Source organism: Vibrio caribbeanicus ATCC BAA-2122 (assembly GCF_000165125.1).
GTDB classification, from domain to species: Bacteria; Pseudomonadota; Gammaproteobacteria; order Enterobacterales; family Vibrionaceae; genus Vibrio; species Vibrio caribbeanicus.
Genome location: NZ_AEIU01000063.1, coordinates 1 through 57,671, shown reverse-complemented (window position 1 = coordinate 57,671; position 57,671 = coordinate 1). Strand labels below are relative to the sequence as shown.

The 57,671-nt window shown below is 41.6% G+C and carries 54 protein-coding genes, 1 tRNA gene and 1 pseudogene (1 of these 56 running past the window's edge); 27 read left to right on the top strand and 29 right to left on the bottom strand.

What is annotated here, in order from left to right; translation table 11 throughout:
- A protein-coding gene (locus RH40_RS07365) for a zinc ribbon-containing protein (protein ID WP_009600803.1) crosses the window boundary here: on the top strand, positions 1-81 show its end. It extends 390 nt beyond the left edge of the window; 81 of the gene's 471 nt are visible here — the last part of the coding sequence; its start codon lies off the left edge, out of view; its stop codon occupies positions 79-81.
- A gap of 31 nt (positions 82-112) precedes the next feature.
- Here RH40_RS07365 and lnt read toward each other — a convergent pair whose 3' ends face one another.
- From lnt to miaB, 5 genes are all read right to left on the bottom strand, one after another.
- Positions 113-1,642, bottom strand: coding sequence for an apolipoprotein N-acyltransferase (lnt, locus tag RH40_RS07360; protein WP_039954407.1), 1,530 nt, complete (start codon positions 1,640-1,642; stop codon positions 113-115).
- A gap of 33 nt (positions 1,643-1,675) precedes the next feature.
- Entirely contained in the window at positions 1,676-2,575 is a 900-nt protein-coding gene (gene corC, locus RH40_RS07355; RefSeq protein ID WP_009600801.1) for a CNNM family magnesium/cobalt transport protein CorC, read from the bottom strand.
- A 60-nt stretch (positions 2,576-2,635) separates the two neighbouring features.
- A complete protein-coding gene (ybeY, locus tag RH40_RS07350) occupies positions 2,636-3,100 on the bottom strand; it encodes an rRNA maturation RNase YbeY (protein WP_009600800.1) in 465 nt (154 codons plus the stop codon).
- Positions 3,097-4,200: a PhoH family protein gene (locus RH40_RS07345; RefSeq protein ID WP_009600799.1), complete on the bottom strand. Its 1,104-nt coding sequence runs from the start codon at positions 4,198-4,200 to the stop codon at positions 3,097-3,099. The genes ybeY and RH40_RS07345 overlap by 4 nt, the downstream gene beginning before the upstream one ends.
- A gap of 100 nt (positions 4,201-4,300) precedes the next feature.
- A complete protein-coding gene (gene miaB, locus RH40_RS07340; RefSeq protein ID WP_039954404.1) occupies positions 4,301-5,725 on the bottom strand; it encodes a tRNA (N6-isopentenyl adenosine(37)-C2)-methylthiotransferase MiaB in 1,425 nt (474 codons plus the stop codon).
- A gap of 258 nt (positions 5,726-5,983) precedes the next feature.
- Between miaB and RH40_RS07335 the strand changes: the two genes are divergently transcribed.
- A complete protein-coding gene (locus RH40_RS07335; protein ID WP_009600797.1) occupies positions 5,984-7,159 on the top strand; it encodes a 2-octaprenyl-3-methyl-6-methoxy-1,4-benzoquinol hydroxylase in 1,176 nt (391 codons plus the stop codon).
- A 47-nt stretch (positions 7,160-7,206) separates the two neighbouring features.
- On the opposite strand, the gene crr is transcribed toward RH40_RS07335, so the two are convergent.
- From crr to cysZ, 5 genes are all read right to left on the bottom strand, one after another.
- Complete coding sequence (gene crr, locus RH40_RS07330; protein WP_009600796.1) at positions 7,207-7,716, bottom strand: PTS glucose transporter subunit IIA; 510 nt, start codon at positions 7,714-7,716, stop codon at positions 7,207-7,209.
- Positions 7,717-7,821: 105 nt separating this feature from the next.
- On the bottom strand, positions 7,822-9,546 hold the full coding sequence (ptsI, locus tag RH40_RS07325) for a phosphoenolpyruvate-protein phosphotransferase PtsI (RefSeq protein ID WP_009600795.1): 1,725 nt from the start codon (positions 9,544-9,546) through the stop codon (positions 7,822-7,824).
- A gap of 136 nt (positions 9,547-9,682) precedes the next feature.
- Positions 9,683-9,940, bottom strand: a complete 258-nt coding sequence (locus tag RH40_RS07320) for an HPr family phosphocarrier protein (protein WP_009600794.1) — start codon at positions 9,938-9,940, stop codon at positions 9,683-9,685.
- Between the two features lie 288 nt (positions 9,941-10,228).
- Positions 10,229-11,197: a cysteine synthase A gene (gene cysK / locus RH40_RS07310; protein ID WP_009600793.1), complete on the bottom strand. Its 969-nt coding sequence runs from the start codon at positions 11,195-11,197 to the stop codon at positions 10,229-10,231.
- A 188-nt stretch (positions 11,198-11,385) separates the two neighbouring features.
- Positions 11,386-12,126 carry a sulfate transporter CysZ gene (cysZ, locus tag RH40_RS07305; RefSeq protein ID WP_009600792.1) on the bottom strand — a complete coding sequence of 247 codons (741 nt, stop codon included), beginning with the start codon at positions 12,124-12,126 and terminating at the stop codon, positions 11,386-11,388.
- A gap of 203 nt (positions 12,127-12,329) precedes the next feature.
- Here cysZ and zipA point away from each other — a divergent pair, with 203 nt between their 5' ends.
- Together zipA and ligA are read left to right on the top strand one after the other, a co-directional pair.
- A complete protein-coding gene (zipA, locus tag RH40_RS07300; protein WP_009600791.1) occupies positions 12,330-13,187 on the top strand; it encodes a cell division protein ZipA in 858 nt (285 codons plus the stop codon).
- 154 nt (positions 13,188-13,341) lie between these two features.
- Positions 13,342-15,354 (top strand): NAD-dependent DNA ligase LigA, encoded by a 2,013-nt coding sequence (gene ligA, locus RH40_RS07295; protein ID WP_009600790.1) that lies wholly within the window; start codon positions 13,342-13,344, stop codon positions 15,352-15,354.
- 46 nt (positions 15,355-15,400) lie between these two features.
- Here ligA and RH40_RS07290 read toward each other — a convergent pair whose 3' ends face one another.
- From RH40_RS07290 to RH40_RS07255, 8 genes are all read right to left on the bottom strand, one after another.
- A complete protein-coding gene (locus tag RH40_RS07290; protein ID WP_009600789.1) occupies positions 15,401-15,871 on the bottom strand; it encodes an NfeD family protein in 471 nt (156 codons plus the stop codon).
- An 8-nt stretch (positions 15,872-15,879) separates the two neighbouring features.
- Complete coding sequence (locus RH40_RS07285) at positions 15,880-16,803, bottom strand: SPFH domain-containing protein (protein ID WP_009600788.1); 924 nt, start codon at positions 16,801-16,803, stop codon at positions 15,880-15,882.
- Between the two features lie 89 nt (positions 16,804-16,892).
- Positions 16,893-17,747, bottom strand: a complete 855-nt coding sequence (locus RH40_RS07280) for a co-chaperone YbbN (protein ID WP_009600787.1) — start codon at positions 17,745-17,747, stop codon at positions 16,893-16,895.
- A gap of 313 nt (positions 17,748-18,060) precedes the next feature.
- A complete protein-coding gene (locus RH40_RS07275; RefSeq protein WP_009600786.1) occupies positions 18,061-18,888 on the bottom strand; it encodes an SDR family oxidoreductase in 828 nt (275 codons plus the stop codon).
- A gap of 46 nt (positions 18,889-18,934) precedes the next feature.
- Positions 18,935-19,843 carry a TIGR01777 family oxidoreductase gene (locus RH40_RS07270; protein ID WP_009600785.1) on the bottom strand — a complete coding sequence of 303 codons (909 nt, stop codon included), beginning with the start codon at positions 19,841-19,843 and terminating at the stop codon, positions 18,935-18,937.
- 177 nt (positions 19,844-20,020) lie between these two features.
- Entirely contained in the window at positions 20,021-20,776 is a 756-nt protein-coding gene (locus RH40_RS07265; RefSeq protein WP_009600784.1) for a sulfite exporter TauE/SafE family protein, read from the bottom strand.
- 39 nt (positions 20,777-20,815) lie between these two features.
- A complete protein-coding gene (locus RH40_RS07260) occupies positions 20,816-21,331 on the bottom strand; it encodes a regulatory protein ToxS (protein ID WP_009600783.1) in 516 nt (171 codons plus the stop codon).
- Between the two features lie 12 nt (positions 21,332-21,343).
- On the bottom strand, positions 21,344-22,204 hold the full coding sequence (locus RH40_RS07255; RefSeq protein ID WP_009600782.1) for a winged helix-turn-helix domain-containing protein: 861 nt from the start codon (positions 22,202-22,204) through the stop codon (positions 21,344-21,346).
- A gap of 262 nt (positions 22,205-22,466) precedes the next feature.
- On the opposite strand from RH40_RS07255, the gene htpG reads away from it, so the two are divergent.
- The 3 genes from htpG (at position 22,467) to hemH (ending at position 26,375) form a co-directional block, all read left to right on the top strand.
- Positions 22,467-24,371, top strand: a complete 1,905-nt coding sequence (gene htpG, locus RH40_RS07250; protein WP_009600781.1) for a molecular chaperone HtpG — start codon at positions 22,467-22,469, stop codon at positions 24,369-24,371.
- 278 nt (positions 24,372-24,649) lie between these two features.
- Positions 24,650-25,294, top strand: coding sequence for an adenylate kinase (adk, locus tag RH40_RS07245; protein ID WP_009600780.1), 645 nt, complete (start codon positions 24,650-24,652; stop codon positions 25,292-25,294).
- Between the two features lie 124 nt (positions 25,295-25,418).
- Positions 25,419-26,375 carry a ferrochelatase gene (gene hemH / locus RH40_RS07240; protein ID WP_009600778.1) on the top strand — a complete coding sequence of 319 codons (957 nt, stop codon included), beginning with the start codon at positions 25,419-25,421 and terminating at the stop codon, positions 26,373-26,375.
- Between the two features lie 37 nt (positions 26,376-26,412).
- Here hemH and RH40_RS07235 read toward each other — a convergent pair whose 3' ends face one another.
- From RH40_RS07235 to RH40_RS07215, 5 genes are all read right to left on the bottom strand, one after another.
- Positions 26,413-27,912, bottom strand: coding sequence for a winged helix-turn-helix domain-containing protein (locus RH40_RS07235; RefSeq protein WP_009600777.1), 1,500 nt, complete (start codon positions 27,910-27,912; stop codon positions 26,413-26,415).
- Positions 27,913-28,078: 166 nt separating this feature from the next.
- Positions 28,079-28,702, bottom strand: coding sequence for an outer membrane beta-barrel protein (locus RH40_RS07230; protein WP_009600776.1), 624 nt, complete (start codon positions 28,700-28,702; stop codon positions 28,079-28,081).
- Between the two features lie 308 nt (positions 28,703-29,010).
- The gene (locus RH40_RS07225) at positions 29,011-29,625 is read right to left on the bottom strand and encodes an outer membrane beta-barrel protein (protein WP_009600775.1); all 615 of its coding nucleotides are present in this window, start codon (positions 29,623-29,625) and stop codon (positions 29,011-29,013) included.
- A 379-nt stretch (positions 29,626-30,004) separates the two neighbouring features.
- Positions 30,005-30,619, bottom strand: coding sequence for an outer membrane protein (locus RH40_RS07220; RefSeq protein WP_009600774.1), 615 nt, complete (start codon positions 30,617-30,619; stop codon positions 30,005-30,007).
- Positions 30,620-30,931: 312 nt separating this feature from the next.
- Positions 30,932-33,643 carry a heavy metal translocating P-type ATPase gene (locus tag RH40_RS07215; protein ID WP_009600773.1) on the bottom strand — a complete coding sequence of 904 codons (2,712 nt, stop codon included), beginning with the start codon at positions 33,641-33,643 and terminating at the stop codon, positions 30,932-30,934.
- Between the two features lie 264 nt (positions 33,644-33,907).
- On the opposite strand from RH40_RS07215, the gene gltX reads away from it, so the two are divergent.
- Complete coding sequence (gltX, locus tag RH40_RS07210) at positions 33,908-35,335, top strand: glutamate--tRNA ligase (RefSeq protein WP_009600772.1); 1,428 nt, start codon at positions 33,908-33,910, stop codon at positions 35,333-35,335.
- A 57-nt stretch (positions 35,336-35,392) separates the two neighbouring features.
- Here the strand turns inward: gltX and RH40_RS07205 are convergent, their stop codons facing one another.
- Positions 35,393-35,899 carry a hypothetical protein gene (locus RH40_RS07205; RefSeq protein WP_009600771.1) on the bottom strand — a complete coding sequence of 169 codons (507 nt, stop codon included), beginning with the start codon at positions 35,897-35,899 and terminating at the stop codon, positions 35,393-35,395.
- A gap of 442 nt (positions 35,900-36,341) precedes the next feature.
- Between RH40_RS07205 and RH40_RS07200 the strand changes: the two genes are divergently transcribed.
- Entirely contained in the window at positions 36,342-37,613 is a 1,272-nt protein-coding gene (locus tag RH40_RS07200; RefSeq protein ID WP_009600770.1) for a dicarboxylate/amino acid:cation symporter, read from the top strand.
- A 51-nt stretch (positions 37,614-37,664) separates the two neighbouring features.
- On the opposite strand, the gene RH40_RS07195 is transcribed toward RH40_RS07200, so the two are convergent.
- Together RH40_RS07195 and RH40_RS07190 are read right to left on the bottom strand one after the other, a co-directional pair.
- A tRNA-Arg gene (locus RH40_RS07195) sits at positions 37,665-37,741 on the bottom strand.
- Positions 37,742-37,793: 52 nt separating this feature from the next.
- Positions 37,794-38,927, bottom strand: a complete 1,134-nt coding sequence (locus tag RH40_RS07190) for a flagellar assembly protein FlgT (protein WP_009600769.1) — start codon at positions 38,925-38,927, stop codon at positions 37,794-37,796.
- A 164-nt stretch (positions 38,928-39,091) separates the two neighbouring features.
- Between RH40_RS07190 and RH40_RS07185 the strand changes: the two genes are divergently transcribed.
- A complete protein-coding gene (locus tag RH40_RS07185) occupies positions 39,092-39,727 on the top strand; it encodes a FlgO family outer membrane protein (RefSeq protein ID WP_009600768.1) in 636 nt (211 codons plus the stop codon).
- A gap of 8 nt (positions 39,728-39,735) precedes the next feature.
- Positions 39,736-40,167 carry a flagellar assembly lipoprotein FlgP gene (gene flgP / locus RH40_RS07180; protein WP_009600767.1) on the top strand — a complete coding sequence of 144 codons (432 nt, stop codon included), beginning with the start codon at positions 39,736-39,738 and terminating at the stop codon, positions 40,165-40,167.
- Between the two features lie 33 nt (positions 40,168-40,200).
- Here the strand turns inward: flgP and RH40_RS07175 are convergent, their stop codons facing one another.
- From RH40_RS07175 to flgA, 3 genes and pseudogenes are all read right to left on the bottom strand, one after another.
- Positions 40,201-40,626 carry a flagella synthesis protein FlgN gene (locus RH40_RS07175; protein ID WP_009600766.1) on the bottom strand — a complete coding sequence of 142 codons (426 nt, stop codon included), beginning with the start codon at positions 40,624-40,626 and terminating at the stop codon, positions 40,201-40,203.
- 14 nt (positions 40,627-40,640) lie between these two features.
- Positions 40,641-40,955, bottom strand: a complete 315-nt coding sequence (flgM, locus tag RH40_RS07170; protein WP_009600765.1) for a flagellar biosynthesis anti-sigma factor FlgM — start codon at positions 40,953-40,955, stop codon at positions 40,641-40,643.
- Between the two features lie 81 nt (positions 40,956-41,036).
- Positions 41,037-41,782, bottom strand: a pseudogene (gene flgA, locus RH40_RS07165) (flagellar basal body P-ring formation chaperone FlgA).
- A gap of 78 nt (positions 41,783-41,860) precedes the next feature.
- On the opposite strand from flgA, the gene RH40_RS07160 reads away from it, so the two are divergent.
- The 16 genes from RH40_RS07160 to RH40_RS07090 all read left to right on the top strand — a co-directional run bounded on the left by RH40_RS07160 (position 41,861) and on the right by RH40_RS07090 (position 57,579).
- Positions 41,861-42,787: a chemotaxis protein CheV gene (locus tag RH40_RS07160; protein WP_009600764.1), complete on the top strand. Its 927-nt coding sequence runs from the start codon at positions 41,861-41,863 to the stop codon at positions 42,785-42,787.
- Positions 42,788-42,797: 10 nt separating this feature from the next.
- Positions 42,798-43,625 (top strand): protein-glutamate O-methyltransferase, encoded by an 828-nt coding sequence (locus RH40_RS07155; protein WP_009600763.1) that lies wholly within the window; start codon positions 42,798-42,800, stop codon positions 43,623-43,625.
- 159 nt (positions 43,626-43,784) lie between these two features.
- Entirely contained in the window at positions 43,785-44,183 is a 399-nt protein-coding gene (gene flgB, locus RH40_RS07150) for a flagellar basal body rod protein FlgB (protein ID WP_009600762.1), read from the top strand.
- Positions 44,184-44,600, top strand: coding sequence for a flagellar basal body rod protein FlgC (gene flgC, locus RH40_RS07145; RefSeq protein ID WP_009600761.1), 417 nt, complete (start codon positions 44,184-44,186; stop codon positions 44,598-44,600).
- A gap of 16 nt (positions 44,601-44,616) precedes the next feature.
- Positions 44,617-45,327 carry a flagellar hook assembly protein FlgD gene (gene flgD / locus RH40_RS07140; protein WP_009600760.1) on the top strand — a complete coding sequence of 237 codons (711 nt, stop codon included), beginning with the start codon at positions 44,617-44,619 and terminating at the stop codon, positions 45,325-45,327.
- A gap of 28 nt (positions 45,328-45,355) precedes the next feature.
- Complete coding sequence (gene flgE, locus RH40_RS07135) at positions 45,356-46,663, top strand: flagellar hook protein FlgE (RefSeq protein WP_009600759.1); 1,308 nt, start codon at positions 45,356-45,358, stop codon at positions 46,661-46,663.
- Between the two features lie 191 nt (positions 46,664-46,854).
- Positions 46,855-47,601 carry a flagellar basal body rod protein FlgF gene (locus RH40_RS07130; protein ID WP_009600758.1) on the top strand — a complete coding sequence of 249 codons (747 nt, stop codon included), beginning with the start codon at positions 46,855-46,857 and terminating at the stop codon, positions 47,599-47,601.
- 19 nt (positions 47,602-47,620) lie between these two features.
- A complete protein-coding gene (gene flgG, locus RH40_RS07125) occupies positions 47,621-48,409 on the top strand; it encodes a flagellar basal-body rod protein FlgG (RefSeq protein WP_009600757.1) in 789 nt (262 codons plus the stop codon).
- Positions 48,410-48,430: 21 nt separating this feature from the next.
- The gene (gene flgH, locus RH40_RS07120) at positions 48,431-49,210 is read left to right on the top strand and encodes a flagellar basal body L-ring protein FlgH (protein ID WP_009600756.1); all 780 of its coding nucleotides are present in this window, start codon (positions 48,431-48,433) and stop codon (positions 49,208-49,210) included.
- Positions 49,211-49,256: 46 nt separating this feature from the next.
- Entirely contained in the window at positions 49,257-50,348 is a 1,092-nt protein-coding gene (locus RH40_RS07115; protein WP_009600755.1) for a flagellar basal body P-ring protein FlgI, read from the top strand.
- Between the two features lie 11 nt (positions 50,349-50,359).
- Positions 50,360-51,283 carry a flagellar assembly peptidoglycan hydrolase FlgJ gene (gene flgJ / locus RH40_RS07110; protein ID WP_009600754.1) on the top strand — a complete coding sequence of 308 codons (924 nt, stop codon included), beginning with the start codon at positions 50,360-50,362 and terminating at the stop codon, positions 51,281-51,283.
- Between the two features lie 105 nt (positions 51,284-51,388).
- Positions 51,389-53,263, top strand: a complete 1,875-nt coding sequence (gene flgK, locus RH40_RS07105) for a flagellar hook-associated protein FlgK (RefSeq protein ID WP_009600753.1) — start codon at positions 51,389-51,391, stop codon at positions 53,261-53,263.
- A gap of 10 nt (positions 53,264-53,273) precedes the next feature.
- Positions 53,274-54,467: a flagellar hook-associated protein FlgL gene (gene flgL, locus RH40_RS07100; RefSeq protein WP_009600752.1), complete on the top strand. Its 1,194-nt coding sequence runs from the start codon at positions 53,274-53,276 to the stop codon at positions 54,465-54,467.
- A gap of 352 nt (positions 54,468-54,819) precedes the next feature.
- Entirely contained in the window at positions 54,820-55,965 is a 1,146-nt protein-coding gene (locus RH40_RS07095) for a flagellin (RefSeq protein WP_009600751.1), read from the top strand.
- 39 nt (positions 55,966-56,004) lie between these two features.
- Positions 56,005-56,181: a hypothetical protein gene (locus tag RH40_RS20800; RefSeq protein WP_009600750.1), complete on the top strand. Its 177-nt coding sequence runs from the start codon at positions 56,005-56,007 to the stop codon at positions 56,179-56,181.
- Positions 56,182-56,436: 255 nt separating this feature from the next.
- Positions 56,437-57,579, top strand: a complete 1,143-nt coding sequence (locus RH40_RS07090) for a flagellin (RefSeq protein ID WP_009600749.1) — start codon at positions 56,437-56,439, stop codon at positions 57,577-57,579.
- Positions 57,580-57,671 lie beyond the last annotated feature (92 nt).

Below are 57,671 nucleotides of genomic sequence, written 5' to 3'. Positions count from 1 at the left end.
ACCTATAGCCACCCAACGATTATTACACCATGCATTAAGTGTGGTGCTAAGGGTTTTAGTAGGCAGGCGCTAAAACCCTAGCAACTCGTGCTTACAATGATGTCATTATACCTCAAGCTCTTTGGCGCTTTGAAGTATAATGCCACTTGATTATGAAACCAAAACAGATCAATACCCAAATATAGAGCGGCCAAGTCCCAACAAAAAAGAAGGGTGTGTGGCCTAAGCTTGGTTGTATTTCAGCACGCAGAACTCCAGTTTCAAATTGTGGTAATTTTTTGATAACTTTACCTCGGTAGTCGGTAACCGCAGTGATGCCATTATTCGTCGCTCGTATCACAGGTTTACCCAGCTCGAGTGCTCTCATTCGAGCAATCTCCATATGTTGTAACGGACCAATAGAGTGGCCAAACCAGGCATCATTGGACAAGGTGAGTATGAAGTCAGTGTTGTCGGTAATGTTTTTTCTCACCTGCTCATTAAAGATAATTTCATAGCATAGAGCAGGGGCAAGCTGATGACCATTTGCATCTAAGTTATTTTGGACTAATGAACCTGCAGTGAAGGATGACATCGGTAAATTGAATAGGGGAGCGAGTGGGCGAAGCAAATCTTCAAAAGGCACAAACTCTCCAAAAGGGAGTAGATGATGTTTGTGATAGCGAAGGTCCATATCGTATTTGTATGGGCCATTGGCGGTAACGCCTAAGGTCAATATGCTATTGTAGAAAACTTTATTTTTATCTCTATTGACGATGCCTGTGATAACAGTAGAGTTGTTTAGTCTCGCAGCCGAATCAAGGTTTTGTAAGAATGAAGGGAGCTCATATTCAAAAGCAGGAATGGCTGCCTCAGGCCAGACTATAATATCTGCATCCCAATTTTCCCGAGTGAGATCCATATATTTGATGATAGTTGGCCAACGTTGTTTCGGTAACCACTTCAAAGCTTGTGGGATATTCCCCTGTACGAGCGCTATTTTTGTCGTATTCGAAAAGTCAGGTTTAACCCAGTGTGCAGCGTTCAGCCCAAAGCCAGTCATAAAGATCACGCCAGGAATGATTAACAGGCGCCACTCACGATTTATTAAAGTATGGGAGGTCGTACCTGCGATGGTCATGACTGAGAGAGTGACTAAGTCCACGCCGCCTATTGGCGCAAAATTACCTAAAGGGCTGTCAATTTGACTATAGCCAAGTAGTAGCCAAGGAAATCCAGTCATTATGTAACCACGTAACCAATCACAAATCAGCCATAGAGCTGGTGCTGCTAATATATAGCGGTATCGATTATTCTGTGGGACAAGTTTGTTTAGGAGCCAAGCAAATAGGCCAGAGTACAGTGCTAAATAGCCGATGAGTAGAGCCATCAAAGTGAGGCTTGCTAGTTTTGGCATTCCACCAAAGTTGTCAATACTGACCTGTACCCAACTGATACCTGTTATAAACTGACCTAAGCCCCAAGCATAACCTATAGCCATCGATTGTTTGGCCGATTTGTTGTGTATCAATAGGAGTAGCAGCGTTGGACTTATAATGGCCATAGGCCAAAATTGAAAGGGAGCAAAAGCCAGAGTTGTCATTGCTCCTATCAAGGCTGCGACAAATGGCAGCCTCACAAGGTAGAAAGTTTTGAGTAGCATTGTTTGAATATCAGCTAGATTAGACAGGTTACACTATTCCTCAGTTGAGTGCGCGATTAACTCTTCGTCAGGGACGGTAACTTGTACTTGAATTACTCTGCGGTTATCCGCAGAGGTGACTTTAAAGTTATACCCATCTATTTCTACTGTTTCCCCGCGTGAAGGCAGGTGACCAAAAGATGTCATAACGAGACCACCAACAGTATCAACTTCTTCATCGCTAAAAGAAGTACCGAAGGATTGGTTAAATTCGTCAATAGTGGTTAACGCTTTGATAGAAAATGTGTGTTTACTTAACTTACGGATATCTAGCTCTTCCTCGTCGTCAAATTCATCTTCAATTTCACCGACAATTTCTTCTAAGATATCTTCGATAGTGACTAAGCCAGATACTCCACCAAACTCATCGACTACAATTGACATATGGTAACGTTCTTCGCGAAACTCTTTGAGTAATCTATCTACTCTTTTGCTTTCCGGAACAACTACCGCTGGACGTATGACCTGCTCTATATCAAAAGGTTCACTATCTGAGCCCAAATATCTGAGTAAATCTTTAGCAAGTAGAATACCCTCGACGTGATCTTTATCTTCACTGATTACAGGATATCGAGAGTGTTGTGCTGTCGTGATGAGCTCGATGAGAGTATCTAAGTCATTGTCACGATCAAGAGTGACCATCTGAGAGCGGGGAAGCATGATATCCCTGACACGCATTTCTGAAATTTCTATAACGCCTTCGAGCATGTCTCTCGTGTCATGGTCGATAAGATCATTTTCTTCAGAATCACGAAATACTTCTACGAGCTCGTGGCGGTCTTTGGGTTCACCTTGAAAAATTTGTCCGATTCGTCCTAAAAAGGACTTTCTACTCGGACCTTCTGATTTTTCTTTCTTGCCTTCCGAGGCGGAGGGCGAGTTATCTTCGTTCATTGTTTCTCTTAAATGAAGTTATTAATCACATATGGAGAGTTTCTAAATACCCCATACCTTTTACTCTTTTTCTGTAATATATGGGTCACTATAGCCCATACTTTTCATTATTTCCGTTTCGAGAGATTCCATTTCTTCTGCTTCTTGGTCCTCAATATGATCATAACCTAGCAGATGTAAGCAACCATGTACAACCATATGCGCCCAGTGTGATATTAGAGGCTTATTTTGTTCAATAGCTTCTCTCTCTACGACTTGTTTACAGATGACTAGGTCGCCAAGCAAATCAATATCGATACCGGGAGGTGCTTCGAAAGGAAAAGATAGGACGTTAGTTGGCTTATCTTTTCCTCGGTAATCATGATTGAGCTCCTGACTCTCTGGTTCGTCAACTACTCTGACGGTTACCTCTGCTTGAGGCTTGAATTTAGCTAAGGTTGAGTCTAGCCACAGTAATATATCCTCGTAGGTTGGCAGATCTTTATCATTTTCTACCGCGATCTGAAGATCAAGTACAATCGTCATGACTCACCGCTCTTATCTAACTCTTTATCGCTACTATGAGCTACGCTATTGTCCAGCTGTTTGGCTTCTCTTTCTTCTCGACGTCGTTGCTCTGCGGCCTTACGATCTTTGTTATCTTGAGCTTCCCATTTTTCATAGGCATTGACGATGCGGGCAACCACGGGATGGCGAACTACGTCATCAGATTGAAAGAAGTTAAAGCTAATTTCGTCTACTTCACTGAGTACCTCGATTGCATGGCGTAAACCAGACTTTGCACCACGAGGTAAATCGATTTGGGTGATATCTCCCGTGATAACAGCGCGAGAGTTGAAGCCAATACGAGTGAGGAACATTTTCATTTGTTCAACCGTTGTATTCTGGCTTTCATCTAGAATAATAAATGCGTCGTTTAGAGTCCGACCGCGCATATAAGCCAGTGGTGCCACTTCGATAACATTTCGCTCAATCAGCTTCTCGACTTTTTCAAAGCCAAGCATTTCAAATAAAGCGTCATAAAGTGGTCGAAGGTAGGGATCGACTTTTTGACTGAGATCTCCAGGTAAGAACCCCAGTTTTTCTCCAGCTTCCACCGCAGGTCTTGTCAGTAAGATTCTTCTTATCTCTTGACGTTCAAGTGCATCAACGGCCGCTGCAACAGCTAAATATGTTTTACCCGTTCCTGCAGGGCCTATGCCAAATGAAATATCATGGGTAACCATGTTAACCAAATACTGTGCTTGATTTGGGGTGCGGGGTTTAATGACCCCTTTTTTGGTTTTTATAAAGACTTCTTTACCATATTCTATAGTAGATGGCTCAGTTTGTTCCAAGATACCCGTTTCTTTAATCGCGAGATGAATCTGTTCTGGTTCGATGTCAGCAATGGTACCTCGAACGGGAGAGGTGTTGACATAGAGTGTTTTGATGATTTCCAGAGCAGCAGCACTGGTATGTGGCTTGCCGACGATGGTAAAAAAATTGCCGCGGTAACTGATCTCAACGCCAAGTCTACGTTCTAGATGTTTAATATTGTCATCAAAAGGGCCACAAAGACTGGCTAAACGACGGTTATCAGAAGGTTCGAGATTAATTTCTAATGTTATGATTTTATTGCTCAAAGTTGCCTCACAGTGACGGCCGCTCGATTTTGACCGAGCGACCTATGATCAAATTCTATCTATGTATCTAACATGGATACACAATATAGAATTTTCAAGCCTAAGGTGTAAAAGTAGCCACACCTAGTTCATCTTCGCGTTTGGTTCTCGCCATCATTTGTGTTGGAGATATGATGGTTCTCAAATCCATATCTTTCTCGGTACGTACCAGATCTCCGCGCAGTGAGTTAGCGAAGACATCAGTAATTTTAACATCAACAAATTGACCGATAAGATCAGGACTACCCTCAAAGTTAACTACGCGATTATTCTCTGTACGAGCCCTAAGCTCCATTAGGTTCTTTTTCGATGGCCCTTCAACTAAGACACGTTGCTCAGTATCTAGCATCTGACGAGAATAGCGCATGGCTTGTGAATTAATGGTTTGTTGCAACTCATAGAGACGGTCTTTTTTCTCTTGCTCAGAAACATCACATGGGTAGTCAGCTGCGGGTGTTCCTGGTCTTGGCGAAAAGATAAAGCTAAAGCTCATATCAAAGTCGACGGCTTTGATAAGTTTCATCGTATCTTGGAAGTCTTTGTCTGTTTCTCCCGGGAAACCAACGATAAAATCAGAGCTAATTTGTATATCAGGTCTTGCCTTACGAAGTTTACGGATAATCGACTTGTATTCGATACCAGTATGTGGGCGCTTCATCATTGTCAGTATTCTATCGCTTCCACTTTGAACTGGCAGATGTAAAAAGCTAACCAGTTCAGGTGTATTTTCATATACAGCAATAATATCATCGGTAAATTCAAGTGGATGACTGGTCGTGAAGCGAATTCGATCAATACCGTCGATTGATGCGACTAGGCGCAATAGTTCGGCAAAACTACAAATGTCACCATCATGCATTGGGCCGCGGTAAGCATTTACATTTTGACCCAGAAGATTGACTTCTCGTACACCTTGTTCGGCAAGTTGGGCAATTTCGAACAACACATCATCCATTGGGCGGCTCACTTCCTCTCCTCGAGTGTAGGGAACAACACAATAGGTACAGTATTTTGAACATCCTTCCATTATGGACACAAATGCCGTAGCGCCCTCAGCTTTAGGTTCAGGGAGGCGATCAAATTTCTCTATCTCCGGAAATGAGATATCCATGATGGGAGCATCATCGTCCTGTGATTGCTTTATCATCTCAGGTAAGCGATGGAGTGTTTGTGGACCAAAAATGACATCTACAAAGGGTGCGCGTTCGCGGATGTGATCACCCTCTTGAGTTGCAACACAGCCGCCAACCCCAATGACAACACCTTTCTTTTTATCTTTCAGTGTTTTCCAACGACCAAGTTGGTGGAACACTTTTTCTTGTGCTTTCTCGCGGATGGAACACGTATTGAGGAGTAAGACGTCTGCCTCTTCTGGTTCTTCCGTCAACTCGTAGCCATTCGCCGCGTTAAGCAGATCGGCCATCTTGGATGAATCATACTCATTCATCTGACAACCCCAGGTTTTAATTAGCAGTTTCTTACTCATTTTGTTCGCTCGATCGTTAGTTTAAAATAAGGGAGCAAATCGCCCAGTGTGATTCTATTTGTCTCGCTGACATCCTGTTTTCATCGTTATGGATATCAGGCAAGCCGCGTATTGTACTGCTTTAAAAACTTACTGACTAGTGTTGGATAGAAATGGTCAGTAATTATCTGATAGGTTTATGATGTCCATAGTTACATTTTAGCGTTGAAACCGTACAATAAAACCTAGACACGCACTTAACATGTTGAAGTATTAAATATGAGTAAATATGACATTGCAGTAGTAGGTGGCGGAATGATCGGTGCGGCCATCGCTTTGGGTCTGGCTCAGCAAGGGAAAAGTATCGCGTTGATAGAAGGAAGTGCGCCTGCTTGCTACTCCCCTGATCAGCCTTTGGATATTCGAGTCTCTGCGATATCCCAGCACTCTGTCAATCTGCTCGAAAAACTGGGAGTCTGGGAGGACATCGCTGGTATGCGAGTATGTCCTTACAAGCGACTAGAGACATGGGAGCATCCTGAGTGTCGAGTCAGGTTTGATGCTGAAGTTATCGGTCTGGAGCAGTTAGGCTTTATTGTCGAGAATCGCTTAGTGCAGTTGGGCTTGTGGCAGGCACTTAAAAACCATAACAATGTCACCTTATTCTGTCCTGATAAACTTGAACGCATCCATTATTGTCAATCCAATCACTTGCACTTCTCCTCCGGTGTGTCGATTGAGGTTGATTTAGTTATCGGTGCTGATGGCGCAAACTCTAAGGTTCGAACATTGGCAGGCATTGGGACGACATCTTGGGATTATCGTCAACACTGTATGTTGATTAATGTTGAGACAGACTTTGCGCAACAGGACATTACGTGGCAGCAATTTACTCCTAGTGGCCCACGTTCATATATCCCTTTGCCACCAGACAGCGATGAGAAAAAGCACACAGCGAGAGCTTCACTCGTTTGGTATGACAACCCAAAGCGCATTAGGCAGTTGGGCACTTTAACTGAAGAGCAATTACGAGATGAAATTCTACGTAATTTTCCAAAGGAATTGGGGGATATTAAAGTTATCCGGTCTGGAGCATTTCCATTAGTTCGTAGTCATGCTCAGAGCTACTATAAAAAGAATTGTGTTTTGGTGGGAGATGCAGCCCATACTATTAATCCATTGGCTGGACAGGGCGTTAATTTAGGTTTTAAGGATGTTGAAGTGTTGTTGGAGGAACTGGGTGATTGTCAGATTTTATCTGAGGCTCTGCCACGATATGAGCGCCGTCGTCGATTCGATAATCTTACGATGCAAACGGGTATGGATATTTTTTATAAAGGATTTAGCAACAACCACTCGTTGGTGAAGTTTGCAAGAAATGCTTTGCTAAGGTGTGCAGAGCACTCTGGAGTAGCCAAAAAACATGTGCTTGAATATGCAATTGGCTTGAAATGAGGCGATAAAAAACGCAGCTTTGTACTGCGTTTTTTTAGCTGTAGGTGTTACTTCGTAACACGAAGTATTGTGCTATCGCTCACGTTCACTGTGCCTGAAAGCTTATTCAATTCTTTGATTTCATCCATGTTAGAAATTACTACAGGCGTCAAAGTAGATTTGGCCTTTTCTTCTAATAGTGCCAAATCAAACTCTATAATAGTGTCACCGACTTTTACCGCTTGACCTTCTTCAGCAACACGTTTGAAGCCTTCACCCTTCAATTCAACGGTATCGATACCGAAGTGTACAAATAGCTCAACACCATCGTCAGATTCGATAGAGAACGCATGATTGGTCTCGAAGATTTTACCGATGGTGCCGTTTACAGGAGCGACCATTTTATCGCCGGAAGGTTTGATAGCAATGCCATCACCAACAATTTTTTCGGCGAAAACAACATCTGGAACGTCTTCGATATTTACGATTTCACCGGACAAAGGCGCAATGATTTCGATTGCACCTGCGTCTGCGCTGTCGTCTGATACCAGCTTCTTAAGTTTGTCAAACAGACCCATTGTGTCGTGCTCCTAACGTTTTCATTTAATTCTGTCGAATTATAGTATACTAATCTAGCAAGATAGACGACAAATTTTGCAGGCTAACTTGCTATATTTGACGAGTTATTGCGCTTTTTCAGCGATAAAACCCTCAACTAGAGTTTCGATTTCTTTTGCCGTTGGCAAAGTCAGGGCTTTTTCAGCCATTGCTTTGACTTCAGTATAGCTTGAGTTGCGAATGACTTTCTTTACTTTGGGTATAGAAATACCACTCATAGAAAATTCATCCAGTCCCATACCCATTAGCAATAATGTTGCTTTTTCATCACCTGCAAGTTCACCGCACATACCTGTCCATTTTCCTGCCTGATGAGAGGCATCAATGACTTGTTTGATAACCGTGAGAACAGCAGGTGATAGTGGGTTATATAGGTGTGAAATCATCTCATTACCGCGATCAACAGCAAGTGTGTATTGTGTAAGATCATTTGTTCCGATCGAGAAAAATGCAACTTCTTTTGCGAGATGATGAGCGATTGCCGCGGCTGCTGGTGTTTCTACCATAACGCCGATTTCAATTTCTTCATCAAATACATAGCCTTCATCACTAAGCTCTTGCTTGTATTGTTCGATGGCTACTTTCAATTCTCTAATTTCTTCGACTGAAATTATCATGGGGAACATGATACGCAGTTTTCCATGCGCCGAAGCACGAAGTATCGCACGTAATTGATCGCGAAGGATTTCACGGCGATCTAAGCTAATTCGAATTGCTCTCCAGCCTAGGAAGGGGTTCATCTCTTCTGGCAAGTCCATGTAGGGTAGGTCTTTATCACCGCCAATATCCATGGTGCGAATAATGACCGATTGGCCGTTCATGGCTTCTGCAACTTCACGATAGGCTTTATATTGCTCTTCTTCTGTGGGAAGCGAGTCACGGTCCATAAATAAAAACTCAGTGCGGTATAAACCCACACCTTCACCACCGTTGCGCAGCACACCTTCGCAGTCTTTAACTGTTCCAATATTGCCGCATATTTCAACGCGGTGCCCATCTGTAGTTTCTGCACTTAGGTCTTTCAGCTTTGCTAATTCGATTTTTTCGTCTTCAAACGAAGCCTTAACACTTTGCGCTTGCTCGAGTTCCGCCTGAGAAGGATTAACAATTACCTTATTGTTCATTGCATCAAGGATTAACGTATCACCGTTTTGTACTTTTTTGGTAATATCATTTGTACCAACGATGGCAGGTAATTCGAGTGAACGAGCCATGATAGAAGTGTGTGATGTTCTACCACCGATATCACATGCAAACCCAAGAACATAATCTAAGTTAATTTGAGCAGTTTCAGAAGGTGTAAGATCATATGCGACAAGGATAACTTCCTCATCGATATCACTCAAGGAAACAATATTAATGCCCAACGCATTTTTGACGAATCGATTACCGATGTCTCGGATATCGGTTGCGCGTTCTTTCAAGTACTCGTCATCGAGAGATTCTAGAGCACTCGCTTGTTCTTCAATGACGGAGTAGATGGCATGATCAGCAGACATCTTATCTTTTTTGATAAGTGTTAAGATTTCATCCTCCAGCTCTTCATCTTCAAGAAGCATAATGTGGCCTTCGAAGATAGCCTCTTTCTCTTCACCAAAAGTTTCGAGTGCTTTTTGTTTGATAGTCTCGAGTTGCGCTGATGACTTACTGCGAGCATCAAAAAAACGTGCTACTTCAGTCTCAATTTGGTCATCAGAGATGGTATTTTTGTTTAAGACAATTTCATCTTCTTGGAGCAGTAATGCTTTACCGATAGCAATACCAGGAGATGCTAGGATGCCTGAAATCATAGCCTTACCTTAAGTTGGTCATCTTTAGAACGGGAAAATAATGGATTACGCTAAGACTAGATGTAGCTAACATCTAGTCCGATTTCCAATAAAGTCACTTCGATTTGTGAAATGGCTTCGTTGGCCATTAGGGTTTTTAGTGTAGTTCATCCATAAGAGCAACGAGGTGATCAACTGCATCTTGAGCCTGTGGCCCTTCAGCTGAGATGGAAACGACAGTACCTTTCACTAAGCCGAGTGTTTGTAATTTGAATAAGCTTTTTGCACTTGCACTTTTTCCATTCGAAGTGACAGTGATGTCAGCATCGAAAGACTTAGCTTCTTTTACGAACTGTGCAGCAGGACGAGTGTGTAGGCCATTTTCTGCCGTAATTTCTACTTGCTTCTCGTACATGTTGTTTACCCCAATATGATTTATATTTCGATAGTCTTTTATCCAGCGTGAGCTTAACGACAAAAACATTGTGCTGCTAGGCTCAAAAGTTGTTACTTCGATTCGTACCGCACTGGATATAAATTTTTCAACAGCGCTTGTGAATCGCGTCGCTGACATAAACTCTTATCTAACTTTTATTTTGAAGCTAGAAATAAAACATACCGATATTACCAAAGGTGGGGCTAGGATCAACAAAAAAGCCCCTAACTGGGGCTTTTTTAAACAAAAAGGATATTTTCTTTTGCTTTATTGAGTGTTTTCTTTTTCTGTGAACAGCCCAGCAAAGAGCGCTGTGCTTAGATAACGTTCACCTGAACTTGGTAATACTGTTACGATCGTTTTTCCTGAAAACTCAGGTTGTTCTGCGAGCCTATTTGCTGCAACAACAGCTGCTCCAGAAGATATACCAGCCAGAATACCTTCTTCCTCCATTAGCCGGCGTGCCATGATGATAGCTTCCTCTGACGTCACAGCTTCTACTTGATCAATGAGTTTCAGGTCAAGGTTTCCTGGAATAAAGCCCGCACCGATACCCTGTATTTTATGTGGTGCAGGTTGTATTTCTTCGCCAGCGAGTGCTTGAGCGATAACCGGAGATTCAGCCGGCTCCACAGCAACTGAAACGATATTTTTACCTTTGGTAGATTTAATATATCGACTCGTACCTGTTAAAGTACCGCCAGTACCGACACCAGCGACAAAAACGTCGATTTCCCCATCGGTATCATCCCAGATCTCAGGCCCTGTCGTTTGCTCATGAATCTGAGGGTTTGCGGGATTGTTAAATTGTTGTAATAACAGATATTTTTCTGGATTGTTGGCGACAATCTCTTCTGCTTTACTGATGGCGCCTTTCATTCCTTTTGCGGCTTCCGTAAGCTCCAGATTTGCGCCCATCGCCTTGAGTAATTTACGGCGTTCTAAGCTCATTGATTCTGGCATTGTTAAGGTTAGTTTATAGCCTCTAGCTGCAGCGACAAAAGCCAATGCAACGCCAGTGTTACCACTTGTCGGTTCGACGAGCTCTACACCGGGCTTCAACTGTCCAGACTTCTCTGCCTCCCAGATCATGTTTGCACCAATACGACATTTGACGCTAAAGCTTGGGTTGCGTGCTTCGACCTTTGCTAAAACTTTTCCATTACTCACTTTATTGAGCCTCACTAATGGAGTGCTACCAATAGTTTGCGAGTTATCTTCGTAAATTTTTCCCATAAATATTCCCTCATTTCTGCCACATCAGATGTCAGAAGATTAAACCTCAAATCAATGAAGTTCTAGTAAATTATTTAAGGTAGAGAGTAGGTCAGCTTGGAAATGGATAGAAGGATTAAATTGTTATATCTTATGATTGATGTCCCGAGAAACGTGGTGTGAGTTTCTCGGGAGCTATTTGGTAGTTATCACTGCTGCTTAAATTCAGCGACCCACATAGAAGTTGCTCCACATACCGCGACAGGAACAATAAACAGGTTGAGGATAGGAATGGTGGTAAACAATGACACCAGTGCACCGAAACCGTAGGCCTTTCCTTGTTTTTGTTTTAGATTGCCGCGCATGTCATTGAAGCTAATTTTGTGGTTATCAAAAGGGTAGTCACAGTATTGAATAGCCAATATCCAAGCGGTAAATATGAACCAGAGCAACGGACCGATAGTTTGGCCGAGTGCTGGTACTAAGAGTAATAAAAATAAGCCTATAGTTTTAGGCAAAATATAGAGAAGTTTACGCCATTCTCGTGCCAATATTCTGGGAGTATCTTTGATGATATCAAATAGCCCGTCATCATTGGCTTTTTTACCCGTTAAATGCAGTTCAACTTTTTCTGCAAGTAATCCATTAAATGGCGCTGCGATAAAATTGGCAAGCGTACTAAAAAAGTATGAAAATGTGGCTAGAATGGTCAACGCTAGTAATGGCCACAGGATATAGCTCAGCCAAGACAGAAAACTCGGAAGCTGACCAAGTGCTTGCTCTATCCATATATCTAGGTTGCTAAAGAGATAATAAAGCGCCCCTCCGACTAAAAAGATATTGGCAAGTAAAGGCAAAAGAACAAAGCGGCGTATTCCGGGGGTATTGGCGAGTTCCAGGCCATGGGCAAAATAGCCGAAACCTGAGCGTTGTCTAATTTGTTTAGTCATAATGAGAATCAATGCTGTAAAAATGAACGTTTTCTATCTTAACAGGAAAAAAGCGTGTTCAAAATCACAACATTGTTTGAACTTCTCACATTAAGTTGTTCTAAAACACCATTGAGTTTTGGTAGAGTAACTCAAGGTCACGTTAAAATTGGTTCGATATTGACAGTTGAGAGTCGATATATTGAGTAATATGAGAGCGAAAAATGCAGGAACTGCGATTTGTACTGATCATTGTCGGAGCGATAGCGATCGCTGCTTTACTATTCCACGGCTTGTGGACGAGTAAAAGAGAGAGGAAAGCAAAGTTTGCCCATAAACCTATTGGCAAGCTTGAGTCCGATAATGTTGAAGAAAATTCTCCGCAGCGAGCTTTTGCTCCTGAGGATGACTTTGAGATCATAAAAAAAGAGCGTAAAGAACCCGAATTTGCTGAGAAAGAGCCCATTTCGATGGACCCTTTGTTCGAGGGGTATAATGAAGATAGAAATGATGATAATCCATTTTTGTCAGAACCCTTGAAAAGCACCCAATCAGAGCCGTTTAGTGTGGAAGAAGTGGAATCCGATTTCTCAGACCGAGAGGTCGAGAGCATCCCATCGAATTCACCTGAAGCCTCTTCGACTTCAGTGGAAAAAGAAGATGATCCTTTTGAGGTCATTGTTCTTAATGTTCACTGCGCTGGTGAAGAACCTCTCCTCGGGACAAAACTATTTGATAGTATGCAGCAAAATGGTCTTGTTTATGGAGAGATGGATATATTTCATCGCCATGCTGATTTATCCGGAACAGGTAAAGTATTGTTCAGCGTCGCGAATATGATGCAGCCTGGTACTCTTGCACACGGTGACCCAGCAGATTTTACTACTAAGGGAATCTCGTTTTTCATGACCATGCCATGCTTTGGTGATGCTGAACAAAACTTTAAGTTGATGTTAAAAACAGCACAGCAGATAGCGGATGATTTAGGTGCAAATGTGTTGGATGATGCGCGTAATCTAATGACGCCCAATCGTTTAGACAGCTATCGTGCTCAAATTCAAGATTTTAAATCTGCTCAATAAGCATACTGAGCGTCAAAAAAAGCCCTTAGGGGCTTTTTTTTATTTTCTTCCAGTTGCACTCATTGTTTCAGATAGTCATACTTTCGCCATTAGATTTTAGAGGGAAGGTTGTTACTGATTCGCCTTTCAATAATTTCATTTTTTAGAGTCGACTATGTCAAAAGAGATCGAAACCAAGCTTAATCATTTACGACAGTTACTTCACTCTCATGGAATCAAGTACTATGTTGAGGATAACCCACAAATCCCTGATTCTGAGTATGATCGTCTCATGAGGGAATTGCTCGAACTTGAATCCCAACACCCTGAACTTGTGAGTCTTGATTCACCTACCCAACGTGTTGGCGGAAAACCGTTAGATGGCTTTGAATCGGTGCAGCATGAAATCCCAATGTTGTCATTGGATAATGCTTTTGATGATCAAGAGTTAGATGCATTTCAGAAACGTATGCAAGACCGGCTTGGTGATGAAAATATTGGTTTGTTCTGTTGTGAGCCAAAATTAGACGGTTTGGCCGTTAGTTTGCTCTACGAAAATGGTGTTTTAATCCAAGCTGCAACTCGCGGTGATGGTGCCACAGGGGAAAATATTACCGAAAATGTTCGAACGATTAAATCGATTCCCCTTCAGCTACAAGGTAGTAACTGGCCGGCACGTATCGAGGTTCGTGGTGAAGTCTTTATGCCCAAGGCTGGCTTTGATAAGTTAAATCAACAGGCTTTAAAAAAAGGTGAGAAAGTCTTTGTCAATCCGCGTAATGCGGCCGCTGGGAGCCTTAGACAGCTTGATTCCAAAATTACCGCCTCAAGACCATTAAGCTTTTATGCCTACAGTGTGGGTGTTGTTGAGGAAGGAGAGCTCTCATCGAGTCACTACGAGCGTTTCATTCAGTTGACAAGATGGGGCTTACCTATGTGCCCTGAAACTTTGCAGGTAGATGGACTATCAGCAGTTAAGGACTTCTATCAAGATATACTCAATCGTAGAGATGATCTAGCCTATGAGATTGATGGAGTAGTGATAAAAGTTGATAACGTTGCTGTGCAAGAACGCCTTGGTTTTGTGGCTCGTGCACCTCGTTGGGCCATTGCCTATAAGTTTCCTGCACAGGAAGAGATTACTGTTCTCAATGATGTTGAGTTCCAAGTCGGTCGTACCGGCGCGATTACTCCGGTAGCCAAACTGAAGCCTGTGTTCGTCGGCGGAGTTACGGTCAGTAATGCAACCTTGCACAATGCTGATGAAATTGAACGTTTGGGAGTGATGATTGGTGACGAAGTCGTCATTCGAAGGGCAGGAGATGTCATTCCACAAATTGTTTCTGTTGTTCTAGAGCGTCGCTCCGATACAACCAAACCCATCACTTTTCCCATTTGCTGTCCGGTATGTCATTCAGAAATTGAACGCCTTGATGGAGAGGCGGTTGCTCGGTGTACTGGAGGTTTTGTATGCCAAGCTCAACGCAAAGAGGCACTGAAACATTTCGTTTCTCGTAAAGCATTGGACGTCGATGGCTTAGGTGAAAAAGTGATTGAGCAATTGGTTGATAGAGAGCTGGTTTCAACACCTGCTGATCTATTCAAGCTCTCTCCTCATCAACTTTCTGTTTTAGAGCGTATGGGACCCAAATCAGCGAAAAACGTGGTTGATGCACTTGAACACTCGAAATCAACAACTCTGTCAAGATTCTTATACTCATTAGGAATAAGAGAGGTCGGAGAGGCAACAGCTACTAACTTGGCTAAGCATTTTAAAACCCTAGCCAATATTACTGCCGCGCCTCATGACGCACTGATTGAAGTACAAGATATCGGTGATATTGTTGCAAAACACATTACGGCGTTCTTTTCTCAACAACAAAACCAGACCGTTATTGACGATTTACTTTCACAAGGTATTGAATGGTCTGATATTGAGGATAACCATGCTAATACACCGCAAGTTTTACAGGGAAAAGTGGTGGTATTGACGGGCTCTTTATCTCAGTTGAACCGCTCTGATGCCAAAGAAGCCTTAGAGAGCTTAGGGGCAAAGGTGACCGGTAGTGTGTCTAAGAAAACAGATATCCTATTTGCTGGAGAGAATGCAGGGTCTAAACTGGCGAAAGCTCAAGATTTGGGAATAGAGATTCGAACAGAACAAGATTTAGTAGCCCTTATTCGCTAATAAAAAAGCCGGCTTCGCCGGCTTTTTACTTCTTGGATGTCATGATTTATGAGTCGCTATTTTCGTTACCACATTCTGAAATAGTCAGAATTATCCCATTGACGTTAGTAACCTCGACCAACTTACCCGCTGCGATGTTATGGGCAGCCTCTGCCGTCCAAGTCGTATCACCCACTTTGATTCTTCCTTTACCGGCGAGAAAATCTTCTTCGAGTCTAATTCTCTGACCAATCAATTGTTTTTGCTTTTGGTTCAGGTCTCTCGAATCATCATTTTCTGTATCTGCTTTAAACTGTCTACGCCACCAAAGCCAAGTTGTTAAAAGAGAAAAACAAGTAAATGAAATCCACTGTAGCTGCCAACTCATGGGTATTAAAGAGAGTACGACACCAACGATGAGCGCAGAGATTCCGAGCCAAAGAAAGTATCCTGCTGCTCCAAAAATCTCGACCGCTAGCAGAGCCAACCCGAAAGAAAGCCAATGCCAGTGATTGATTTGTTCTAATAACTCAAACACATTCACCTCTACTGCTTTGAATGATCAGATGCTTTAAACATCTCGGCAATACCTGCGATTGAGCCCATTAAACCAGAGGCTTCAAGCGGTAGCATAATGATCTTGCCATTTTCAGCTTGGCCAATACTTTTTAGTGCTTCGGTGTAGCCCTGGGCGATAAAGTAATTAACAGCTTGCATATCTCCTTTTGCTATCGCTTCCGATACCATTGAAGTGGCTCGTGCTTCCGCTTCTGCTGCTCTTTCTCTGGCTTCAGCCTGAAGAATAGCAGCCTGCTTGTCTCCCTCCGCTTTGAGGATCTCTGACTGCTTGTGACCCTCGGCTTTTAAGATCTCGGCCTGTCGAACACCCTCAGCCTCGAGGACTTCAGCGCGCTTGTTTCGTTCTGCTTTCATTTGTGCATTCATTGCCGCAGTCAAATCTGAAGGTGGTTGAACGTCTTTGATTTCAATACGCGTTACTTTTACACCCCAAGGGTTGGTCGCTTCATCGACGATGGAGAGCAATTTTGTATTGATCATATCTCTTTGGCTGAGCATTTCATCCAATTCCATAGAGCCTAATACAGTCCGAATATTGGTCAATGTTAGGTTACGAATGGCATGTTCCAGATCATTGACTTCATAAGCGGCTTTTGGCGCATCGATAACCTGCACAAAACAGACCGCATCTATGGTCACATTGGCATTATCTTTAGAAATAACTTCTTGTGCCGGAATATCTAAGACTCGCTCCATCATGTTTATTTTTTGTCCAATGCCATCAATGAAAGGAATAATCATATTGAGGCCTGGCTTAAGGGTGTGAGTGTAGCGACCAAAGCGCTCCACAGTCCAATTATTGCCCTGTGGAACTGTTTTTATCCCTGCAGCAAGTAGAGCAATAGCGGCAATAAGGAAAATACCAATTGTGATCAGTGAATCAATAGCCATAAAGACGTCCTTTCATTGGGTGGATCAATTATTGTTTAACAATGTTAATTGAAAAAGCCGAGTGAATCTCGGCTTTTCAGAGCAATGCACTAGTAAAGAATTGAATAGAGTTGACGTCGATACTTACTGGCGACAGGATTACCTTGCCCAAGTGCTGAGAGTATATCCATAAAAGACTTTTTAAGGTCGCCATCTAGTGCATTCAAATCACGCGCCAAGGGAGCCCAAAGTAGCGCCATTGCTTCTTCGTCTCTATTTACTTGATGGTAGCTTAATGCCAATTTATTGATGACTTCTAAGTCATCGGGCTTGTTTTCCAGTGCACTCTCTAATTGCTGTATTTCTGGGCTGTTGGCGGCTTGCTCGTGCAGCTCCAGCTTTGCAATCAGGCTCTTATAGTAGCCATCCTGATATTCGAGCGGTATGTGCTCCAACAACGTCTTTGCTTGGTCGAACTGGTGAGTTTCTAGGTAGCAGTCTGCTTTCGCTAATTTGACGTCTCCAGACTCTTGTAAGGAGGGAGTTAGTGTTTCTATGAGCGACAGTGCCTCACTGTATTGGCCAAGTTTCACCATTTCCAGTGCTTTGCTCAAGTTGAGTTCGTCTTGGCTAGGCAGGTGTTTGGTTAATAGTTCTTGAACGGCGCTGATAGATTGTGGACCACCTAATCCATCAACCGGCTGGCCATTGATGAATAGAGCAATGGTTGGCAGAGCTTGAACGCCGAACTGGCTTGCAATCATTTGTTCTTGCTCGCAATTGAGCAGAGCTAGTGTAAAGGCCCCTTCATATTGTTGTGCAAGTGCTTGTAATTCTGGAATGATCTGTGAGCTTTCTTGACTCATTGGTGCCCAGAAATGGATGAGCACTGGAGTTTGCATTGAACCTTCGAGGGTTTCACGGAAGTTTTGTTCGCTAAGCTCAACAATATAGGGTGAATGCATCTGAGTTGTCCTTGGGTTTGACTTATACACATGAAATATGGGCTTGTTTCATCGAAATCAAGGCCTCAGAGATGTATATATTTGAGAAGCACTTCACGTGAAGAGTATGAAGTGCTCTATTAAAGGTGGTTAAGCTGAATTGTTAAGCAAGCAAAAAAAATAGCAACGCAATAACAATACTTAACCAGTTAAACTGGTTGATCGTCATCGTTTTTTGTTCCGCAAGAGACAGGGGTCGTTGGTTACTTGAATGTAATTGAACTACCCTGCTTACAATAGCGTTAAAATATGACGAAATTATGACCATCTTACATTAGGTCGCGCGATTTAGAATGGTATCAAGCATCCTCGCAGTTAACACACGTTTTAGGAAAGCAAACACTTTGGTTGGCGTGGTCACCCGATAACGGATTTTTGGTTTTTTCGCCTCCAATGCGTCGAGCAGTGGTGGGATACATGATTCTGGTGGGAGTACAAAAGTACTGCTTGATGTTTTGCCTTTTAATCGTTCTAATTGTTGTCTGTAGTACTTTTCATGAGCGCTGTTTTCTACTTTGATCCATCGTTTAAAGGCTCTTTGAGCATTAGCCCTAAATTGAGTTTCGATTGGACCTGGTTCAATCAGGCTAATGTGGATATTGGTTTCCATGAGCTCTAACCTTAAGGTATCACTCCACCCTTCGATAGCAAATTTTGATGCGTTATAGGCACCACGATATTTCAGTGCTGCGAAACCCAAAACAGAACTATTTTGAATAATTCGACCGCAGTTTTGCTTGCGCATTGAGGGGAGAACTTCTGTAACTAATTGATGCCATCCAAAAAAGTTTGTCTCGAATTGCTCTTTTAATGCTTCAGTAGGTAGGTCCTCAAGAGCCCCTGGTTGTCCGTAAGCACCATTATTGAAAACAGCATAAAGTTTACCATCAGAGATTTCCAAAGCCTGGCGAACACCCTCTGTAATGCTATCGGGGTTAGAGAGATCAAGTAGTATCGAAGTTAAACCCTCGGATTGGAGACGAGATACATCCTTCTCCTGACGACATGAGGCTATAACGTTGTAGCCTTTTTCTTTTAAAGCATGAGCAGCGGCATACCCGATCCCGGTTGAACATCCTGTAATTAAGATTGAGTGAGGCATTACTATTTTTCCATATTTTTAATACATTGAGCCTACATGATTAATCTTAATGTTGTAAAAGGTTTTTTAGCGCTGGTTCTAGGTGCGGATAGCTGAAATGGAACCCTAACTCTGTCAGTTTTCTAGGCTTTGCATGTAAGCTGTCAAATAATAGATCCGAACTTTCTCCCATAGCAAGTGACATGACCCACTTAGGTGTGCGCATTAGATGAGGACGATTTAGGGATTTTGCCAATAATTGGCTAAACTGCTTGTTTGGTACTGGGTGAGGAGCACAGAAATTAAACTCTCCTTGTGCATGAGGTGTCTCGATAAGAAATGAGATCCCCCTCACCATATCCAACATATGGATCCAAGGCATATATTGCTCTCCTTTTCCCATAGGGCCACCAAGCCCAAGTCGATAAGGAAGAAGCATTTTGTCAAGGGCACCGCCTTGTGGAGATAATACAATTCCTGTTCTGAGTAAACATACTCGGGTATTTTCAGAGCGTGCTCGATTGGCGATCTTTTCCCATTGAGCGCAAACATAATGAGAAAATCGTTCAGAGGATACATTCAAACTTTCATCAAAGGGGTGTTCTTGCTGATCACCGTAGTAGCCTACAGCTGATCCACTTATAAATAGTGAGGGTGGTGAAGTGCTGGCATGAATAAGTTCAACCAGTTTTTCAGTCAATTCCCAGCGACTATTACAGATATGTTCCTTTTGTTTACTCGTCCAACGCTTGTCAGCGATAGGTTCTCCAGCTAAGTTGATAACAATATCAATTTCATTTAGATCGTGAAAGCTTTCCAGTGAGTCAATATACTTAAGGTTACCGATATCTGTGTGAGTTAACACATGCTTCGCATTGCTAATATTTCGGCTAAGTATCGTGACTTCATGCATGGTTAGGTACTTGAGCAACTCTCGCCCAATAAAGCCGGTTCCACCAGTAAGCAATACTTTCATTGTGACTCCTTTTTCCCATTGAGTATAAGTACATCTAGGGGCGATTAATGTTTCAATTATAGCAACTTAGCATTGAAAGAGATCATTTCAACCCACAAGACTGTATTTTATAGTGATACGGATTGGCTAATAGCATCTGCCTTTTATAGGACCTCATTGGATCAGGATGCGCCGATACTAGATTAATAGTTTTAAACCAACGATGAGAGTAACAACTTCAAAGCACACTTTAATGATGTAATTGGGTAAGCGGTGAGTAAGGCTTGCTCCTAGTATTCCTCCAATAAACGATCCAAGGAGTAGTAGAGGTAACCAGGGCCAGTGCACAGGTACGCCTGTATTTAATATGGTAATACCACCAAGTGCGTTCCATACCAAACCAACTGATATCATAGTCATTGCAACGGCTTGTTTGTAGCTATAGCCAAACCACCTGACTAGAAGGAGAGTAACGAGCAGCCCCGAGCCTGCTGTGAGTGAGCCATTGATAATACCAATCAAGATAATCAAAACAGTGCCAAAACACCATCCTAAAAGATTTCGGTTAGTTGCTATTTCATGGTGTCCAAGCTGTGTTTTCAGTCTTGAATACACGCCCAGCAATAAAATAATAACTCCAAGCATTCTTTGGGCGTAAAGCTCTGGAATTAATAAAATCAGATGAGCGCCGAGAACAACCCCCAAGCTGCCAAATGTGATGATCCAAAGACACACCTTACTATGAATGTTTCTATTTTTTAAATGCGAAACAACAGCGCCTAATCCAAGTGCAACGCTCGCTAATTTATGTGTTGCGAGAGCGACGGAAAAGGGCAGTCCGAGAAATAGTAGTAAGGGAAATTGTAGTAAGCCAGCTCCACCACCTGAAAGTGATGCGAGAGTATTCGCAAATACCGAGCCTAGAAGTAGGCTCATCGCACTTAGCCAGTCCACTAGAATCTTTCACATAGGGAGCCATAGAGCTCCCTTATTTTAGTTTGTCGATAATACCGTTGAACCATGGCTTAAGCTTGTTAAAAGTAGAGTTTTATCGTTGACTATGTCAATACGTCTACTTTGTTCTGCATCCATTTTGAAGAGCTGAGTAATCAGTTCCAGTTGTTCTTTAGTAAAATCTTTAGTTTGCGGAGAGGAAACATCTTTAAATTCTGTTGGAGAGACCAATAAATAGTTATCACTAATATCCCATTCTCCAGTTTCAGAGATATTTATAACGCTCTCTTGAGCATCATTTTCGGGGTATAGGCGTACAGTCGCAACACGGATATAGGTTTTGTTTGGCAAGTATTTTACGTTTGATACAACATCAACCTTTCTTAAAGGACCGACAGTATCATCATTCAGTGGCTCAACAATGAGAGTGACCATCTTTGATTGCCACTCGTTTGACGTTAGCACTTGCTCTACTTTCAAATCACTTCCCCAGTACAGCCATGCACTGAAGAGAACGGATAAAGTAAGTATGCCAGCTGCAAATCTTTGGTTCATATTTTTACCCCTTTATTGGCACACTTTAGTTAAGTCTTGTTGCTCGGCGTAAATACGTAGAGATATATTCTCACCTGAATATTCAAGGGAGTGTATATAGTTAAGTATCAGTTGATTGTTTTGTCCCCCTGTTGCTATCACTTCGATTGGGGCTAATTCTTCAGAGTGGACTTTGTGATACTTTTTGACGCATTGCTCAATCGATGGGTACCACTTTGTCAGATCAGGATGGTTGAGAGGCGTTTTGACCGGAATACTATCAAAAATACCCAATTGTCTGAATGTTGACTCTGCTGGATTAGTGAACAAAATCACGCATAATGGCACTAATACCGTAGCGATTATCATGATTTTGGTCATTAAGCTGGTTTTAGACTTATCACGAGCTAGTGGGAGGGGGCTCGCTGCTGAATGTTGTTCAGTCGTACTTTTAATTTCAATCGTTTTTTCTATGCTTGATGTCCCATCACTTTCTGATTCTGTGTTGTTAACGGGGTCTTCAGTATTTTTGTCACCACTCATTAATGGAATGGTTCGCTCGACTGAGCAGATTAGCTGATAACCTCGTTTAGGAACCGTTTTTACAAACATAGGAGACTTGGTTGAGTCTTTTAGTAGTTTTCTCAACGTAGATATAGCTTGGGTCAAGCTTGAATCATCGACCTCAAACCCTTGCTTACGCCAAACAAAATCATGCAATTCATTTCGAGCAATAATCTCACTGGGTTTCTCACATAGTAACAGCAATATACGGCTTTCATTACTGCCCAAGCGAATTAACTCATTATCAACCTCCCTATCGATTAGTGAGTTTGTATTGGGATCAAAGGTAAATCTGTTAGCAAGATTAAACTTAGTACCTATGTTACTCATTTATTGTGGCCACTTTGTAAGTAATTTCAGATGATTAGATTGTTTTTTTTGTTAATTTTAGACACCTAAATTAGATGCTTTATATTTTTTGACATTTTTATATTGGCTAGGATAGTCAATCTAAAACAAAAAAAACATTGTTTTTACGATTGTTGACCTTGAATTTACAATTGTCACCCTCATGTTAAACCGTAGATTTAGACCATCTTTCTTTAATCATGTTAGTTATTGGTCTGATTAATATAGAAATTATGGAGTTATCATGAGCGAAACAGCTACCCAAAATAAAGAAACTCGCGGCTTTCAATCTGAAGTAAAACAATTACTTCACCTTATGATTCATTCTCTTTACTCGAATAAAGAAATCTTTCTGCGTGAGTTAATTTCGAATTCCTCAGATGCTGCAGACAAGCTACGTTTCCAAGCTCTATCTAATCCAGAGCTTTATCAAGGAGATGCAGAGCTTGGCGTGAAACTCTCAGTGAACGAAGAGAACAATACCCTGACTATTTCAGACAATGGTATTGGTATGAGTCGTGAAGATGTAATTGAACACTTGGGAACCATTGCTAAATCTGGCACAGCAGATTTCTTCTCGAAGCTTTCTGAAGATCAGTCTAAAGATTCCCAATTGATCGGCCAGTTTGGGGTCGGTTTTTACTCTGCATTTATTGTTGCTGATGCTGTAACAGTACGCACTCGTGCTGCAGGTTTTGATACAAATCAAGCGGTTCAATGGCACTCTGCTGGTGAAGGTGAGTACACCATTGAGGACATAAACAAGGAAACGCGTGGCACCGACATTATTCTTCACATGCGTGAAGAAGGAAAAGAATTCCTAAATGAGTGGCGTTTGCGTGAAGTTATAGGCAAATACTCTGATCATATCGGAATCCCTGTTTCTATTCAGACTGTTGTTCGTGATGATGAAGGAAACGAGACTGAAGAAAAGAAATGGGAACAAATAAACAAAGCTCAAGCATTATGGACTCGTAATAAATCTGATATTACCGAAGAAGAATACCAAGAGTTTTATAAGCATGTTTCTCATGATTTTGCGGATCCTCTGACTTGGAGTCATAACCGAGTTGAAGGTAAAAACGACTATACAAGTCTTCTTTACATCCCAGCAAAAGCACCATGGGATATGATGAATCGCGACCATAAATCAGGATTAAAGCTCTATGTACAGCGTGTGTTCATTATGGATGACGCAGAGCAATTTATGCCTTCTTACTTGCGCTTTATTCGCGGTTTAATTGATTCTAATGACCTACCTTTAAATGTTTCGCGTGAAATCTTACAAGACAACAAAGTAACTCAGTCGCTAAGAAATGCCTGTACAAAACGTGTTTTAACCATGTTAGAGCGTCTGGCAAAAAATGATGAAGATAAATATCTCTCGTTTTGGAAAGAGTTTGGTCAGGTGTTAAAAGAGGGACCGGCTGAAGACATGAGCAACAAAGAGAAGGTTGCCGCGTTGCTTCGTTTTGCTTCTACAGAGAAAGAATCTCAAGATCAGACTGTGGGCTTAGCGTCTTATGTAGAGAGAATGAAAGAAGGTCAGGATAAAATTTATTACCTCACTGCAGATAGCTATGCGGCGGCAAAAAATAGTCCACACCTTGAACAATTTAAGGCTAAGGGCATCGAAGTTGTTTTGATGTATGACCGTATTGATGAGTGGTTAATGAACTACTTAACGGAGTTCGATGGTAAGCAATTCCAATCTATCACTAAGGCTGGCCTTGATCTTAGCAGTTTTGAAGACGAAGCAGAGAAAGAAAAGCAAAAAGAGACAGAGGAAGAGTTTAAAACGGTTGTTGAGCGCACCAAAGAGTACTTGGGCGATCGTGTCAAAGAGGTTCGTACCACCTTTAAACTAGCAACAACGCCAGCTGTTGTGGTCACAGATGATTTTGAAATGGGCACTCAGATGGCTAAGCTTCTCGAAGCAGCAGGCCAAGCTGCTCCTGAGGTTAAGTATATTTTTGAAATCAATCCAGAACATGAATTGGTCAAGCGAATGGCTGATGAGGCAGATGAAGAAGCCTTTGGTCGTTGGGTTGAAGTTCTACTCGGTCAAGCCATGTTGGCTGAGCGTGGTTCAATGACTGATCCTTCTCAATTCTTAGGAGCAATGAACTCGCTGCTCTCTAAGCATTAATGCACAGTGAATAAAGCCCATCTTAGGTGGGCTTTATTTATTTTTAGTTTTACACTCTTTTTTATCCATTCAGTTTTCATCAAATTTGAGCTTTAGAACATTCTTCAAGTCTAATCCACGCCCTTCATCTAAATTTATGTGGTAGACTTATTCGCTCGGGAAGTTCGGAGTTTACCCAACCCCATTCAAACAAGAGTTATAGCGAAATCTATTGTGACGATATTATGCGCTCAAAGTATATTTCGGTATGAATAATGATTATCTCAAGAGGATTTAACATGCGCATCATCCTACTAGGTGCCCCAGGTGCAGGAAAAGGTACACAAGCTCAATTCATCATGGAGAAATATGGTATCCCACAAATCTCTACTGGTGATATGCTTCGTGCTGCTATTAAGGCGGGTACAGAGCTTGGTAAACAAGCTAAAGCAGTAATCGATGCTGGTCAGCTAGTCTCAGATGATATTATACTAGGTCTGATAAAAGAACGAATTGCACAAGATGATTGTGTTAAAGGTTTTCTTCTCGATGGTTTCCCTCGTACGATTCCTCAAGCAGACGGACTAAAAGCAATGGATGTCAATGTCGATTATGTTATCGAATTTGATGTTGCTGATGATGTGATTGTTGAGAGAATGGCTGGTCGTCGAGCTCATTTGGCCTCCGGTCGCACTTATCATACTGTTTACAATCCACCAAAGGTGGAAGGTAAAGATGATATTACAGGCGAAGACTTAGTTGTTCGTGATGATGATAAAGAAGAGACAGTGCGCGCGCGCTTAGGTGTGTACCATGATCAAACAGCACCGCTTATCGAATATTACGGAAAAGAAGCACAAGCCGGTCAAACTCAGTACCTTAAGTTTGATGGTACGAAGCAGGTTGCTCAAGTAAGTTCTGATATTGAGAAAGCGCTTTCATAAGGCTAAGTTCTGTTGACCGATAATTTATATTCCAAGCGACCTTTAGGTCGCTTTTTTGTTTGCATTTAATGATCGGCAAGCGTTAAAGTGTCGTAAGCTCTAATTTATTTGATGAAGTGGAACTATGCAAAATAATAACAAGAAAGGTGTGTTACTGGTCAATTTGGGCACCCCAGACTCTCCGACCGCTCCCGCAGTAAAAAAGTTTCTCAGCCAATTTCTTCATGACCATAGGGTGGTTGATCTCACCCGGTGGTTGTGGTGTCCAATTTTGCATGGTGTGATCCTACCTATCCGCTCTCCTAAGGTCGCAAAGCTGTATCAATCCGTGTGGATGGAGGGGGGATCGCCCTTGATGGTTTATTCCAAACGGCAGGCTGAAAAACTCTCCTCTTTAATTGAATTACCCGTAGAATTGGGTATGACCTATGGCAATCCAAGCATCCAGACTGGGTTTGAAGCCTTGATGGAAAAAGGAGTAGAGGAAGTCATTGTTTTACCGCTCTTTCCTCAATATTCAGGGACAACAACGGCAGCAGTATCAGACGGCATTACCAAGGCATTTAAAAAGATGGCCGTTATTCCTAGCTATCAATTTATACGCAATTATCACCATCATCCCTTGTATATTAAAGCGCTTGCTAACAGTGTCCGAAAGTCATGGCAAGAAAAAGGACAAGGCGATTATTTGCTTTGTTCCTATCATGGCATACCAAAACGATATGCTGATAATGGTGATATTTACCCAGATCATTGTGAACAAACGACAAATCTTTTAGCTAGAGAACTTGGTTTGAAGTCCGAGCAAATTGGCATGACATATCAGTCTCGGTTTGGTCGAGAAGAGTGGCTACAGCCTTACACTGATAAAACGCTAGAAACGTTACCTAATAAAGGGATAAAGCGTCTTGATGTGATAACTCCTGCTTTTTCCGTTGATTGTCTCGAGACACTGGAAGAAATCTCCGACCAGTGCAGCGAAATCTTCCTCGAAAGTGGGGGAGAGCAGTTTACCTATATTCCTTGTCTAAACGATGATGACATTCATATAGAGTTGATGTCTGAGTTAGTTAAATCATAGTTCCTGTATACTCAATTGAACTGGGCTTAAGAGGAGATTATTGATAAATCTCCTCAGTCATATTTCTCATATCACAGAACATACTTATGCTTGAGCCGATTTCGGTAGAATCGGTCAGGTTCACTTTTGGTAGTGCGTCTTGCCAGAGTTTTTCGCAGGCCTTCTGCCTATCAGATCTTGAGTAATGTAAAAATACTTTCTCTGGCTGAACTGTACTGGTTAATGCCGACATTGTTTTTAAGTAATCACTGACAAACAATCCACTATTTCCGTTTCTTTTCGCTAGGTTAGCTCTCATCATAAGTGCTAAGGCATTATCAGGAATGTCATTGATGTATTCATTTTGTAAGATGCGTTTGCTTTGCTCTTTTTCTCCGTTTTGAAACGCGAGCAGAGCCAACTGCATATAGAGGTCAGGAATCGGAGTCGATGTATTCCTCTTAACGATTTCAATCCATTTTTTCAGTGTTTCATTATCGATATCAGTAAATAGTAGTTGTCGGGTGTAATATTGTAATTCGACAATAGACAGTTCACGATTAGAAAGTGCTTCGATATTGGGGGGAGTATCAGGATTCATCGAAGACAGTAACTTTGACGATAGAGGCTTTATTGGAGCAGGAAGCTTAAAGTACTGGCTTAAATCTGAATTAATTTGGTTAACTGTGTCTGTGAGAGATGATGGATAGGCTTGATATACCTTTCGCCACGCAGCTCTACCCGAAGATGAATGATGCAGCATAGTTTCAAGTTTGACGATACCCTGATCCGTTTGCCAAAGATTAAATGAGAGGTGATAGTCACTATCGCTATTGACGGTAGAGCCGGGAAACTGGTGTTTTACTAACAAGTTGTCAAGATAGTAACTGGGGGAACTCATATTAGATAATTTGGTATACGGAAAGCGACTTTGGCTATACAGAAGCAGAGTTTTTAACTTACGGCTCAAATTAACTAGTTGATCATCTTGATAGTTAATGACATCAAGTAGAAGGTTGACTTGGGGGTAGTATGGGGTTGTTACCACCGTGTTATCATTTTTATTAATATTGACAATCGACATTACGGCAATAATTAAGAAACTTATGGCTAATGCGACATAACTGGTCCTAAAACGTTTGTTTTTTGCTTTTTGGCTTTGGTGAACATCTTGACTGAAAGGAGCCGTTTCTAATGTCGTACGTAGCAATCGTACATGACTCTCGGCGAGATAATAACCTCGTTTAGGATAAGTAACGAGAATTTCTGTTGGCTCTCCATGCTGGGAATGTTGCCGAAAAAGTGTGCGGAGTAAACTAATACGATTGGTGACGACGTTTTTTGATACGTATTGGCTTTCCCATACTGATTCGATAAACTCTTCTATCGAGGTTGGCTGCCCGACTCGCATCAGCAGCATTTCAAGTAGAGCTAAGTTTCTCGGCTCGAGTAATACTTTTTCTTCACCTGCATATAGTGCTTTTTCCGTAGGCTTATAGATAAGATCGGCAATAGCTATATTACAGCTTTGTACTAAGGCTTGTTCTAGGATATTCATACAGTGAGAGTTTAAAAGCGTATACTAGGATTCTAGCAGAATAACGGATACTTATTTTAATCGTATGGTTATTGTTATGTGTGCGAGAGGTAAAGATAAGTCGGTTGGATAACTGGTTAATGAGCTTGTCAATAAAGGTGTGGTGGTTACCACACCTTCTTTCTACTTAGAATGAGTAGCTTGCATTTACGTAGCCAACATGGCTGCCATCAAAATTGATTGTGGCTTTTTGACCATTTATATAAAAGTCGTGCTCGTTATTGATGTAGTGGCTGTAACGGTACCCCAGTTCCATACTGAATTTTTCTGTAAAGTGGTAGCCCATTCCTAGGTTAGCGCCCAAGACAGCACCGGTGTTTTTGTCTTTTGCTTTTTCTGCACCACCATCAAAAGAGTACTCCATTTCATCTCTGTAAATACCAAGGTTGGCACCGCTGAGTAGGTAAAACTGTTTGGTGATATGATGAAGGTAATCCGCACCTGCACCAAGTTCAGCAGCATCATGTTTTTCTTTGACCCTACTTCTACCGTCATATCCTAGATGATCAATTTCGGTGCCAGGGTTTGCTTGAAGATAGCCGTAAACTCGGATATTTTCATTTAAATAACGACCCGCTTTTAAACCAATAAGGCCAGTTTCTTTGATTTCTTTACTGTGCTTTTTGGTCGCATCGTAAAGATTTCCAGACATATTGTACTCTCCGGCACCAAGCTCTAAAGCCATGTAATTTTGGTTTGCAAACGAGGGCGCACAGAAGACTGCAGCAGTGAGGAGTAACGTTTTTTTCATAATATGATTCTTAGCTATTCACTTACAAGATGATGAAATTTTTTGCTTGGCATTTGTTTTAACGCAAGCAGCGTAACGCAATAGAATGTGGGCGCTGGACAGAACGCCTTTCACCTTTAAAACCCTATCATTTGAAAAATTAAAGAGCTAAAAACGAAAATAAATTTATATTAATAAAGTTGAAGATATTGTTTAAGTTCTTGTTTAGTATAAGTTTTTATGAGAAGTGCAATTTTTAAAAGAGTCAATTTAAAGAGGGTATTATAAAAGGCACAGTGCAGTGTCTGTGCCTTCGGTGGGGAGGGGAATTAGAACTTGTAGTTCAGGTTAAGGTAACCCATATTGGAGGCATCAAATTCGAGAGTTGCGCCAATGTAGTCAAAATCATTGCTGAAGAAATGCGTATGACGGTAGCCGATTTCCATACCAAAATGGTCCGTAAATGCGTAACCCAAACCTAAGTTAGCACCAGCAGAAAGGCCAGTATTTGAGAAGTCTTTTTCGTGACCTTTGGCTTCAACTTCTAGTTCACTTTTATAAACCCCGACATTTGCACCAGCGATGGCGTAAAACTGGTTGGTAAAGTGATATAGATAATCACCGCCTAAACCAGCTTCGTATGTTGTTAGGTTTACTTTTAGGTCCGTCACTGTCCCAATACCTGGAAGTTTACGTTTACTCTCGACGGTGAGATCTCCCCCATGCTGAAGATAGCCATAATAGCGGATATTTTCATTGATCGTTTGGCCTAGCTTGATATTGAAGAAAGCATTATCATCTAAATCCTTGAAAGTTTCTTTGTTTGATAAATTACCAGACATAGAATAAGAACCACCACCTAATTCAGCAGCGATATAAGTTTGATTTGCATGTACAGGAAGTGCAAATAGTGTTGCCAATGCAACCAGTGTCAATTTTTTCATAATAAGTAATATTAAATTTAAATGTTTTATATTCATTTGACCAATTGGTCAATAGTGGGGAGGTTACATTTTTTTACAATGTTTTGGGAAGGGCTTGTTGTAAAAAAATGATGTTTTTTACAACAAAAATCATACTGGAAAACATTTAGAACGGTGTTTTTTATTATTTTTTTAACATTGCTGTTGTTCTTTTAACATTCGATTCTGAGGAATATATAGACTTAGAAAGGTATTATTTTTTAATTTTTTTAAATAGGTATTAAAAGTGCCAATAAAGGGGAGTGGTTATAAAGAGAATTTATAAGGTGAATACTAAAGCGCAAAATAAAAAGAGGTAAGAAAAATAAAGCACAGCGCACTGTGCTTTGTATTAAACCAGTTAGAATGTGTAGTTTAGGTTAAGGTAGGCCATATTGGTTGCATCAAAGCTTAGGTCAACATCGTAACCTGATTTTTTGATTTCATGTTTGTTAGAAGAGAAGCGTGTGTGACGATAGCCTAGCTCTATACCAAAGTGTTCAGTAAAGCTATATCCTAGTCCAAGGTTTAATCCTGCAGCCATCCCTGTATTTGAGGAATCTTCAGTTGGAAGCCCTATAAAAGAGATCTCGAAATTACTTTTGTAAAGTCCGAGGTTAACTCCACCTAATGCATAGAACTTGTCCGTAATATCATGAATATAATCACCACCTAAGCCAAATTCATACGTGGTGAGGTTGTAGTCAAAGACATCGACATTATTATACGTATATTTAACGGTCGTATCTCCGCCATGCTGAATGTATCCATAGTACCTAAAGCCTTCATTTAGTGATTGCCCTAATTTAATATTTAAAAAGCCGACATCTTCGAGATCTCTTGCAAATTTAGCATTAGAGTCTTCTCCAGAGATGTTGTAAGACCCTCCCCCTAGCTCTACTGCAATATAAGTGTCATTAGCGTAACTTGAGATTGAAAATAGTGCAGCAATTGCACCCAAAACAATTTTTTTCATTTATACTGCTCTTTTATGTGATTTTATCTATGTAACTTAATTGGATATTAAGGATTCGAAAGAATTATATATAAGCAAAGGTGCATATAAAGATATTTGTTATTCATATGCTTTTTTATGACTTATTTTTTTTATAAATAAAACATAGATTTAAAGTTAAATTTATGTTTGAGTAACTTTGGGGCTTATTGGGTACTAGATTTAGTGAGGGTCATTTGCCTTGCAGATAGAGTAACGACTTATTTCAATAAGAAGCCGGCAACAATACCTGCAAATAAAGACAGCGCTTTGATTCCTCTATTTTCAAATCACTCAAGTAGAACGCGATGTTATTTTTATATTTCTTAGCCTGTTGGCATTACTTACAACAGTAATTGATGAAATTGCCATTGCAGCACCAGCAACGACTGGACTGAGTAAAAAACCTAAACTTGGGTAAAGTGCTCCGGCAGCAATCGGTATACTCAGGCTATTATAGATGAAAGCACCAAACAGGTTTTGTTTCATGTTACGAAGTGTCGCTTGAGAAATTTCTATAGCATGGAGTACTGCAAGCGGAGAGGAATTGAGTAAAGTGATTTGTGCACTTTCTAAAGCGGCATCACTCCCGCTTCCCATTGCAATACCAACATCTGAACTTGCCAAGGCTGGAGCATCATTTATGCCATCTCCAACCATTGCGACTTTATATCCTTGCTGCTGAAGTGCCAAAATATGGGTGGCTTTCCCATCAGGTAGAACCTCTGCAATAACCTGCTTTATACCTATCTCTTCTGCAATAGCTGTGGCAACAGTTTGATTATCACCAGTTAATATAATGGGAGTAATCCCTCTTTGCTTCAATACCGAAATGGCTTTTTTAGCTTCGGGTTTGATGGTGTCTGAAATCGCAATAATGCCAACGACTTGCCCTTCAATAGCAACCACTACCGGGGTCCAAGCTTTGGAAGTGCATTGGTTAAGAATAGTGTGAACTTTGGTCAAAGACCATTGTTGCTCCCGCGCATAGTTACTGGAGACAATGGCAACAGATTGACGGTCAATGGTCGCAAATACCCCTTTGCCTGGCAGACTGTAAAAGTTGTCACTTTTAGGTAAGTTATCACATTTTGCTTCAGTCACGATCGCTCGGGCCAGCGGATGTTCAGAGTTTTGCTCCACTGATGCAGCCATTTTTATCAACTCATATTGATCATAATTAAAGCTATATATTTTCTGTACTTGGGGTTTGCCTTCGGTAAGAGTACCTGTTTTATCGAAAACGACAGTATCAATATTATTTGCAGTTTGAAGCACATCTGCGTCCCGTATAAGAATTCCCATCTCCGCGGCTTTTCCAATTCCCGCCGTCACAGAGAGCGGTGTTGCTAATCCAAGCGCACATGGACAGGCGATGATCAGTACTGTCGTTGTAACGACTAACATGTAGCTTAGTTTGGGTTCGGGACCGAAAATGTACCATACAAGAGCAGAGCAGCACGCAATCAATATTACAGTGGGGACAAATATTGCGGAAATTTGATCTGCGAGTTTCGCAATTTTGGGTTTCGAGCTTTGTGCTTGACGAACCAACTCTATGATACGTGATAACAGACTGTCTCTACCTAAACTACTTGCTTCAACAACTAAACTCCCATCTTGATTTAATGTGCCGGCAGCGACTTTGTCGCCTGTTTTTTTTACCACAGGCATAGATTCTCCAGTTAGCATTGATTCATCGACATAGGTAACGCCAGAAATGACAACCGCATCGGTTGGAACTTTTTCTCCGGGTTTTATCCTTAACTGCATACCGACAAGAACATCTTCTATATTAATCTTCTTATCGACACCATTAATAATCTGGGTCGCGGTATTGGGTTGAAGGTTAATCAGTGCCTGAATCGAACGTGTCGTGCCTGCTTTTGCTTTTGATTCTATATAGTGGCCTAATGAGATTAAGCCAATGATCATTGCACTAGCTTCAAAGTAAACATGCCTAGAAATCGCTGGAAAAAGTGTAGGAGAAATAATCACAAGCGTGGAATAAAGCCAAGCGGCACCCGTCCCCATTGCTACTAGGGTATCCATTGTAGCCCTCTTATGTGTTAGGGCTTGCCATGCATTGAGAAAATAGTATCGGCCTGCTGTGGATAATAAAATGAAGGACAGTATTGCTATCGCTCCCCAAGCTAATTGGTCTTGAGAATTACGAATCATCATATTACCCCCCAATATTCCCCACATCATAAGAGGAGCTCCAACCGCTAAGCCTAATATCGCGTTTTTTTTATGTTGTGTTTGTTCGGTTTGTTGTTGGGTAATGTTTTTTTGTTCAAGTTCTGAAATACCGTCGAGGTATTCAGCTCGATAGCCAGCGGACTCTACGGCCTGATAAAGTTGGTTTTTAAGTTCGATTTTAGATATTTTGCTGGTGATAAATGCGCTATTTTCCGCCAAATTGATTTGTGCGCTTGTAATTGGTTCGAGAGAGAGTAGTGCTTTTTCAACAGAAGCAACACAGCTTGCACACGTCATTCCTGATATCAAAAGGTGAATTTTATTCATCGTTTCGTTCGGCTGAGTTTCAGGAGAACATGAATTGTCCTGTTTTTGAGGCGCTTCTGGAGTTACTTTGGATGTTGGTGTGGCCAAGGAGTGCGAATCTAATACGGCTTGGTAGCCAGTGGATTCGACGGTTTCAATTATACGATTTTGTTTCGCTAAAGAAATGATCTCAAGTTTATTTGTCGATAGGTGCAGAACCCTATTTTCGCTAGATTTCAATAATTCTTGTTCCAATTTAGAGACGCATTTCCCGCATTTCAGTCCTTCAAGATGAAAACAATAGTATTGGCCTGCAGAGTATCCCTGCTGTTCTATCGTTGTGATCAGTTCGGTTAATGAACTGTCAGTGTTAATGGATAGAGAGGTCTTGGAAATATGCTCAATTACAATATTATGATTATTTAACAGTGCATTTTCGAGTTTTTTGATGCAATGGTTACATGTCAAACCTGAAATCGGGATATTGAATGATGTCATAGTGTTTACTCCGCAATAGGCTTTTGTAGAAGATAAAGCCTACCCCAAGGGTAAGGTCAAGCCCGGTAAGTAAATGGTAGATAAATATATCTCAGAGACTACACAATATACCAATCCTCAGAATCTCAAACCTTGCAGGACTTGGGAATATGTAAGAAATTTGCGAAAAAGATTCCTTTACTAGCATTGTAGTATTAGATAGCAGTGATAAAATAACGCGCAATTTTTAGTGACATAGTCATTTAGACAATCAAGGTATTTTTCATGACGGTTAAAACGCGTTTTGCTCCTAGTCCAACTGGCTACCTGCATGTAGGTGGCGCACGAACAGCTCTTTATTCTTGGCTTTATGCACAAAATCAAGGTGGAGAATTTGTTCTTCGTATTGAGGACACCGATCTCGAGCGCAACTCCAAAGAGGCAGTTGATGCCATCTTAGAGGGGATGCAATGGATGGGGCTTGAGTGGAATGAAGGCCCCTATTTTCAGTCCGAACGATTCGAGCGTTACGATGAAATGGTAGAGAAGTTACTTGCTGAAGATAAGGCGTATAGGTGTTATGCATCTAAAGAACTTCTCGATGAGATTCGAGCAGAGCAAGAAGCCAATAAAGAAATGCCACGTTATGATGCTAAACACCCTAAAATTGTGGCTGCCAATAAAGCTGCAAAGGAGGGAGATGACTGTGTTATTCGTTTCCGTAACCCAATAGAAGGTAGTGTTGTCTTTGAGGATCAAATTCGTGGCACAATCGAAATTAGCAACGAACAATTGGATGATTTGATCATACGTAGGACAGATGGTGCACCGACCTATAATTTTGTTGTGGTCGTCGATGACTGGGATATGGGGATCACGCATGTTGTTCGAGGTGAAGATCATATCAATAATACCCCAAGACAGATTAATATTTATAAAGCCTTGGGGGCTCCTGTTCCTACCTTTGCTCATTGTGCAATGATCTTGGGTGATGATGGTGCAAAACTCTCTAAACGCCATGGTGCTGTTTCTGTGATGCAGTATCGCGATGAGGGATATTTACCTAACGCGTTAAATAACTATCTTGTTCGTTTAGGTTGGTCTCATGGCGATCAAGAAATTTTTTCTCAGCAAGAAATGATTGACTTGTTTAGTTTAGAAAATATATCGAAGTCAGCTTCTGCTTTTAATACAGAAAAGTTGCTGTGGCTAAATAATCACTACATAAAAACATCTGAACCAGAATACGTTGCAAAGTACTTAAAGTGGCATACAGACCAACAAGGCTTCAGCACAGAAAATGGTCCTTTAATCAATGAAGTTATCACGCTTGTTGGTGAGCGATGTAATACCCTAATTGAGCTTGCAGAACAGATTCGTTATTTCTACGAGGATTTCACACAGTTCGAAGCAGGCGCAGCCAAAAAGCATCTTAGGGGTGTGGCGAAGCAGCCGTTAATGCTAGCTTTAGAGAAAGTAGAGAGCTTGTCGGATTGGACAGATGAAAGCATTAAGCAAAATGTAATTATGGTTGTCTGTGAAGAGCTTGAAATTGGAATGGGTAAGATTGGTATGCCACTACGTGTCGCTGTCACGGGAGGAGGTCAATCGCCATCTGTTGATAGTGTTATGCGCCTTTTAGGGAAAGAGCGCGTCATCAGCCGTATAAGAATGGCGCTGCGCTTTATTGAAGAGAGAGAAGCGAGCCTATAGAGGCTTTCACTAACTACAGTAATTCAACCCAAAGGCCTTGATAATATATTGAGGCCTTTATTTTAGGTCTATGCTATTCAATCTTCCCATGAACTCCAGAATTTCCAAGTTATCTTTGTTTGCTTCAAGGAGCGCCTTTTTTGTTTTCGAGTAAGCGGCTAATCGTCCATGTTTTTTCACTGAACAAACGACACTGCGGTAAATGAGCTTGCCGTTTTTATCATAATTTCTCCATGCCGCAATATAACATTCATCCGTCGCATCCGGGTCTTCTTTGGTTGGCCGTGGTTTAAAAATGATTTTGGGCTCCAAAGAATGTGGTAAGCGAGTCATTAAATACGGATCTTTAAGTAACTTGCGCCAAAATTTTCCCCACATCTCTGAGCCTAGTTGATTGCGAAGCTTCAATGCTTTCTTAAGCCCTTTTTTTTCGCCTATGCGAACATATCCTACTGAGCGGTGCAATACTTTGTCATCTGGAGTATGGATATGTACCTTAAAGGCTGTTTTCGCTTTTGAAATAAAGCGGTGACCAGTGTTCGTGGTCAGATTACTCTTCGTCATTCAATAATTATAGATAGTTTTATTAATAGTTATTTTAGTTGATTGTCCGTGATTGTTGAAGTTGTACCGAATTTTTATATTAACTATATGTTTTCAATGGATATATGGTTAATTTCAAGAGGGTATATTTGACAATAATTACTTTTTAGAAGATAACGCGCTCTCCCTCGGGTCCCTGTGATTAATCAGGCAATATGGCTATAGAGTTCACCATTTGTTTTTATTTTGTCTCTTTTTTGTAACTAAGATTCGTGACTTATAACAAAACCTTTGAGCATGTAATCAAAACCTATTTGGGATTTTTAGTTCCATCGAATAGAATCTCGCCCATTTGAATTAGTTAAATTTTTATCATTAGAAATTCACTCTAGAAACACAGATCTCTGACTGTCCTCAGTATCGAGTTTGATAAACAATGATAAAAATCATTAAGGGATAAATAATGGGTAACATGATTCGTCAATCTTTGGCGATCCAGATCATTATTGCGGCATTGTTCGCCTGGTTGATCACTGGAATCTTCTCAGAACAAAGAGAACTACTTTTTACTGTTAATGAGCCTCTTTCTTTGATCAAGACTCTTTATATCGGACTTCTCAAGTCGATTGTCGGTTTGATGGTTTTGTTCAGTCTTATCGAGGGTATCAGTAATATTGGCAGTATTGTTAAGCTAAAAAAAGTAGGTATGCTCACTTTAGCCTTTTATATGTTTACAACGACAATCGCTATTGTTTTGGGATTGGGAGCTGCACTCATGATGCCGGAGTGGGCGCCGTTATCATCGGCTCCACCAGTTTCAGATAATATAAACCTTATAGATAGTGACTCTGCCTCTGGATTAGCGATTACAAGTAAGCTAATTGGGATGGCACTGATCAACCCTATTTCTGCATTATCGAGTGGGAATCTTCTCGCCATCGTAGTCTTTGCAATTATTTTTTCTATCGCTCTTATTGCAGCGTTGCCACAAAACCATCCAGTGTTTGAGGTTGTTAGAGGGGTGAATAAAGGTATTTCTACGCTTGTTAATGGTATTGTCCGTTTGGCACCATTTGCAGTTTTTGCGATTGTTTTTGATTTCACCATCGAACCTAATGACGCACTATTTAGTCAATTATTTGAGTTTGCAGCACTAGTTTTTGTACTCACTATGATTCATGGTTTGGTCGTGCTTCCGGCCATTGCTAGGTTAGGTGCAGGTATAAAATTTGGTACGTTATTCAAGGCCATCTCGGCTCCGATGTCTATGGCGTTTGCGACATCCTCAAGTTCTGCTACGCTGCCGCTTACGATTAAAACGGCTAGGGAGAAATTGGGTGTTTCTGACTCTACCAGTAGTATTGTTTTGCCTTTAGGGGCAGTGATGAATATGGATGGAACGGCATTATTTGAGGGCGTAGCGGCAGTATTTCTAGCTCAATTGTTTGGTGTTGACCTGTCTACAACAGGGATAGTGATGATCTTTATTATGGCTATGGTTTCTTCGGTGGGGGCGCCTGGAATGCCATCTGGTTCAATGTCTGGAATGCAACTTGTTCTCTTAGCTGCAGGTATTCCTCTTGAAGCAATTGCCGTTCTTCTCATTATAGAGAGGCCTCTTGATACTTTCCGCACAGCAGTGAATGTTCAGGGGGATTTAGTGGCGTCAGCAGTGATAGATCGTATTGTTGGTGAAGAAAAACAATATCAAGCGGTAAAAGCACAACTAAGCTAGGATCTGTTAGATAACAAAAAGCCTGAAACTATTTTTCAGGCTTTTTTTGTATGGCGCTCTCGACAGGATTCGAACCTGTGACCTATCCCTTAGGAGGGGATCGCGCTATCCAGCTGTGCCACGAGAGCATATACGCATCATACCGAACTAACGATTAAAATTAAATGAAAAAACCAATGTTTAGAGCAGTTTGTGCATTACATCGCCAATTCGAACGCTACTGGCCAGCTCTGGTTGATCAATACTGAGTTCAGCTTCGTTTTCGTAAACTCTTGAAACTGTCAGTGTCACGTCTGTTTCACTGACTTTGTTTCTTGGTAAGCCCCTTTGATCAATAAATGAACCAGTGTGCCAAAGTTTGAGTTTATCCCCAGCCTCAACGCCATGTATTCGACCGAGATCGATAGTTATTTTGTTATCCCACTTAGCAATAACTTCGGGCAATGTTATTTTACAAGAGATCTCAGATTCGAGATCTAACATAATATTACGGCTAATTCTGAGCATCATAGTACCGTAGGTAGAGGCCCAAAAGCGCGCACTAGTTGTATCGACCTTACTTGTTCTTGCGAACGGCCATACTGCAACTTCACGGTACTTTTTTTGATAAATTTCATTACCTGTTTTTCCGTCAAAGACGGTAAGTTCCAGCGCAAATTGACGATTAGTCTGATCTTTTGATAGTAAGTTTTGCTCAATCGTTGCGGTAAGATCGGTGATAGTTCCTCCCATAATATATTGAGCTCCAGTGTCTCCTGCGATCATTTTTAGTCGTTCAGGATATTTGCCACTTATCTCGAAGTCCGTTGTTCCTACAGATATAAAACTGGCAGATTCTTTATCTAATTGGCGGTTTATTACGGTTGCGAAGTCATCACCAACACTGTATATCTGCCCCATAACTGCTTGTTGAGGAGAAGCAATATCAATATTACCGATCAAAAATGTCTTTTTATATTGGTTGATGTGGCAAGCCGTTGCCGATGGGTAAATATCAACTCGAGCTTTGACAAAAATATTGCCTCCTCTTTTTACCACATCATCGACAATGATATAACGGACTTCACTGTTACTGAATTGATACTCTGAACGCTCACTTTCCAAGAGAGGGCGAAGGTTTGAAATGCTTCCGATATCGGCACCAGAGAAATTTACCGCTTTATAAATGGCATCTTCAAGAGCGTGCAGCCTAGCTTCTTTCTCAGAGGATACAATGGCTGAGCTTCCTGTGACTTCATACCAGCTGGCATGACTGATTCGGCAGAAGAGCCCAGCATAAATTACAATACACCAAATTATGAGCGACCTTTTCATATTCTTACACCAAGTTGGTTCATTTCTTGCTTATTAAATCGTAGCTGATTTATAGGCGTTGCTTTTTTAAACGGTTGCAACATGAGATAGCAAAGAATGTTCCACTTTTAGGAGTGCACTAAAAGATTCGACATTTTAAGCCTTAATGTATCGGAGATTTGATAATGAAAAAATGGCTATCATTGGTGCCTGTGATGTTGCTCGTTGGATGTGCATATGCGCCAGTATATAATGGTAAAGAACCTTACCCTGGGTCACAATTTATGCTTATGGAAAGTCCTCGGCACACGCTCGATTTCTTCGTCGAGAGTATGACAGAAGATCTGGTTGTCTCTAACACTAGTGTGTCAGCAAGAACACCGATTGCGGTAACGTCTTTTGTTGATTTACAAAATATGGATGCGACAAATTGGCTTGGTAATACGGTTTCTGAAGGATTTATCTATCAGTTTCAAAGAAGGGGCTTTAAAGTTGTTGATTACAAAACAACGGGATCAATTCAGGTGACCAGTGAGGGTGACTTCGCGCAAAGTCGTGACTGGAAAGAGCTTTCCCAAGAGCAAGATATTCAGTATGTCTTGACAGGAACCATGCTTCGTCAGGAAGGTGGAGTGTTAGTCAATGCCCGGGTTGTAGGAATGCAGACTAGGGTCGTCGTCGCGACAGCTCAAGGCTTTTTGCCTGCAGACCGTATTGGTCGAGATTTAGACACGCTCAACAGTATAAGAACGCAGGATGGGGTTCTCATCCGCTCAGATCCGACTATGACTCAGCCTTATACCGTTATTTTGCGTCCTTAGGAGTAACAATGAAAAAACTATTAGTCTATGCGATCTTGTTTATGTTGGTTGGTTGCCAGCCTCTAGGAGTTATGCGTAAAGATGATTGGCTGACATCTGTCGGCTATGCCAGTATCAGTGAACAACGTGGTCGTAACCAAGAAGAAAAGCAAGTAAGAGCCATGAGGGCCTCTAAAATAGATGCCTATCGAGAGTTGGCAGAGCAAGTGTATGGTTTACGAGTGAGTGGTCGTGCGGATTTAAACAATCAAAGGCTCGGTACTGAGTTAACTTCGGGAGAGGTCGATGGAGTTATTCGTGGAGCAGAAGTGGTTAGAAGTTACAAAGTAGGCGACAGCTATGTAACCGAGCTGAGGCTAGATATCAAAAAAATGAATAAGTTACGTGACTATGGAGAAATCCAACAGGTGCCAGAAAAAAGACGTCAAACATTGTTTTAGAGTGGTTTAACTGAATCGAATTGTTAGCTCAATTCACGCTTTAAGGTTTGTACCCAAAGTGGTGACATTTTTCGTTTGACCGCCAGCATCGTAGGTCATACCGAGCTTTCCTTGGGTTTGCTGCATCAAATTATTGAGCTTATTAAAACTCAGTTGTGCTCGCTGAAGTGCTTCGCCGTTAATTAAATTCTCTTGCTTGCAGTCATCAACCAGAAGCTGGATCCTTTTTACGGTTTTTGCTAGTTCATCATCTGTTTGAAGCGAGTCTATATCCGGATGAACGCCGATACGCTGATCGGTGGTTTGTAATTGATTAATTAGAGCAATTTTTCTATGCGCACATTTCTCTATTTCTTGAGAATTTCTGCTAGTGATGGCGTGTTTCTCATCGCTAAGAACTTGAATAAGCTCCTGAGCATTTTTTAACTGGAAATCAACTAGACTTTTTAGTGCTGCCATATTGTGCCTCGATACTAAATATCGCTAAGCTCTTTTTCGAACTTTATCATATTATCCGCAAGCTTTTCGGGGTTGACTGTGTAAGAACCATTTGCGATTGCTTCTTTGATAGCAGCCACCTTGGCTCTATCGAAACTGGGTTCGTTGATCATTTGATTGTGCATTTCTCCTACCGCTTTACCTTGTGAACTAAGAGAAACTGCATCAGAAACTTGCTCAGGTGATTTGGTCACTTCTGAGCGGCTACTAGAGTTGCTCTCGTTCCTTACGGAGCTTCGCGCCGCAGAGGGGAGCTGTTGCCCTGAGCGAATGTTATCAATGCCTGCCATTTAAAAAGCCTTCTAGAAAAATAGATGTCTGTGAACTGGATATCGGCTGTTGGGGTTATAACTTTAGTAATTTTATCATGTTTAAAAAATTACTGTCACTTCAGAAATTCCGGTTACTTGCCCACTTATTATACGATTCGATTTAATATTTTTCACTTTAATCTGTTCACCATGTGAACCATCCGTTAAAGCGACCCCTTTCGTCGTGATGAGCATTCCAAATTTAATCGCTTTTATGGTAACGGTTTCATTGCGACAGACGACACAGATGTGACGATCTTCTATAATCTCCCCAGAGTGGAGATTTTTTTTGTTTTGGCACCGAGGACAGCATCGATTGTAGAAAAACCTTGTCGACGATATCGGTGCAAGTCTACCATTGTAATTGATACATTGTGTTTTGATATGATTTGCCCTCGTGAGAGGGGCTCGGTTACGGTTACTTGAGGGCCAGTTCGAATTAAACGAACTGGTACGTAGATTTTCCACTTATCAATTTTACATTCTACCTGCACAGTTATGTTACTTGCACTAGGATTGGTAGAAGAAGAGGTGGCAAATAGGGGCTCGGGACAATCGGTGGCAAATATTCGTCTGTCTAACTCGGATACTTTTGCTTCCAGCGTTCCGCCTTGAGGTTGTGGAACAGTATTAATAATATAGTCTTGTGCAGCTTGTTGTATATTGGAGATTTGCATTTCTGTAGCGGATGTCGCTGAAAAACTAAAGAAAAATAACAAAAAGCCGATAGACTTATAAAACTTTTTACAGAAAGCTCTACAATTAGTTATGGGAATTGGGCACCGAAGTGATAATGAGAAAGTCATTCTGCCTCTCTGATTTTTTCATTGCTTACAGTAGACTAACACTTTTTACGCATGAAAGTTTGAAATGGAGATGAGCTTATGTCGGGTATTCTTGATTCTGTGAATCAGCGTACACAACTCGTCGGTCAAAACCGACTGGAACTATTAACCTTTCGTTTAATGGGGCGTCAGCGTTATGGCATAAACGTATTTAAAGTGAAAGAGGTTCTTCAATGCCCAACGCTCACTTCAATGCCAAATTTGCACCCGTTGATCAAAGGAGTAGCCCACATACGCGGACATACTGTATCGGTTATTGATTTGAGTTTGGCGATAGGCGGACGTCCAACCATTGATGTTGAAAAAGCGTTCGTAGTCATCGCGGAATTTAACCGTTCCATTCAAGCCTTTTTGGTTACATCGGTTGAGCGGATCATTAACATGCATTGGGAAGCAATTCTGCCCCCTCCTGAAGGTGCAGGCAAGGCAAACTACCTGACGGCAGTGACTAATATAGATAATGAATTGGTGGAAATTCTCGATGTTGAGAAAATCCTAATGGAAATTTCGCCTATAGACGAGACTATGGATTCCTCTATCGGTGAATCAATCGCTGAAGTTGAGTCGAGTAAAGAAATTGTTAAACGTATTCTTATTGCAGATGACTCGACAGTTGCACGTAAGCAGGTCGAGCGAGCCATACTTAATCTTGGTTTTGAGGTGATTGCAGTCAAGGATGGCAAAGAAGCTTACGACAAGCTTATTGATATGGCTGCGGAAGACAGTATCTATAATCAAATTTCGTTGGTAATATCAGATATTGAGATGCCAGAGATGGATGGTTATACTCTTACAGCAGAGGTTAGACGTAATCCCGATCTCAAAAATTTGTATGTGGTGCTGCACTCCTCACTCAGCGGTGTGTTCAATCAAGCTATGGTAGAACGCGTGGGAGCGAATGCATTTATTGCTAAATTTAATCCCGACGAGCTCGGTAATGCGGTGAAGACTGCGTTGACAGAATAAAGAGATATTAATGACTACCATTACGATTAGTGATCAAGAGTACCGAGATTTCAGTAAATTTTTAGAATCGCAGTGTGGTATTGTACTCGGTGAGAGTAAACAATACCTCGTTCGAAGCCGTTTAAGTCCTTTGGTAACCAAGTTTAAACTCGGATCTTTATCTGAGCTTTTGAAAGACGTAGTTATGGGGCGCAATAGCGAGCTTAGGGTTGCGGCGGTCGATGCTATGACGACTAATGAGACGCTTTGGTTCCGTGACACATACCCTTTTCAAGTCCTAGCAGATAAACTGCTTCCTGAAGCAGCAGCTAATAAGCGTCCGATAAAAATATGGTCTGCAGCAAGCTCCTCTGGTCAGGAGCCTTATTCTATGGCAATGACGGTGCTAGAAACTCAACAGAAGAAGCCAGGTTTGCTGCCAAACGTTGCCATTACTGCGACAGACATTTCCGCGAGTATGCTGGATATGTGTCGTACTGGTATTTACGATAATTTGGCATTGGGACGAGGCCTATCACCTGAAAGAAGAAATAACTTTTTCGAAGAAGTCGGTGATGGCCGTATGAAAGTTAAAGACAACGTTAAGCGTTTAGTTAACTTTAAACCACAGAATCTTATGGACAGTTACGCGCTCCTTGGTAAGTTTGATATTATTTTCTGCCGTAACGTGCTTATCTATTTCTCTCCTGACATGAAGTCACAAGTTCTAAACCAGATGGCCAATAGCCTTAATCCAGGCGGCTATTTGCTCTTAGGTGCATCCGAATCCTTGACGGGTCTCACCGATCGTTTCGATATGGTTCGCTGTAACCCCGGCATCATCTATAAGTTAAAATAACTCGAAATAGAAAACCCCAGCATTGATTGCTGGGGTTTTTGTTTTATTGGCTTTATTTTTGCTAGCCTTAAGAACCATACTAAAGCTTCAACTTTAAAGTTGGTATGTAAATTGCTTCAGTATGATTAACAAAGTTTAGTGCTCGAAGTTGAGGTGAACATGGCTATTTCTTTTGATAATGCATTGGGAATTCATCAGCACACCGTGGGTGTGCGGGCACGCAATGCTGAGTTGATTTCAACCAACATTGCTCAGTCTAATACTCCTGGCTATAAATCAAAAGGAATGGACTTTCAAAGGGCATTGCAAGCGGCAACCTCAGAGGCAAATATTGGTTTAAGCCTTACTGACAGTCGGCATATTCCTGCCTCTACTAGAGTGACTGGTGAGGTTATGTATCGTTTACCTACTCAGCCAGACACCGGTGATGGAAATACCGTAGATGTGGATCTTGAGCGAAACTTGTTTATGCAGAATCAAATTCGTCACCAAGCATCGCTCGACTTTTTGGGTGGCAAGTTTAAGAATTTAACCAAGGCATTGAAGGGGGGTAACTAGATGAGCTTATTTAATGTTTTTAATGTAACTGGTTCAGCGATGAGTGCCGAATCTGTTCGTCTAAATACCACCTCTAGTAACTTGGCTAACGCTGACAGTATATCGAGTTCAGCAAAAGATACATATAAGGCGCGCCATGCTGTATTTGGCGCCGAACTAAGTAAGGCAAAATATGGCCGCGATCATACGGTACCAGTTAAGGTTTTAGGTATTGTAGAGAGCCAAAAGCCACTTAATGCAGAATACAACCCAGACCATCCGCTTGCCAACAATGAAGGGTATATTTATAAACCCAATGTCAATGTGATGGAAGAGATGGCGAATATGATTTCTGCTTCACGCTCTTATCAGACAAACGTACAAGTGGCAGATGCGAGCAAACAAATGTTACTTCGTACTTTGCAGATGGGTCAATAAGGATTAGGGGGCAATCATGGCTGATGGAATAAATAATATTGGTCAAACGGGATTATCCTATGTTGATCAGTTGAAGCAACTTCAGGATAAAAATAAGCCTGATGAAACAACCGGGAAACAGGATCTTAAACAAGAAGATTTCTTGTCTCTCTTGACGAAACAGCTTGCTCAACAAGATCCTTTTAAACCTGTCAGTAATGATCAAATGATCGCACAAATGGCTTCATTTGCTACTGTCGATGGTATTGGTAAAATGAATAACCAATTCGAGACATTGAATGCATCCATGACGTCAAACCAAGCCTTGCAAGCGTCATCTCTAGTCGGCCGCGACGTATTAGTTCCCGGTGCGAGTGGCGTTAAAACCGGAGATGGATCTATGGCCGCGATGGTAAAGCTTCCACAATCTGTAGACAATCTTATGGTGCGAGTGGAAGATCAAATGGGGCAATTGATTCGTACGTTTGAGGTCGGCTCTAAACCAGCTGGAGATAATCGAGTTGAGTGGGATGGTAAAGATCAAAACGGTAACCCATTGCCAGCGGGTAAATACAATTTTAAGGCATCAGGTTTACTTAACGGTGCTGCAAAAGAATTTGAAGTTTCTACCTATGCAAATGTCAACAGTGTTTTGCTAGGTAAAGGTGATGGTAACGTACTGCTCAATCTGGCTGGCTTTGAGTCGCCAGTGCGACTTGCTGAAGTACTAGAAGTTGGCAAAGCGTAAAAACGCTGGCTAGATAGGAGATATAAATATGTCGTCGTATATTTCATTGAGTGGCTTGTCTGCCGCACAGTTAGACTTGAACACCACCAGTAATAATATTGCTAATGCCAATACCTATGGTTTTAAAGAATCTCGTGCTGAGTTTGCTGATGTATATTCGAATTCCATCTTTACTCACGCTAAGACTACTCCTGGTCAAGGTGTTCAAGCATCAAAAGTTGCTCAGCAGTTTCATGAGGGTTCTAGTATTTATACAAACAACCCGATGGATTTACGTATCAATGGCACAGGCTTCTTCGCTGTTGCGAAAGATAGATTAACTCCGACGACCAATGAATTGACCCGTAATGGCGCGTTCCACCTAAATAAAGACAATTACATGGTCACTTCAAATGATGAGTTTTTATTGGGTTATCAAGTAAATAAAGATACTGGTGACGTTTTATCCTATGAGCCTTCTTCGATTATGATTCCGAAGGAATTTGGTAAACCAAAACAAACAGCGAATATCGAAGTTGGCGTCAATTTGCCTGCTAATGCTCCATTAAGAGATCCAGCGTTATTCGACTATACCGACCCAGAAACTTATAACCGCTCGACATCATCAACTATTTATGACTCCATGGGGCAGTCATATAAAATGACTACTTATTACCTGAAAGATCAAACCCAGCCTAATACTTGGCAAACCTATTACACGGTGACTGACACCGATGGGGAAAAGCCCATAAATATCGTTGGCGGGGATGCAACTTCGCCAACAGGTCAAACTGGTCATACGATGAAGTTTAATAACGATGGTACTTTGGCAAGTTTGAATAGCGGACAAGATATTGTATCAGAGCCTCTGGGAGCCGGGGCAAATCCCGTCAATTTAAACGGAGCCGATCCTACCCAGACACTATCCTTTGGTTTGGACAGCGCAACTCAGTTTGCCGCTCCGTTTGAACTTACAAAGTTTGATGAAGATGGTGCGACGACAGGCTTCCTTACTAAAGTCGACTTCGATGAGAATGGTAGCGTTTTGGGAACATACTCCAACGGTGAAAATGTCATTCTCGGACGCGTTGCAATGGTACGTGTAGCCAATGAGCAAGGCTTGGATAAAAAAGGCGGTACTCAGTGGGATGCGACTCAGTTCTCCGGTGATAAAATCTGGGGTGAATCAAACAAAGGCTCCTTTGGTACTATTCGAAGCGGTACATTAGAGCAAGCCAACATCGATATGACACAAGAGTTGGTTGACCTTATTCAAGCTCAGAGAAACTTCCAAGCTAACTCTCGTGCTCTTGAAGTCCACAATACGACACAACAAAATATCTTACAGATACGTTAACTGTAGATCTCTGTATATGTGCAAAAAGCGAGTGGCAACCACTCGTTTTTTTTTGCCTCTACTGGCAAGTTTTATCCTATCAAATAATCTTTATTGTCGTGCTGATACCCAAAAGCTCTGATAGCTTGGTATATTTAATTTGGCATGTTGTTTGCTTAATTACTTTATATAGTTGGAATCTGGAGCGTAATATGGACCGCGCACTATTTTTAGCGATGAGTGGAGCAAAGCAAAATATGCAAGCTTTGCAACTTAGAGCGAACAATTTGGCGAATGTTAGCACAACGGGTTTTCGTGCAGATTTAGAACAAGCTCGCTCAATGCAGGCATACGGTGAAGGACTTCCAACGCGAGTCTTCAGTATGACAGAACGTCCGGGACAAAATTTTCGCCAAGGCAGTGTGATTACTACAGGACGTGATTTGGATGTGACTATCGAAGGTCTAGGTTGGATTTCTGTTCTTGATAAAACAGGAAAAGAAGGTTTAACAAGAAACGGTAACCTGAAAATTGATAGTAATGGCCTGCTACTTAGTGGTGAAAATCTGGTGTTGGGAGAGGGCAGCGACCCGATAACATTACCTATTCCACTCAGTAAAGTTGAAATTGGCAGTGACGGTACTATTTCTGTTGTTCCTCAGGGAGCACCTGCGGATGCTATTGAAATTGTCGATAGAATCAAGCTGACAAATACTGATAATCGCTCTCTATTTAAAGATATCAATGGCTTATTTCGTTCTAAAGATCCAAATGCTCAATATGAGATCGACGGCAACGTTAAGTTGCTCAAAGGAGCGATTGAGGGCAGTAACGTCAGCGCTATTGGCGAAATGACAAGCTTGATAGATTTACAAAGACAATTTGAAATGCAAGTTAAATTAATGAGTACTGCAGAAGATATGGATAAGGCTTCCGACTCTCTTCTGCGTACGAGCTAAAAGGAATAGGAGATAAACTATGCATCCTGCTCTATGGGTCAGTAAAACGGGTTTAGATGCCCAACAAACGAATATATCGACTATTTCTAACAACTTAGCTAACGCGTCCACTGTTGGGTTTAAAAAAAGCCGAGCTGTATTTGAAGATTTGTTCTATCAAAATATTAATCAACCTGGGGGGCAGTCTTCACAGAATACTGAGCTACCGAGCGGTTTAATGCTTGGAGCTGGCTCTAAGGTTGTTGCAACACAAAAAGTGCATACGCAGGGTAATACCCAAACAACCAACAATAGTTTGGACATGATGATTGAGGGAGATGGCTTTTTTCAAATCCTTATGCCAGATGGTAATATCGGTTACAGTCGCAACGGACAGTTTACCGTGAATGATGAGGGTATCATAGTTACGTCGGGTGCAGGATATACGCTAGAGCCTGAAATTGCGATTCCTGAGGATGCGATAAGCATTACAGTGGGAACCGATGGGGAAGTATCTGTCAGGGTTCGTGGACAGCAAAATAATCAGGTTGTAGGACAAATCACTACGGTTGATTTTATCAATCCTGGTGGTTTAGAACCAATAGGTCAAAACCTTTATCTTCCTACTGGAGCAAGCGGAGATCCACAAGAGGGTGTACCTGGGTTTGATGGTTTTGGTGATGTTAGACAATCGATGTTAGAAACTTCTAATGTCAATGTCACCGAAGAGTTGGTGAATATGATAGAAGCTCAGCGAGTTTATGAGATGAATTCTAAAGTCATTTCGGCTGTTGATAAAATGATGGGCTTTGTAAACCAGCAACTGTAGTTGCTGTGGTAGGTTTTGTGTATGAAACGATTATTTGTAATTTTTTTCGTTACTATCTTGTCGGGCTGTTCTTTTTTACCGCCACCTATTGATACGCCAGATATTGAGGCAGGGACAACAACAATAGATGCTGTGGAAGGAGACAAGCTAGATGAGAATAGCTCTGGTATTCTTGATACATTGAGAGGTCGTTCTGATCCTATTCCCGACGATCCATCATGGGCACCTATTCATCCCAAGCACAAGCCACAACATTACGCTGCTGAGACAGGGTCTCTATTTAATACAGTTAGTGCCTCAAGCCTATATGATGACTCCAAACCCCGAGGCATCGGAGACATTATCACGGTGACGTTAAATGAAAGCACTAAAGCAGCGAAAAGCTCTGATGCCGACTTATCCAAAAATAATGCAGCTTCAATGGACCCACTCTCGGTGGGTGGACAAGAACTCAGCATAGGCGAATATAATTTTTCCTACGAATTGAGTAACGATAATTCGTTTACAGGAAGTGCAGCCGCGAATCAAAGTAATAGTTTGTCGGGGTCAATAACTGTTGAAGTGATTGAAGTATTGGCCAATGGTAATTTGGTTATTCGTGGAGAAAAATGGTTAACGCTTAATACTGGTGATGAATATATTCGTCTTAGCGGTACGATTCGCTCAGATGACATCACCTCTGACAATACAATCGCGTCAAATCGCATTTCCAATGCCAGAATTCAATATTCGGGAACAGGCAATCAGCAAGATATGCAAGAACCCGGGTTTTTGGCTCGATTCTTTAATGTGGCACTTTAAAGCTAGCTAAATAAAATGCAGTAATATGTGATGCAGGGTGAAAGTTATGAGAAGTCTATTAGTTATATTGGTTCATGTGATGCTTTTCCCTGTCCTTGCAGAAGCAGCTCGAATTAAAGATGTTTCAAGGGTTGCTGGTGTAAGAGATAACCAACTTATTGGATATGGCCTAGTTACAGGCCTACCAGGGTCTGGTGAGTCTACACCATTTACCGATCAGAGCTTTATTGCAATGCTACAAAGCTTTGGTATTCAGTTACCTGCTGGCACCAAACCTAAAAGTAAGAATATTGCTGCGGTTATGGTGACAGCAGAATTACCAGCTTTTACTAAACAAGGCCAGAGATTGGATGTTACCATTTCATCAATTGGCTCTGCCAAAAGCCTTCGTGGTGGGACATTAATGCAAACGATGCTTAAAGGTCTCGATGGTCAAATTTATGCCGTAGCACAAGGTAACTTGGTGGTTAGTGGTTTCAGTGCCACTGGAGCCGACGGCTCAAAAATTGTAGGTAACAACCCTGCTGCTGGCATAATATCAAATGGCGCTATCGTTGAACGAGAGATACCTAGTCCATTTTCTCGAGGGGACTACATTACGTTTAATCTTCTCGATTCAGACTTCACCACCGCACAACGAATGGCGGATACGGTCAATAACTTTCTTGGGCCTCAAATGGCGTCTGCTCTTGATGCAACGTCAGTAAAAGTAAGAGCTCCCAGGGATTTAACTCAGCGTGTGGCCTTTTTATCAGCAATTGAGAATTTGGAGTTTCAGCCAGCAAATGGCGCAGCCAAGATAATTGTTAATTCGAGGACTGGGACGATAATTGTTGGGCAGCATGTAAGACTTAAACCTACCGCCGTAACTCACGGTGGTATGACGATTACTATTAAAGAAAACCTTAATGTCAGTCAGCCTAATGCTCTGGGTGGTGGCGATACAGCCGTTGTTCCTGATACAGATATTGAGGTAACAGAGAAAAAAGGTAAGATGTTTAAGTTTAATACGGGACTAACCCTCAATGATCTCGTGAGTGCAGTAAATGAAATTGGCGCGGCTCCCTCTGACTTGATGGCAATTCTACAAGCTTTGGAACAAGCAGGGGCCATTGAAGGTCAGTTAATTATTATCTAGGAGCGTTTGTTATGATAAATAATGGTAACGATATAGGTTTTATCCATGATCTTTCTAGCCTAGATAAGCTGCGTCAAAAAGCGGTAGACAATAATGACGAACATCAAAAAGAGGCTTTAACTGCTGCCGCCAAACAATTTGAAGCGATATTTACTTCGATGTTATTTAAGTCGATGCGTGACGCGAATGCGACATTTGAGTCTGGTTTGATGGATAGTCAGAACCAGCAGTTTTATCGCCAGATGACAGATGAACAGATGGCAAGCGAACTCAGTGCATCAGGTTCTCTCGGTCTTGCCGACATGATTGTGGCTCAGTTAGCCTCAAACCAAAATGCAGAGAAATCGATACAATCCAAAGATGCTGATTTTGAAGCAATCATGGAAAAAATTGACCGAGCTCGAACTGTGAACAATAACTTGCCGCAACAACCAGTAAATGCAAAAGAGATATCAGAACCATTCAAGGAAATGGAGTTTGATTCACCTGAGAGCTTTGTTATGTCTATGAAGCCTTATGCGGAAAAAGCCGCACGAGCGCTCGGAGTGGATTCATCCCTCATTCTGGCTCAAGCTGCATTAGAAACCGGGTGGGGACAAAAGATGGTTTCTAAAGGAGAGCAGAACTCTAACAACCTCTTCAATATTAAGGCGGGCAATACTTGGAAAGGGGAAAAGGTCAGAACTCAAACCCTAGAGTATCATGATGGCGTCCCAGTCAGAGAGAGCGCAGCTTTCCGTTCTTACTCAAGTTATGCACAAAGTTTTGATGATTATGTTCGGTTCCTTACCGAAAATCCACGTTATTCAAATGCACTTGCTCATGGTGGAGATAACGAGAACTTTATTCGTGGTATCCATAAAGCTGGCTATGCAACCGATCCAAACTATGCCGATAAAATTCTCATAGTAAAAGAAAAAATCGATACAATGTAATATTCTATCGCAATTACCCCCTCTTCTCTTAATTGTGGCATGTAACTTGCTTCCTTATAAAATAACTCAGTTAATGCTGAATGTTAGTTTTTGTTTGGGGGCATTATGTCGTCTGATCTTCTTACCCTTGGTTCACAAAGTGTACTCACGGCACAGAAACAGTTAAATACAACTGGTCATAATATCTCTAATGTCAATACTGACGGTTATAGCCGCCAGTCTGTCATTCAAGCGACCGAGACGCCACGCTACCATAGTGGGCAGACATATGGCATGGGTGTCCATGTGGAAAAAGTTCGCCGCTCATGGGATCAGTTTGCCGTTAGCGAGTTAAATGTTTCTACGACAAACTATGCTCGTAAGATGGATGATGAAACTAACTTAGATATGCTCTCAAGCATGTTGTCATCTATCTCTTCAAAAAAAATTCCAGAAAATTTAAATGAATGGTTTGATGCAGTTAAGTCGCTTGCTGATAGCCCTAATGACGTTGGTGCACGCGAGGTTGTCTTAGAAAAAGCTAAGTTAATCGCACAGAACATGAATGATGTACATGAAACAATTCGGACTCAAGCGGATATTGCCAACAAACAGCTCGATCTTGCTGTTGAGCGAGTCAATCAGATTGGTATTGAAATTCGAGATTTACACAGACTAATGATGCGAACCCATGCTCCACATAATGACCTCATGGACACACATGAAAAACTGATTGCGGAGCTATCGGAATATACCAAAGTCACCGTTACACAGCGTAAAAACAAGGAAGGATTTAATGTCCATATTGGCAATGGGCATACTTTGGTTTCCGGTACTGAAGCGAGCGAGTTGAGAACGATTGATGGTTACCCGGATGTGCACCAGCATCGCTTGGCGATGAAAGAGGGTAAGGGCCTAAAAGCGATCACCACCAGAGATATTGATGGGAAGTTCAGCGCAATTCTTTCAATGCGTGATGAGAAAATACCTCAACTTATGGACGAGCTAGGACGCCTTGCCACTACTTTTTCATTGCAAGTAAACAAACTCCAATCTCAAGGTCTAGACCTTAATGGTAACGTTGGTGGATTGATGTTTACTGACTTTAATTCTGATATTGTTGCAAAGTCTAGGGTTGTCACAGCATCTGATTCGACAGCTGATTTAGCTGTGTATGTCGAAGATATCAGCCAGTTGAAAGGGGGAGAATATTCTCTGCAATACGTGGGAGGCAATTATTATGTTACTCGGCCATCTGGAGAGCCTTTCACTGTTCCAGTCATAAACAACGCGATTGCATTGGATGGTATTCGAATTGATATTCGGCAAAATTTAGCCGATGGTGAACGTGTCATGATACGGCCGACCAGAAATGGCTCGGCACAAATGAAAGTTGAGACAAACGATGCCAGGGATATTGCCGCTCAAAGCTATGAGGCCTCGACGACGTTTGCACAAGGGACTGCGAAGTTTGAGATCAGCCAGGTTGGTGCTCTCAAAGAATTTGAAGTTATTGTATCGCCGACAGGAAATGAGTTCGCTGTCACTGACACTAACGGAAAAGTGTTATTAGCACCTCAGCCTTATCCACCCTCAGGGCCCATTACAGTACAAGGTACTTCTTTTGTTATTGGACCTGGTGCATTACCTAACGATAAGTTTTCTGCCAATCTGGTTCCTTCAGAGGGTGACAACGGCAATCTATTAAAAATGCAAGATATTCAGACAGATAAGGTTCTCAATAATGGGGAATCGACGGTTTTGGATATTTTTCATAACTTAAATACAGATGTTGGCTTGCAAATGTCAACGGCATCTCGACTTACCGATGTTTCGAGGCTTGAAAAAGAAGCGGCCCAAGAGCGTGTTGCCTCAATATCCGGGGTGAACTTGGATGAAGAAGCAGCGAATATGATGAAATTTCAGCAAGCGTATATGGCTTCATCAAGAATCATGCAAGCCTCAAATGATACGTTCAACGCTATCTTGGCACTAAGGTGAGGTAATAGATATGTTGAACAGAATAGCAAGTTTTCATAACTACCAATCAGTGCAAAATGATCTACGCCGCACTGAGTCTAAAGTGCATCATAATCAAGCCCAACTCGCATCGGGTAAAAAACTTTTAAAGGCTAGTGATGAGCCTCTCGCGACTCACTATATCCAAAACATTGGTCAACAAAAAGAGCAGTTACGTCAATATACAGACGCTATAGGTTTAACTCGTAACCGTTTAGAACACGAGGAGGTCGTCATTTCTAATGCAGAGTCTTATGTTGATGACGCTAAGCGGACAGTAATGGAAATGATTAATGGTGCTTTGTCTCCTGAAGACAGACTTGCAAAGCAACGTGAGATTAAAGAGATTGCGAATAACTTTCTCAACCTTGTCAACATTCAAGATGAAACGGGCAATTATATTTTTGCTGGCACAAAACCTAAAAACCAGCCCTTTTTCCGCAACAAAGATAATGATGTCTCTTATGCAGGGGATGATTATCAGCGGAAAATGAGAATATCAAGTAGTTTAGTTGTTCCAATGAACGATCCAGGCAGCCTTTTATTTATGGAGATTGATAACCCTTTTGGTGATTATAAACCTTTATACAATCTTCAAATTGAGTCAGAGCTTCTACTTGAAAAAGCGACCAATTCTAACCCAAACGATCAATCGATATACAACGTAACTTTTGTTGAGATGCCCAGTGGCAAGTTTGGTTACCAATTGGAAAAAGATGGTGCGGTGGTTCAAGCCGATACTTTTGACCCTTCGATAGGTATTCAATTTGGCGATGTGTCTATTCAAGTCAAAGGACAAATCACAAAAGGCGATCAAATCACGTTAGAGCCACGCAAAACCTACAGTATCTTTGAGTCGTTTCGTGAGTCTATGGAGTACGCGGAAGGGTCAGTATCAGATGGTTCTAATACCGCTCAGCTTCATCAGGTGACCGAAGAATTTCATAATGCATTTGTTCACTTGAATAAGGCTCGCACTGATGTTGGTTCGCGATTGAGCACTCTTGATATTCAAGAAGCGCAGCATGATGATTTTAATATGACGTTAGCAAAATCTAAGAGCATCTTTGAAGATCTCGATTATGCAGAAGCGATTATTGAATTTAGCGAAAATTCAAGAGCTTTAGAAGCTTCTCAGCAAGCGTTTGGTAAAACAAAAGATCTTACCCTGTTCAATTACATCTAGCCTTAATGCCTTATGAGCGATGCCATATGTGCGAGGGAGAAAATTGAATTTTTATAAGAGGCAAAAAGATGGCAAAAAGTGGCAATAGAGTTGCCGATTAATTTATACACAAATTGCCCATGCATCTTTTTTTATATAGAAGTCATATAAAGTATTGAAATTAAATTGTTTTATTATTTTTTTTAATTGAGTTAAAAGTTGGCATACAAATTGGATTGTACATGGCTAAGACAATAATTGGTTTTTAAGTAGACAGTAGGCCTACTTAGCAAGTCACTTTCGGTCAGCAATTTCAAAGGAGATATAGTTGGCCGCTTCGCAAGCGCTTGCGAACTCAATAGGAGAGCAAACTATGACCATTAACGTAAATACAAACGTTTCAGCGTTGACTGCGCAGCGTTACTTAAATAAGTCGACAGACGAGCTGACTACGTCAATGGAGCGTCTCTCTTCTGGTCAACGTATTAACAGTGCTAAAGACGATGCGGCTGGTTTACAAATATCTAACCGCTTAACTGCTCAGTCCCGAGGGCTAGATGTTGCCATGCGCAATGCGAATGATGGAATATCAATTTCACAAACGGCAGAAGGTGCGATGAATGAGTCAACTCAGCTCCTGCAGCGTATCCGAGATCTCGCTTTACAATCAGCCAACGGCACTAATTCCCTTTCAGAGCGAGTTGCGTTGAATGAAGAGGTTATGGCGCTGCAAGATGAACTAAACCGTATTGCTGAGACAACGTCTTTTGGTGGAAGACGTTTACTCAATGGTCAGTTTGGTGAGGCGGCTTTCCAAATTGGTGCCAGCTCTGGTGAAGCGATTCTGATGACCTTGACCAGTGTTCGTGCTGACGAACCGAGAATGGGTGGTCAATTATTTATTGCTGATCCTCTCAATGCCAAAGATATGAACTGGTCGGTTCCTGAGCCTGGCAATGATATCAAATTCGAATTCAAGACCAAAGATGGTGAAGATGTTGTGGTCGACCTCAAAGCAAAGAAAGGCGACGATATAGAAGAACTTGCCACTTACATTAATGGTCAAACAGATAAGCTTGAAGCTTCTGTGGATGCAGGTAGGCTGCAAATATTTGCCGCAGGACCGAATTTACAAGGAAATCTCACTATTTCTGGAGCACTTGCCGGTGAACTTGGACTTACTGGAGGACCCGGAGCATTGACCACGCCTCAGAATATTGATGTGACAACTGCGGGTGGTGCGCAAAGAGGCGTTGCTATTGTGGATGCGGCACTTAAATACGTCGATTCTCAGCGCGCCGACCTTGGTGCCAAACAAAACAGACTCAGCCATAGCATTAGTAATTTGGCCAACATTCAAGAAAATGTACAAGCATCTAACAGTCGTATTCGTGATACGGATTTCGCAAAAGAAACGACAGCGATGACAAAAGCACAGATATTGCAACAAGCAGGTACTTCAATACTTGCTCAAGCAAAACAGTTGCCCAGCTCTGCAATTACATTATTGCAGTCGTAACTTACCCAGCGTTGACCTAGACGTAGGGCTGGAAAAGTTATGTGGCAAACATGGGTTCCTGAAAGAAGCTCTCTCACAATCGCTTCTATCAGTAAAACTCATGTAGCAGGACAGCCAGGCCAAGATCATTTCTCTTCGATCTCCATTGGCCTCGGCTATCTAATAGCCCCGGTTCTCTCAAAGGAAAAGGGGCTTTTTTTCCTCTCACAAAAATAATTTAGCTTGTTTAATCAATATTTGCAAAGTGCTCCAATCGACGGTATATCGAATATCTTTAGCTGTATCTCCCGGAACTGTGGGCTATGTCTAGCTAATAATTATTCTCCATGTATTTACTCTCATTTCCGTTTTCATCTCTAAAGTTAACCAAACTAGTGTCGCTAATAAGGTTGCTTTGAGAGAACTAATTGGTTTGCCGAGACGTCGGAAACCTTAATCTCCGGTCAACGGAAATCAATAGGAGAACCACTTATGGCGGTTAATGTAAATACAAACGTTTCGGCTATGACGGCTCAACGTTATTTAAATAGTGCGTCGGCGGCTCAGCAAACGTCGATGGAAAGACTTTCATCTGGTTTTAAAATCAACAGCGCGAAAGATGATGCAGCAGGCCTGCAAATATCAAATAGATTGCAGGTTCAAAGCCGAGGTTTAGGTGTCGCGGTTAGAAATGCTAATGATGGTATATCCATTGCTCAAACATCGGAAGGGGCAATGAATGAGACCACGACGATCTTGCAACGTATGCGTGACCTATCGTTACAATCGGCGAATGGCTCAAACTCTCTGTCTGAGCGTACTGCTATCCAAGAGGAAATAACAGCGTTAAATGACGAGCTAAACCGTATCGCGGAAACAACGTCATTCGGGGGAAATAAACTACTCAATGGCACGTTTGGAACAAAAGCCTTCCAGATCGGTGCAGATAGTGGTGAGGCCGTGATGTTTACTCTGAATAATATGCGCAGTGATAATAAGTTTATGGGAGGTGGGACTTATGCTGCTGGGGATGCTAAAGGCAAAGACTGGGCAGTTGAAGACACTAAGAATGAATTAATCCTTGATATAAAGGATTTAAATGGGGTGGTTGAACAAGTTAAAATTGAAGCCAAAGTTGGTGATGATATTGAAGAGGTAGCTACTTATATCAATGGTCAAACCGATAAGGTAAAAGCGTCCGTCGCTGAAGGTGGCGTACTACAATTGTTTACTGATAACAACAAAGTAACAGACGCTGAAGCTATTGGTATTAGTGGTACTCTCGCAACTGAGCTTAATCTTACAAATACGAGAAAAGCGGTTACTGTTGATACTATCGACGTGAAAACGGTAGGCGGTGCTCAAGAGTCGGTAGCAATTGTTGATGCAGCTCTGAGATTTGTAGATAGCCATCGTGCCGAGATAGGTGCATTCCAAAATAGATTCGGTCATGCGATCAGTAACTTGGAAAACATTGATGAAAATGTCAATGCCTCTAAAAGTCGTATTAAAGATACCGATTTTGCTAAGGAAACAACGGCACTTACCAAAGCGCAAATCCTTACGCAAGCATCAAGCTCTGTTCTTGCGCAGGCAAAGCAAGCGCCCAACTCAGCGTTGGGGCTTTTAGGCTAAAGGAATAATTTTTATTCCGATGCATTTTAAAGTCATGACTACAAAAAAGCCCAGCTAATGCTGGGCTTTTTTTTAAACCAGATATTAAAATA

What these genes read in the sequence shown, in the direction of transcription:
- lnt (WP_039954407.1), bottom strand. Translation starts at nt 1,642, where the DNA reads ATGCTACTCAAAACTTTCTACCTTGTGAGGCTGCCATTTGTCGCAGCC.
- corC (WP_009600801.1), bottom strand. Translation starts at nt 2,575, where the DNA reads ATGAACGAAGATAACTCGCCCTCCGCCTCGGAAGGCAAGAAAGAAAAA.
- ybeY (WP_009600800.1), bottom strand. Translation starts at nt 3,100, where the DNA reads ATGACGATTGTACTTGATCTTCAGATCGCGGTAGAAAATGATAAAGAT.
- miaB (WP_039954404.1), bottom strand. Translation starts at nt 5,725, where the DNA reads ATGAGTAAGAAACTGCTAATTAAAACCTGGGGTTGTCAGATGAATGAG.
- RH40_RS07335 (WP_009600797.1), top strand. Translation starts at nt 5,984, where the DNA reads ATGAGTAAATATGACATTGCAGTAGTAGGTGGCGGAATGATCGGTGCG.
- crr (WP_009600796.1), bottom strand. Translation starts at nt 7,716, where the DNA reads ATGGGTCTGTTTGACAAACTTAAGAAGCTGGTATCAGACGACAGCGCA.
- ptsI (WP_009600795.1), bottom strand. Translation starts at nt 9,546, where the DNA reads ATGATTTCAGGCATCCTAGCATCTCCTGGTATTGCTATCGGTAAAGCA.
- RH40_RS07320 (WP_009600794.1), bottom strand. Translation starts at nt 9,940, where the DNA reads ATGTACGAGAAGCAAGTAGAAATTACGGCAGAAAATGGCCTACACACT.
- cysK (WP_009600793.1), bottom strand. Translation starts at nt 11,197, where the DNA reads ATGGGAAAAATTTACGAAGATAACTCGCAAACTATTGGTAGCACTCCA.
- cysZ (WP_009600792.1), bottom strand. Translation starts at nt 12,126, where the DNA reads ATGACTAAACAAATTAGACAACGCTCAGGTTTCGGCTATTTTGCCCAT.
- zipA (WP_009600791.1), top strand. Translation starts at nt 12,330, where the DNA reads ATGCAGGAACTGCGATTTGTACTGATCATTGTCGGAGCGATAGCGATC.
- ligA (WP_009600790.1), top strand. Translation starts at nt 13,342, where the DNA reads ATGTCAAAAGAGATCGAAACCAAGCTTAATCATTTACGACAGTTACTT.
- RH40_RS07285 (WP_009600788.1), bottom strand. Translation starts at nt 16,803, where the DNA reads ATGGCTATTGATTCACTGATCACAATTGGTATTTTCCTTATTGCCGCT.
- RH40_RS07280 (WP_009600787.1), bottom strand. Translation starts at nt 17,747, where the DNA reads ATGCATTCACCCTATATTGTTGAGCTTAGCGAACAAAACTTCCGTGAA.
- RH40_RS07275 (WP_009600786.1), bottom strand. Translation starts at nt 18,888, where the DNA reads ATGCCTCACTCAATCTTAATTACAGGATGTTCAACCGGGATCGGGTAT.
- RH40_RS07270 (WP_009600785.1), bottom strand. Translation starts at nt 19,843, where the DNA reads ATGAAAGTATTGCTTACTGGTGGAACCGGCTTTATTGGGCGAGAGTTG.
- RH40_RS07260 (WP_009600783.1), bottom strand. Translation starts at nt 21,331, where the DNA reads ATGAACCAAAGATTTGCAGCTGGCATACTTACTTTATCCGTTCTCTTC.
- RH40_RS07255 (WP_009600782.1), bottom strand. Translation starts at nt 22,204, where the DNA reads ATGAGTAACATAGGTACTAAGTTTAATCTTGCTAACAGATTTACCTTT.
- htpG (WP_009600781.1), top strand. Translation starts at nt 22,467, where the DNA reads ATGAGCGAAACAGCTACCCAAAATAAAGAAACTCGCGGCTTTCAATCT.
- adk (WP_009600780.1), top strand. Translation starts at nt 24,650, where the DNA reads ATGCGCATCATCCTACTAGGTGCCCCAGGTGCAGGAAAAGGTACACAA.
- hemH (WP_009600778.1), top strand. Translation starts at nt 25,419, where the DNA reads ATGCAAAATAATAACAAGAAAGGTGTGTTACTGGTCAATTTGGGCACC.
- RH40_RS07235 (WP_009600777.1), bottom strand. Translation starts at nt 27,912, where the DNA reads ATGAATATCCTAGAACAAGCCTTAGTACAAAGCTGTAATATAGCTATT.
- RH40_RS07230 (WP_009600776.1), bottom strand. Translation starts at nt 28,702, where the DNA reads ATGAAAAAAACGTTACTCCTCACTGCTGCAGTCTTCTGTGCGCCCTCG.
- RH40_RS07225 (WP_009600775.1), bottom strand. Translation starts at nt 29,625, where the DNA reads ATGAAAAAATTGACACTGGTTGCATTGGCAACACTATTTGCACTTCCT.
- RH40_RS07220 (WP_009600774.1), bottom strand. Translation starts at nt 30,619, where the DNA reads ATGAAAAAAATTGTTTTGGGTGCAATTGCTGCACTATTTTCAATCTCA.
- RH40_RS07215 (WP_009600773.1), bottom strand. Translation starts at nt 33,643, where the DNA reads ATGACATCATTCAATATCCCGATTTCAGGTTTGACATGTAACCATTGC.
- gltX (WP_009600772.1), top strand. Translation starts at nt 33,908, where the DNA reads ATGACGGTTAAAACGCGTTTTGCTCCTAGTCCAACTGGCTACCTGCAT.
- RH40_RS07205 (WP_009600771.1), bottom strand. Translation starts at nt 35,899, where the DNA reads ATGACGAAGAGTAATCTGACCACGAACACTGGTCACCGCTTTATTTCA.
- RH40_RS07200 (WP_009600770.1), top strand. Translation starts at nt 36,342, where the DNA reads ATGGGTAACATGATTCGTCAATCTTTGGCGATCCAGATCATTATTGCG.
- RH40_RS07190 (WP_009600769.1), bottom strand. Translation starts at nt 38,927, where the DNA reads ATGAAAAGGTCGCTCATAATTTGGTGTATTGTAATTTATGCTGGGCTC.
- RH40_RS07185 (WP_009600768.1), top strand. Translation starts at nt 39,092, where the DNA reads ATGAAAAAATGGCTATCATTGGTGCCTGTGATGTTGCTCGTTGGATGT.
- flgP (WP_009600767.1), top strand. Translation starts at nt 39,736, where the DNA reads ATGAAAAAACTATTAGTCTATGCGATCTTGTTTATGTTGGTTGGTTGC.
- RH40_RS07175 (WP_009600766.1), bottom strand. Translation starts at nt 40,626, where the DNA reads ATGGCAGCACTAAAAAGTCTAGTTGATTTCCAGTTAAAAAATGCTCAG.
- flgM (WP_009600765.1), bottom strand. Translation starts at nt 40,955, where the DNA reads ATGGCAGGCATTGATAACATTCGCTCAGGGCAACAGCTCCCCTCTGCG.
- RH40_RS07160 (WP_009600764.1), top strand. Translation starts at nt 41,861, where the DNA reads ATGTCGGGTATTCTTGATTCTGTGAATCAGCGTACACAACTCGTCGGT.
- RH40_RS07155 (WP_009600763.1), top strand. Translation starts at nt 42,798, where the DNA reads ATGACTACCATTACGATTAGTGATCAAGAGTACCGAGATTTCAGTAAA.
- flgB (WP_009600762.1), top strand. Translation starts at nt 43,785, where the DNA reads ATGGCTATTTCTTTTGATAATGCATTGGGAATTCATCAGCACACCGTG.
- flgC (WP_009600761.1), top strand. Translation starts at nt 44,184, where the DNA reads ATGAGCTTATTTAATGTTTTTAATGTAACTGGTTCAGCGATGAGTGCC.
- flgD (WP_009600760.1), top strand. Translation starts at nt 44,617, where the DNA reads ATGGCTGATGGAATAAATAATATTGGTCAAACGGGATTATCCTATGTT.
- flgE (WP_009600759.1), top strand. Translation starts at nt 45,356, where the DNA reads ATGTCGTCGTATATTTCATTGAGTGGCTTGTCTGCCGCACAGTTAGAC.
- RH40_RS07130 (WP_009600758.1), top strand. Translation starts at nt 46,855, where the DNA reads ATGGACCGCGCACTATTTTTAGCGATGAGTGGAGCAAAGCAAAATATG.
- flgG (WP_009600757.1), top strand. Translation starts at nt 47,621, where the DNA reads ATGCATCCTGCTCTATGGGTCAGTAAAACGGGTTTAGATGCCCAACAA.
- flgH (WP_009600756.1), top strand. Translation starts at nt 48,431, where the DNA reads ATGAAACGATTATTTGTAATTTTTTTCGTTACTATCTTGTCGGGCTGT.
- RH40_RS07115 (WP_009600755.1), top strand. Translation starts at nt 49,257, where the DNA reads ATGAGAAGTCTATTAGTTATATTGGTTCATGTGATGCTTTTCCCTGTC.
- flgJ (WP_009600754.1), top strand. Translation starts at nt 50,360, where the DNA reads ATGATAAATAATGGTAACGATATAGGTTTTATCCATGATCTTTCTAGC.
- flgK (WP_009600753.1), top strand. Translation starts at nt 51,389, where the DNA reads ATGTCGTCTGATCTTCTTACCCTTGGTTCACAAAGTGTACTCACGGCA.
- flgL (WP_009600752.1), top strand. Translation starts at nt 53,274, where the DNA reads ATGTTGAACAGAATAGCAAGTTTTCATAACTACCAATCAGTGCAAAAT.
- RH40_RS07095 (WP_009600751.1), top strand. Translation starts at nt 54,820, where the DNA reads ATGACCATTAACGTAAATACAAACGTTTCAGCGTTGACTGCGCAGCGT.
- RH40_RS20800 (WP_009600750.1), top strand. Translation starts at nt 56,005, where the DNA reads ATGTGGCAAACATGGGTTCCTGAAAGAAGCTCTCTCACAATCGCTTCT.
- RH40_RS07090 (WP_009600749.1), top strand. Translation starts at nt 56,437, where the DNA reads ATGGCGGTTAATGTAAATACAAACGTTTCGGCTATGACGGCTCAACGT.